We start from the raw sequence: 54,545 nt of genomic DNA, 5'->3' as shown, positions 1-54,545 counted from the left end.
CGCACGGCTCGCCTTCGGCACCACGGACGTCTGGGGATTCACCCGCAACCGCTCGCTACCGGCGTTCGTGCGCAACGACAACGTCGCCGACAAGCGCACCGAGGCGCAGCGCAAGTACACCGCTGTCAATCCGGCTCTGCATCTGGTGAGGGTCGACGAGGCGGAGGGTGGCCCGCTTGGCGCCTTCGTCTGGTTCTCGATCCACGGCACCGGCATCAGCCACAGCGACACCTCGTACAACGCGGATGTCTGGGCGTACATCACCGGTGACCTCGCGCAGCGGGTCGAGGCCGCGACGGGACAGCGGCCGGTCGTCGGCGCGGTCGAGGGCACGCACGGCGACATGACCCCGGCCGTGCGTCCGGGCATGTTGGTGTTCCACGAGGCCGAGCGGGTCGGGCGCGGCATCGCCGCGGCGGCGGCCGGGCTGCACGCCTCGCTCGAGCCGTCGCACTCGTCGTCGGTGTCGCTGTCGGCCGGACTGCGCGAGCTCGACCTCGCGACGCACCCCGAGGTCGACGGCATCGTGCTGCCCGGCCCACGCATCGGCATCGCCAAGCTGGCCGGCGCGGTCGAGAACACGACACCCGTCGTCGACAAGCTGCCGCTGTTCCGTCCCGGCATGCCGAAGCTGCGCGACCGCGGGCCGCAGGGGGTCAAGCGGGTGGTCGGCACCGACCTCGTGCACACGCGCATCAACCCGGACGAGGACTTCCCGCTCGTGCTGCCGATCCAGCTGCTGCGCATCGACGACGTCGGCGTGCTCGGGCTGCCCTTCGAGATCACCGTCGAGTCAGGGCGCCGCATCGCCGCGGCGGTCGAGTCGGCGGGCATCGGCACGGCGGTGGTGTCCTCACTCGCTAACGACCACTGCGACTACCTCACCACCCCCGAGGAGTACGGCGCCCAGTTCTACGAGGGCGCCTCGACGCTGTTCGGGCCGAAGCAGCTCGAGTTCGTGTGCGGGTGCGCGCGGCGGCTCGCGTCCGAGATGGTGCGGGACGAGGCGGTGGCGGACGTCTCGATCGAGCGGCGGTTCGAGTTCACCGTGCGGCGCTACCTGGCCCGACCGACCGGTCGGTCGGTGACGCGGGTACTGGACGAGCCGACCTTCACCGAGGCCACCGCGCGCGAGGACGCGTACTGGGAGCTGACCTGGTCCGATGTCGCACCCGGCGACCTGCACTGGCACGAGCCGCTGGTGCGGGTCGAGACCGAGGACGGCAAGGTGGTGGCCGACGACGCCGGCTACCACCTGGGCGTGACGTACCTCGGCGGTCGGGGCGGGCACCGCTACGCAGCGAGGTGGTACGCGCCGCCGCTCGGCCGCCCCGGCCGGCACCGCTTCGTCCTGCCCGCGAACGGCCTCGCCGCCGAAGCGGTCAGCACCCCGTTCGACTGAGCCGCGAGCCCGTCAGGCGAGGGCGGGCAGGCCGCCGTACTCGAACGCGTCGAGCGGCTCGATGTCGACGGCCTCGGGCGCGGTGACCGCGACCGGGGCGCTGCGCAGCTCACCGAGCCGCACCAGGACGATGCCGCCGAGCACGACCGCGCCGCCGAGCGCCTGCAGCAGCGTCGGCTGCTGGCCGACGAGCACCCAGGCGAACAGCGCCGAGAACAGCACCTCGATGAGGCCGAGGAAGGACGACACCGTCACGCCCAGCGCGCGGGTGGCGGCGATGCTCACGGTGTAGGCAAGGGCGCCGGCGAGCACCGCGAGGCCCAGCACGGGCACGAACCAGGGCGCCTGGTGGCCGGCGAAGTCGACGTCGCGCGTCGAGGCGGCGAACCGGACGAGATGGGTGAGCCCGAGGAACCACAGCAGCCCGGCCCCGACGGCCATGCCGCCCCAGGCCACGACGATCGGCGGGGTCGAGTCGTCGCCGCTGCCCGAGAGCACGAAGAACACCGCCAGGCCGACGGCGGCGAGCGATCCCCAGAACAGCCCGACGACGTCGACGTGCGCGCCGCCGAAGATGTCGAGCACGAGGGTGAGCCCCGAGAGCGCGAGCACGCCCCCGGCCATCGTCAGCGGTGAGGGGCGGCGGCCGTGCGCGAGCCACATCCAACCCACGACGAGCACCACACCGAGGTACTCGAGCAGCAGCGCCACGCTAATCGACAGGTGGCTCACCGCGCAGAAGTAGAAGAACTGGCAGCCGCCGACGGCGATGAGGCCGAACGCGGCGATCCGCCCCGCGGCCTGGCGCAGCACGTGTCGGCGACCACGCAGCGCGAGCAGCGCCGGGATCGTCAGCAACAGCGCGGCGATCGTCACCCGGGCGGTGACGGCCGCAGCCGGCGACCACCCCGAGGACATCAACGACGACGCGAACGAACCCGAGGAACCGAACAGCGCTGCGGACGCGAGGCCCAGCGGCAATCCGGATGCTGCACGCATGTGAACTTCTCCGACACCTGTTGTCATGACCAAAGCGGGGGTACGCTCATGACAGTAGCCGCCGGCACTGTCAGGAGTCAACTTGCCTTTCACTCATGACACAGAAATGGCGCTCGCTGCTGCCGCCGCGCTGGTCAACACGATCGCCGACGACGAGGAACGACTGCCCGACGTCGCCTCGCTGAACGCGTTTTGCGACGAGTGGCAGTACACGGGCCGGCGGGCCCGGACGCGCGCCGAGCTCGAGGACGTGCGAGCCCTGCGCCCGCGCCTGCACGAGCTCTGGACGAGCGACGAGGACGCCGCCGTCGTCATCGTCAACCGGCTGCTGCGCGAGTACGACGCGCTGCCGCAGCTCGTGCGGCACGACGGCTGGGACTACCACATCCACGCCACCTCACCGGAGGCCCCGCTCGCGCAGCGGATGGCGGTCGAGGCCGCGATGGCGTTCGTCGACGTCATCCGCGCCGGCGAGCTCGACCGGCTGCGGGTGTGCGCCGCCGACACCTGCAACGACGTGCTCGTCGACCTCTCGAAGAACCGGTCGCGCCGCTTCTGCGACGCGACGTGCGGCAACCGCACGAACGTCGCGGCCTACCGCGCGCGGCGCTCCGGTGCGGCCGGGTAGCGCTGCTCCGACCAGGTCTCGGGCAGCCACGGCGTGCGCGAGTGCACGATGTCCAGCTCGCCGGGCACGGACGTGATGAGCTGGCCGAACACGGTGGCGTACACCTCGTCCCCGAACGGCACGCGCACCACCAGCGCACCGATCGCGTCGAGCGGTTCGGTCGACGCGACCACCGACCGCCAGTGCTCGGCAGCGAAGCGGGGCGCGTAGGCGACCGTCTTCTCGTCGTCGGCGTCGACCCCGCGCGACGTGATCATGTGCGTGCCTGGCTCGAGCTCACGGCGCTGCAGCGTCTCGGCGTCCCAGACCCACACCGTCACCGCGTCAGGACGCGCGAGCACCAGGTTGAACGACGCCATGGCGCGATGGTCGACGGCCTCAGTCCAGGCATCGCCGTGCGCGAGCGCGGCGAGCGGCAGCAGCCCGCGCGACGGCGTGCCTTCGCGCCGCTCGATGCGGTTCACCAGCAGCGCGGTGGCCCCGGTCTGGACGTCGGACGCGCACCACGTGCCGCCGGCGAGCCGGTCGCGTCCGCCCACGGCGTTCGGCTGGTCGGGCCACCAGGCGGCCGGCTCGTCGAACTCGCGGGACACGACCTCGTCGCGCAGCGCGAGGACGCGCAGGGGCCGGCCGGGCTGGTGACGCGTGACGACGGTGCACACGTCCACCGAGTCTGCCGACCCTGCCGTACGGTGCGGCAGGTGGGTTGCGTGTTCTGTGCCATCGTCGCGGGCGACGCTCCGGCGCACCGCGTGCACGAGGACGAGCACACGCTCGCCTTCCTCGACATCCGGCCGCTCGCGCCGGCGCACACGCTGGTCGTGCCGAAGACGCACGCGCCCGGGCTCGCCGACCTCGACCCGGACGCCGGACGCCACGCCTTCGCCACGGCACAGCACGTCGGCCGGGCCATGCGACACGCGCCGATCAACGCCGACGGCGTGAACCTCGTCCTGAACGACGGCCGGGCCGCGGCGCAGACGGTGTTCCACGTGCACATCCACGTCGTGCCGCGCTTCGCCGGCGACAAGCTGCGGCTCGCCAAACAGGTGCTGCGCCGCCGCCCCGGCGACCTCGAGGCGACGGCCGAGCAGGTCCGCCGCGCCCTCGCTGCCGGTCACTCCGCCTGAGGAGCACTCACCGCGGCGTTGAGGGCGGTGGCGTAGCCGCACCAGGCGAGGTAGGGCGCGAGCAGTGCGGCCGCCGTCGGGTCCTCGTCGCGCAGCGCGACGATCTCGGCGGCCAGCGTCGCGTCCAGGGCGGCGATGATCGCGAGCGCTGTGGGCTTGCCGCGGGCGGCGAAGAACGCCCACGGCCAGGCCGCGTTCAGCGTCAGCTGCGCCGCGTGCAGCGCGCGGGTGCGCGTCGACATCCGCGGGTATGCCCGCCAGCCGGCGACCCCGATCGCCGCGTAGAGCGCCGTCCACACCGGGCCGAAAGCACCGGCGGGCGGCGCCCACGCCGGCTTGCGCAGCCGGGCGTAGACCTGCGGTGCGTTGCGCGACCCCACGCCGCCGATGACGGCCGCAGCCGCCGGCGCGAGCGCGAACGCCAGGCGGCTGCGCGACGCCATCACGCCACCGGCACGATCTCGGGCGCGCCGAGACGGGCGGCGTCCGCGGTCGCGTCGTCGGGCTGCTGCTGCGAGTCGCGCTCGGCCTCGACCCGGGCGAGGTAGTGCTCGACCTCGGTCTGCTGCTGCTGCTCGGTCCAGCCGAGCAACGGGGCCATCAGCCGGGCGACGACCGGCGCCGCACCGACGCCGCGGTCCCACGCCTCGATCGAGGCGCGCGTGCGGCGGGCCAGGATGTCGTCGAGGTGCCGGGCGCCCTCGTGCGTGACGCCGTAGACGACCTCGGCCAGCAGGTAGTCGTCGGCGCCGGGCAGCGGCTCGCCGAGCGACGGGTCGGCGGCCACGAGGTCGAGCACCTCGTCGATCAGCGAGCCGTACCGCGAGAGCAGGTGCTCGATGCGCGCCACGTGCAGGCCCGACTGCTCGGCCAGCCGGTGCTTCTGGTTGCGCTTGGCCTCGAAGCCGTCGGCGCCGGCGAGCAGCACGTCCTCGGTGCACGACTCGGGCACGCGCGCGTCGAGCCCGCGCACGGCCTCGTCGATCGCGTCCTTGCCCATCACGCGGTAGGTCGTGTACTTGCCTCCGGCCACGACCACGAGCCCCGGCACCGGGTGCCCGACGACGTGCTCGCGGCTGAGCTTCGAGGTCGAGTCGCTCTCACCCGACAGCAGCGGTCGCAGCCCGGCGTAGACGCCCTGCACGTCCTCGCGGGTGAGCGGCGACTTCAGCACCGTGTTGACATGGTCGAGGATGTAGTCGATGTCGCCGGCGCTCGCCGCCGGGTGGGCGAGGTCGAGGTTCCAGTCGGTGTCGGTCGTGCCGATGATCCAGTGGCGGCCCCACGGGATCACGAAGAGCACGCTCTTCTCGGTGCGCAGGATGATCCCGGTGTTCGACTGCAGCCGGTCGCGCGGCACGACGAGATGCACACCCTTGGACGCGCGCACATGGAACTGGCCGCGCGTCTCGGCCAACCGCTGCGTCTCGTCGGTCCAGACGCCGGTGGCGTTGACGACCTGCTTGGCCCGCACGTCGAACTGATCGCCGGTCTCGAGGTCGACGACCCGCGCGCCGGTCACCCGCTCGCCCTCGCGCAGGAAGTCGACGACGCGCGTGCGGTTCGCCGCGAGCGCGCCGTAACCGACTGCGGTGCGCACGACGGCCATGGTGTGCCGCGCGTCGTCGACCTGCGCGTCCCAGTACGACACGGCACCGGTGAGCGCCTCGGGCTTGAGGCAGGGCGCCTCACGCAGCGCCTTCCGCTTCGACAGGTGCCTATGGTGCGGCAGGCCGCGGGCCGTGCCGAGCGCCGTCCCCATCGTGTCGTAGAGCAGAACGCCCGCGCCGACGTTCGGGCGCTCCCAGGCCCGGTGTGTGAGCGGATACAGGAACGGCACCGGACGCACCAGGTGCGGCGCGAGCTTGCGGGCCAGCAGACCGCGTTCGTGCAGGGCCTCGCGCACCAGCGCGAAGTCGAGCATCTCGAGGTACCGCAGGCCGCCGTGGATCAGCTTCGACGACCGCGACGACGTGCCGCTCGCCCAGTCGCGGGCCTCGACGATGCCGACGGACAGGCCGCGGGTGACCGCGTCCAGTGCGGCGCCGGCGCCGACGACACCGCCGCCGACGATGAGCACGTCGAGTTCGGGCGCGTCCCTCATCGCCCGGAGGGCATCGGCGCGGGCGGCTGGGGACAGTGCACTCGAAGGCACGGTGTTTCCTTTCGTCACTACGGTTGTCGATGCAGAGGTGGGACGCGTCAGTCGACGTCGACCCAGTCGAGCGTGCGGTCGATCGCCTTGCGCCAACCGGCGTACCCGGCCGCCCGCTGCTCGTCCGACCACTCGGGCTTCCAGCGCTGCGACTCGTTCCAGTTGGCACGCAGTTCGTCGGTGTCCTTCCAGAAGCCGACGGCGAGCCCGGCGGCGTAGGCGGCGCCGAGTGCGGTCGTCTCGGCGACGACCGGGCGGCTCACCGGCACGCCGAGCACGTCGGCCTGCAGCTGCATGCAGAGGTTGTTGGCCGTCACGCCGCCGTCGACCTTCAGCACCTCGAGGTCGACGCCCGAGTCGCGCGCCATCGCCTCGACGACATCGCGGCTCTGGTAGCAGATCGCCTCGAGCGTCGCGCGGGCCAGGTGCGCGTTGGTGTTGAACCGCGACAGCCCGACGATCGCACCGCGGGCGTCGCTGCGCCAGTACGGCGCGAACAGCCCGGAGAAGGCCGGCACGAAGTAGACCCCGCCGTTGTCCTGCACCTGCCGGGCGAGCGTCTCGACCTCGGACGCACCGGAGATGATGCCGAGCTGGTCGCGCAGCCACTGCACGGCCGACCCGGTCACCGCGATCGACCCCTCGAGCGCGTACACCGCCTTCTCGTCGCCGAACTGGTAGCAGACCGTCGACAGCAGGCCGTGCGTGCTGCGCACCAGGTCTGTACCGGTGTTGAGGAGCATGAAGTTGCCGGTGCCGTAGGTGTTCTTGGCCTCGCCGGGCGCGAAGCAGACCTGCCCGACGGTCGCCGCCTGCTGGTCGCCGAGGTCGCCGGTGAGCCGCATGCCGCGGGCGACGCCGGGCGTGGCGACCTCGCCGTAGCCCTCCGGGTCGGACGACGGCCGGATCTGCGGCAGCATCGCGCGCGGGATGTCGAAGAAGCCCAGCAGCTCGTCGTCCCAGTCGAGGGTCTCGAGGTCCATGAGCATGGTGCGGCTCGCGTTCGTCACGTCGGTGACGTGCACGCCGCCGTTCGGGCCGCCGGTGAGGTTCCAGAGCAACCAGGTGTCGGTGTTGCCGAAGAGGATGTCGCCGCGCTCGGCGCCGGCACGCACGCCCTCGACGTTCTCGAGGATCCACTGCACCTTGCCGGCCGAGAAGTACGTGGCGGGCGGCAGCCCGGCCTTGCGCCGGATCACCTCGCCGCGGCCGTCGCGCTCGAGCGCCGAGGCGATGCGGTCGGTGCGCGTGTCCTGCCAGACGATCGCGTTGTAGCAGGGGCGTCCGGTGCGCCGGTCCCACACGACCGCCGTCTCGCGCTGGTTGGTGATGCCCAGCGCGGCGAAGTCCGACGCCTTGAGCCCGGCGCGGTTCATCGCCGTCTGCAGCACCGTGCTGCTGCGCTCCCAGATCTCGGTCGGGTCGTGCTCGACCCAGCCGGCCCGCGGCAGGATCTGCTCGTGCTCGAGCTGGTGGCGGCCACGCTCGTTGCCCTCGTGGTCGAAGATCATGAAGCGGGTGCTGGTGGTGCCCTGGTCGATCGCTCCGACGAAGTCAGCCATGGTTCGTCTCCTCAGTGGTCGGCAGGTCGCAATGGACTTTGGTGGATGGTGGTGTCGGCGCGCCCGGTCACGCGCCGGCCTCGATCTGTTCGGTGGTCGGCAGGAACGGGCGGATCAGCGCGCGGTAGAGCCCGCCGCCGGCGACGGCGCCGAGCGCCGGCCCGACGATCGGCACCCAGAAGTAGAGGTCGCCGTACTGGTCGCGGAACGTGCCGCCGTACCCGGTGACGAACGCGGCGAGCCGCGGGCCGAAGTCACGTGCGGGGTTGATCGCGTAGCCGGCGTCGGTGCCCCAGGCCATGCCGATCCCGACGACGAGCAGGCCGACGATGAGCGGGGCGAGGTTCGCCAGCGGGCTGGTGTTGCGCGCGTCGGTGATCGCGAAGATGACGAGGACGAGGATTGCGGTGCCGATGATCTGGTCGCGCAGCGCGCCGAGGTCGCTCACCGGCAGCGTGCCGTTGCCGGGCAGCGTCGAGAAGATGCCCTGACTCTTGATCGTGTGGCCCGGGTCGAAGCGGGCGATGACCTCGCTGTAGTTCCAGCGCACGAGCAGCGCGGCCAGGAACGCACCCGCGGTCTGCGCCACCGCGTACGGGGCCACCTTGCGCCACGAGAACCCGTCGAAGACGGCGAGCGCCACGGTGACCGCGGGGTTGAGGTGCGCGCCGCTGATCTTCCCCGCGACGTAGACACCCATCGTCACGCCGAGGCCCCACGCCCAGGCGATGCTGTCGTGGCTGCCCAGCTGCGCGGTCACGACCTGCGCGACGACGCCGCAGCCGAACAGGATGAGGATGAACGTGCCGAGGAACTCGGCGAGCAGCTCGCCCGCGAGTCCGGGGACGTAGGGTTTGACGCGACCGCGCGCTCGGGTCGGGTCGGGCAGGCCGGCCGACGCCTCCGCCGGCACTGATTCGGACAGGACGCTCTTCGCCATGAGCTCCTCGGCTCCCTTCGACTGGTGGTTGGTGAGCGCGCTCACTTCGGACGCTAGGGGTGCGCACCGGCCTCGGACACCGCCCGTGTTCGACCATGTCGACCGGGCGACCGCGTCCGAGGGCCCTGAACGTGCGCCGTGGGACGGGTCGAAAAGGCTTCCGGACGCCCATGGAGAGTCCGTTCTGCCGGGATCGTTCGACATTGCCGACCCCGAACCTGTGCAGGCCCTGCCGGGCTGACTACCGTCGAGTCGTGCCCGGTGCCATCCAGTCGGTCGAGCGCGCGGCCGCCCTGCTGCACCTCGTCGCCGAGCACCCGGGCGAGCTCGGGCTCAGCGAGCTGGCCGAGGCGCTCGGTCTGGCGAAGGGCACCACGCACGGCCTGCTGAGCACGCTGCGGGATGTCGGGTTCGTCGAGAAGGACGCCGCCGGCAAGTACGGCCTCGGACGCGAGCTCGCCGAGCTGACCGACAGCCACCTCGACCCGCACGACCTGCGCTCGCACGCCATCAACTGGGCCGACGCCTTGGCCGCGCGCAGCGGCGAGGCGGTCCGCGTCGCCGCGCTCGTCGAGGGCGAGCCGGTGATCGTGCACCACGTGTTCCGCCCGGACGACTCGCGCCAGGTGCTCGAGACCGGCCGGTCGATCCCGGCGCACGCGACCGCGCTCGGGAAGGTGCTGCGGGCGTGGGCGGTGACGCTGCCGCCGCGCGCCGGCGACGAGTGGCAGGGCTACACCGCGCACACCATCACCGACCCGAAGCTGCTGGCCCGCGCGCTCATCGACGTGCGGCGCCAGGGCTGGGCGGTCGACGTCGAGGAGTGCGTGATCGGCGAGGCGTCGATCGCCGCGCCGATCCACGGGCCGGTCGGCCGGGTCACCGGCGCCATCGCGATCACGGGGCCGATCGACCGGCTCTGCGACGCCCGCCGCACGCCGCGGGCCCACCTCGTCGACCAGGTGCTCGACGCCGCCCAGGCCGTCTCGCGCGACATCGTGACGGCACGCCGGTGACCCGCGCGGGCACACCGCGCCATGTGCTGGCGATCGATCAGGGCACGACGTCGACCCGGGCCATCCTGTTCGACGGCTCCGGCCGGCTGGTCGCGCTGCGGCAGCTCGAACACGCGCAGTCGTACCCGCAGCCCGGCTGGGTCGAGCACGACCCGGAGGAGATCTGGGCGAACCTGCGGCGCATCGTCCCGGCCACACTGCGCGACGCGGGTCTGACGCCCGACCGGGTCGCGGCGGTCGGCATCGCCAACCAACGCGAGACCACGGTCGTCTGGGATCGCGCCACCGGGCGCCCGATCCACCCGGCGATCGTCTGGCAGGACACCCGCACCACTGAGCAGCTCGACCGCCTCGCCGCGGCCGGCGCCGGCGACGAGGTGCGCGCACGCACGGGGCTGCCGCTCGCGTCCTACTTCAGCGCGTCACGACTCGCCTGGATCCTCGACGCCGTCCCTGGCGCGCGGGCCCGCGCCGCGCGCGGCGAGCTGCTGTTCGGGACGATCGAGACCTGGCTGATCTGGAAGCTCACCGGTGGCGTGCACGTCACCGACGTGACCAACGCGAGCCGCAGCCTGCTCATGGACCTGCGCACGCTGCGCTGGGACGAGGGGCTGCTGCGGTTGTTCGACATCCCGCCCGAGGTGCTGCCCGAGATCCGCCCGAGCCTGCAGGTGTTCGGCGACTGCACCGAGCTGCTGCCCGGCGTGCCGATCGCGGCCGCCCTCGGCGATCAGCAGGCGGCGCTGTTCGGGCAGACCTGCTTCGACGCCGGCGACGCCAAGTGCACCTACGGCACCGGCTCGTTCCTGCTGCTCAACACGGGCAGGCAGCCGGTGCTCTCCGAACGCGGGCTCATCCCCACCGTCGCCTACCAGGTCGACGGCGCGGCGCCGGTCTACGCGCTCGAGGGCTCGATCGCGGTCACCGGATCACTCGTGCAGTGGTTCCGCGACCAGCTCGGTCTCATCCGCACAGCGCCGGAGATCGAGACCCTCGCCCGCACCGTCGACGACAACGGCGGCTGCTACATCGTCCCCGCGTTCGCCGGACTGTTCGCCCCGCACTGGCGCAGCGAGGCGCGCGGCGTGATCGCCGGCCTCACGTCGTACGTGACGAAGGGGCATCTCGCGCGTGCCGTCCTCGAGGCGACCGCGTGGCAGACGCGCGAGGTCGTGGACGCGATGAACGCCGACTCGGGCCTGCCGCTCACGGCGCTGCGCGTCGACGGCGGGATGACCGCGAACAACCTGCTCATGCAGATGATCGCCGACCGGCTCGACACGACGGTCGTGCGGCCGATGGTCGCCGAGACGGTCTCGCTCGGCGCGGCCTACGCCGCGGGGATCTCCGTCGGGCTGTGGCCGGACTTCGGTGCCCTGCGCCGGCACTGGCACAAGGCCGCCGAGTGGCTGCCCGCGATGGACCCCGCCCGCCGCGAGCGCGAGTTCGAGCACTGGCAGTTCGCCGTCACGCGGACCTTCGACTGGCCGCACTGAGGGGCAGCGCTTTCGCAGTGCCGCCGGTTCAGGCGCCCAGGTCGTCGAGGTCGACCCGCGCTTCGAACGGCTCGCGGGCGAGGAACGAGCGTGTGACCGGTCCGATGGCGTCGTCGGAAGACCCATCGCCGAGGCGGCAGGCGAGCAGAGTCGGTCGGGGATTGAGGTCGATGATCCAGTAGTGCGGGACGCCCGCGTCGGCGTATTCGCGGCGCTTGACGAGGGTGTCGACCCGCCGCGAGCCCGGCGACACGACCTCGACGACCAGCAGGGTCGCGGCTGCACGAAGCAGACCGCCGTCACGGTCGACCCGCTCGAACTCGGCGCGACGCACCACCACGAGATCGGGACGCCGCGCCGTGCCCGGCTGACCCTCGGGCGCGAGCTGCAGGTCGAGGTCCACGTCCGGCACCGCCGTGAGATCCGCCGGCAGCTGGCTGTGCAGCTGGCTGTACAGCTGCGCGACGGCGACCATGTGCCGAGGCGTCGGGCTGGGCGTCATCACGAGGTTGCCCTCGTGCAGCTCCCATCGATGACGGTCGTCCTCACCGAGCGCGGCGAATTCGGCGACCGTCAGCAATCGGCCGGGTGGCTGCGTCAGCGCTGTCATCGAGCGACCTCCAGCCCTCGAGTCTGACACGCCCACCGCGTCGATCCTCTCGTCCGTCGATCGGATCGAAACACCCTCGAGCGACTGGACGGCCGAGCGGCTCAACGGCCACGGAGCAGCACGCGACGGAACAGCATGGCGCCGGGCCGTCCTCGCATGTCCGGCTGCTCCGTCCGGGCCAGCGCCTCCTCGGGCGTGAACATCGACCGTGACAGGCACTCCGCGACCAGGCGCTCGAGTTCGTCCTCACTGATCTCGGGTGCCATGTCGATGACCGCCCGCACTGGTGTCGCGCAGCGGAGGCCGTTGACGATGGTCACGTCGGACTCGGGGACGTCGTCGTAGTGGACGATGATCTCCTGATCACCGAGGTCGACCCGCTCGGCGAGCAGTCCGTTGCTGTCGAGGAAGAAGCGGGGCTTGGCGTCATGTGGCATGGCGCGGAACGGTAGCTGGCTCCGACGCGCTGATCCGGAGTTATCCACAGCTATCAGGGAACCCGGAAGTCAGGCCACACCTGCCGGCTCACGCGGAGGGCGTGGGATTCGAACCCACGTCAGGGGATCACCCTGAAGCGGTTTTCAAGACCGCCGCACTCGGCCACTATGCGAGCCCTCCAACCGGTCGAAGGTACCGGGATTGCAGGGGTCCGCCGTCAGCCGGGGGCACCCAGACGCGCCACCAGCTCGACGGCCGTCAGGCCGAAGGTCTCCCGCACCACGGCGCCGCGAGGGCCGAGGTCGAAGACGGCGTACTCGGTGTAGAGCCGGTCGACGCAGGCGCGGCCCGTCAGGGGGTAGGTGCAGGCCGGCACCAGCTTCGACGACCCGTCCTTGGCGAACAGCGACATCATCACGAACACCTGCTTGGCGCCGATCGCGAGATCCATCGCGCCGCCGACGGCCGGGATCGCATCCGGGGCACCGGTGTGCCAGTTGGCCAGATCGCCGTGGGACGAGACCTGGAAGGCACCGAGGACGCAGACGTCGAGGTGACCGCCGCGCATCATCGCGAAGGAGTCGGCGTGGTGGAAGTAGGCGGCCCCGGGCAGTTCGGTGACGGGGATCTTGCCGGCGTTGGTGAGGTCGGGATCGATGTCGTCACCGACCGCGACGGGACCCATGTTGAGCATCCCGTTCTCGGTGTGCAGCACCACCCCGGCGTCGGGCGCAAGATGATCGGCGATCAGCGTGGGCTGGCCGATGCCGAGGTTCACGAAGGCGCCGGCGGGGATGTCGCGCGCCACCAGCGCGGCCATCGCGTGCTTGTCGAGCGGTTCCGCCGCACGCTGAGGGACTGCGTCCAGGTCGACGGGCGAGGCGAGCACACCGGCGATCAGGCCGCCGTCGGCCGGTGCGTTCACGGGCGCACCTGCACGATGCGGTCGACGTAGATGCTCGGGGTGACGACCGCTTCCGGGTCGAGCGCACCGACCTCGACCACCTCGTTCACCTGCACGATGACGGTCGTCGCGGCGGTCGCCATGACCGGCCCGAAGTTACGGGCGGTCTTGCGATAGACGACATTGCCCATCCGGTCGGCCCGGTGTGCGCCGATGAGCGCGACGTCGCCTCGGAGCGGGAGTTCGAGCACGTATTCGCGACCGTCGATCTCCCGAACCTCCTTGCCCTCGGCGAGGGACGTGCCCACGCCGGTCGGGCAGTAGAACGCGCCGATGCCCGCCCCTGCGGCACGGAGCCGTTCGGCGAGCGTCCCCTGCGGCACGACCTCGAGTTCGATGCGGCCCGCCCGGTACAGGCCGTCGAAGATCCAGCTGTCGACCTGGCGGGGGAACGAGCAGATGACCTTGCGTACCCGACCTGCGGCCAACAGGGCGGCGAGCCCCGTGTCACCGTTGCCCGCGTTGTTGGACACGATCGTCAGGTCGGTGGCCCCCTGGCGGATCAGCGCGTCGATCAACGGCACCGGCATGCCGGCCATGCCGAAGCCGCCGACCAGGACGGTGGCGCCGTCCTGGATGCCGGCGACGGCCTCGTCGGTGTCGACGCAGACCCGGGCCGTCACGCGCCGTCCTCGTTCTCGAGCACGACCGCGAGTCCCTGGCCGACGCCGATGCAGATCGCCGCGACGCCGTACCGTTCTCCCGTCGCGCGCAGCCGCGCGGCGAGCGTGGCGAGGATGCGGGCGCCCGAGGCGCCGAGCGGGTGCCCGATCGCGATCGCCCCGCCCCAGGCGTTCACGATCTCGGCGTCCCGGAGCCCCTGCTCCAGCCAGGTGTCGACACAGGCGATCGACTGGACGGCGAAGGCCTCGTTCAGTTCCACGGCGCCCACCTGCGCCCAGCCGATGCCGGCCCGCTTCAGTGCCGCGCCCGCCGCCTCGATGGGTGCCAGGCCGAACAGGTGCGGCTCACAGGCCGACGCGCCGCGGCCGGCGATCCGGGCGAGTGGTTCGGCGCCGAGCCGTTGCGCCGCCGACGCCGAGCCCAGGACGACCGCCGCAGCGCCGTCGTTGAGCGGCGAGGCGTTGCCCGCGGTGATGGTGCCGATGGGCCGGAAGGCGGGTCTCAGTGCGGCGAGCTTCTCGACGGAGGTGTCCGGACGGATGCCTTCGTCGCGTCCGAGGTCCGTTCCGGGCACGGCGACCACGAGCTCGTCGTAGTGGCCCTCGGCCCAGGCCTGCGCGGCGAGCCGGTGCGACCGTGCGGCGAACTCGTCCTGGCGCGCACGTGAGATGCCGGTCGACTCCGCGAGCAACTCGTTGCACTCGCCGAGCGAGGCCGTCCACTGCGCGGGCATCCGCGGGTTGACCAGCCGCCACCCCAGCGTGGTCGACACGGCCGTCACGTCACCGGCAGGGAACGCGCGCTCGGGCTTGGGCAGCACCCATGGGGCGCGGGACATCGACTCGACGCCGCCGGCGACCACGATGTCCGCGTCGCCGCTCGCGATCATGCGCGAGCCGACGATCGCCGCATCGAGCGACGATCCGCACAGTCGGTTCACCGTGCTCGCCGGCACGGTGGTCGGCAGGCCGGCGAGCAGGACGGCCATGCGACCGACATTGCGGTTGTCCTCGCCCGCCTGGTTGGCGCAGCCCCACACCACCTCGTCGATCTTTACAGGCTCCAGACGCGGAAGCCGTGCGAGCACGCCGTGCAGCGTCGCGGCGGCGAGATCGTCGGGACGGACGCCGGCGAGGCCACCGCCGAATCGGCCGAAGGGCGATCGCACGGACGCGTAGAGGTGGGACTCGGCCATGACCCGACGCTACGCGGAACCATCCATATGCTGAAGGACGAAATACTGGGCGGTTGATATCTAAGGAGTCTCAATGGAACTACGGCACCTCCGCGCGTACGTCGCCGTCGCGGAGGAGCGTCATTTCGGGCGAGCGGCCGAGCGGCTGCACATCGCGCAGCCGCCGCTCTCGCAGATGATCCGCGCGCTCGAAGGTGAACTCGGGGTCACCCTGCTCGAGCGCACCACCCGGCGCGTCGAGCTCACCACGGCCGGCACGGCCTACCTCGAGCGCGCGCGATCGATTCTGCACACGGTCGACGACGCGGCGGACGAGGCGCGACTGGTCGCGTCCGGCAGCATCGGCCGCCTCACCCTCGGCTGTGTCGGATCGGTGACCTACAGCCTCCTGCCGCGGGTGGCCCGCGCACTGTCAGAGCTGTCCCCGGGCCTCGAGATCTCGTTCCGCGGAGAGATGCTCGTGCCCGATCAGGTGGCCGCCCTGCATGCCGGTGAGATCGACCTCGCCCTGCTGCGCACGCCGTTGTCCGACCCTGATCTCGTCGTCCGCGTGCTGCGACGCGACGCGCTCGTCGCTGCCGTCCCGACGGGGCATCGGCTCGCCGGCCGTCGCCGGTTGGAGGTGCGCGACCTCAGGGACACCGACCTGATCATGCACGCGGGACGCGGCGGATCGGTCATGTTCGGTCGCGTCGCCGCACTGTGCCAGGACGCGGGGTTCACCCCGCGTGTGCGGCACGAGGTGGTCGAGACGTCGACGCTGGTCACCCTGGTGGCCGCGGGTCTCGGGATCGCGGTCGTGCCCGAACCGGTGACGGCACTGGCACTTGCGGGCGTCCGCTATCTCCCGCTGCGCGGCGCGGGACGGGTCGAGCTCGCCGTCGCGCGTGCGCGCTCACGCACGGAACCGCACGTCCTGCAGGCAGCAGCGGCGATCGTGTCGCTCGCCCAGGGGCCGGACGTCATGCAAGACCTCCGCGTACCCGAGCGGCATCTGCAGCAGCCAATATCCGGGCGGCCACGGCGTCCGACCGTGTCGTCGCGTGCGTGACCTGCGCGGCGTTTGATTGCTGCACGGCCCACGCGGTGATGATCCGCGGCTCGGCCGTCCACATCTCGAGACCGCGATATCCGCTCCCGGCCATGACGATCTGCGCGAGGGGGATCCGCGTCACCCGGAGAGGATTCACGACCGTGACCGTCTCATCGTCGAGAATGAGTTTGGGCCGGAAGCCGAAGGCCCATCCGACGAGGCCGCTGAGCGGGATGAGCACCACCGCGATGATCACGGCGACGAGCACGCCGGAGGCCTCCTTCGTGGTCGCCATGGCACCCGTGGCGGTCACCTCGAGGAAGAGCACGAGACCTATGCAGGTCGTCGTTGCTGCCCGAACGGAGCGTGCGGTCTTCCACGTCGTCGAGGTCTCAGCATCCGATGGCAACGCTCACCCTCCCGAGGCATCGTCAGGGCCGAGGATCGACCGAACGCCGGTCACCCTCTCACGCCTTGATGGACGGCGCCTTCGGCTGCGGGCTGTGCCCCAAGGGTCGGCGTCGTGCCGCCACGGGCGTCGGTGGCGCTGCTACGGCGCCGACCGGCGCGCTCGCGGGCCGAGCAGGTACCACCCCGGGCCGATGCGGTCGTCGAAGATCCCCGATCGTGCAATGTGCGTGCCCGAGGTCGTCGGGTGGGCGACCGCCGCTGGGCCGGCGACCGGCGCGCCTGCCCGCGCGTCGGTGGAGCCGGTCGGCAGCAGTGCATAGGTGAAGGTGACCGGTGCCGAGGTGCCGTAACCGGAGGTGAGCGTGATCGACACCGCGCCCGGCAGATGCGGGGGCAGCGTCATCGTGAGCTGCCGGTCCGAGACCACCGTGACCGGCAGGTCCTGGGTGCCGACCGCGTCGGTCAGGTGCCCGACGGTCACGCCGGCCAGCGACGTCCCGGTGACGGTGACGGGGGTGGCCGCGACACCCGTCGCGCTCGCCGGCGAGATGGACGAGATCTGCGGGGGCCCGACGTAGACGGTGCTCGACCGGGCCGTGCCCCAGGCCGTCGAGACCGCGACCGGCACCGTCCCTGCAGCGTGCGCCGGCGCGATCACGGTGAGCGACGTCGCGGTGCGCTGCACGAAGGAGTAGATCCGGGTGCCCGCCACGGACACCGACACGGCCGTGTCGAGGTGAGCACCGTGGACGGTGATGCGGCCACCCGGCTGCACCTGGCCGGTCACCGACGTCACCGTCGGCGCGGCGCCCTGCACCCCGGTGGTGAGCGGCCGCACCGCGCCGCGGTAGACGCCGCTCTCGGCGATGACGTCGGTCAACCTCGAGCGCATGATCGCCGTGCCGCTCTGCGCCGCCTGGATCACCAGGCCGTTGCCGACGTAGATCGCCGTGTGGCCGATGCCGTCGGCGATGTAGCCCGAGAAGAAGACGAGGTCGCCGGGCACGAGTTCGCCGATGCCCGGGTGGAACCGTCCCGCCTGCGTCTTCTGGGTCGCCGCGTAGTGCGCCAGGCTCTTGTACGGCGCCCACGCGTAGAGCGTCAGGCCGGAGCAGTCGAACCCGCTGACGTGGCAGTCGAGGTCGCCGCCGTTGTGCGCGCAGACCCCGATCGACGGGCCGCGTCCGGTGCCGCCGGCCCACGAGTAGGCAGCCCGAGCCACGAGCGGGCACGGCTCACCGCGGTGGCAGCCAGGGCCGGCGACCAGCGCGACCCACGGGCGACCCGCGCGTTCCGGTGCGCGGCGCGCACCTGCGCGGAGATGCGCTGTTCCTGGTGCGCGGTGAGGCCGCCCATGATCGGGTCGTCGGGCGTCGGGCGGACGAAGGTGTAGCGATCGGCGTCGGTGCGTGGTGAGAAGCCGGCCGGCGTCAGCACCCGGACGTGGACGGTCGAGTACTGGTCGTGCCACGGGACGCCGACGATCAGCCTCGTCGGCGAGACGACGTGCACGGCGTACCCGTCGGCGGTTCCAAAGGTGACCCTGGACGCGCCGGTGAACCCGCTGCCCTCGACGACGAGCTGCGTGCCACCCCAGTACGGGCCGCTGTGTCCGGACAGCGAGGTGACCGTCGGCAACGCCGTCGCTGCGGCCGCGCCGCACAGGCCGGTGAGGATGCCGACCGCGCCGAGCAGTGCACCGAGCAGACCACCCAGCACGACGGGTATCCGCCGCCGGGTACCGGAGGTACTGCGGGCCACGGGATCGTGGTTCATGGCAGCGCGGGTCCTGGCGCGACGGGCGAGGCGGTGCGGCGACACCGCACGAGACTGACCCGGCCGCCCGACCGGCCACAAGATCCGTTCGGCCCGACGGGGTCCTCGCGGCGCATCGTCCTCCTGCCGGCGCCCCGCCGGATCCCGGCGATCGACCCGAACTGTTCCGGTTCCACGGGCCGCGAGATGACGTAGCCCTGCGCGATGTCGCAGCCGAGCTGACGGACGGCCTGCAGCGTCTCGGCCGTCTCGATGCCCTCCGCGACGACCGTGAGACCGAGTCGGTGGCCGAGGTCGGCGACCGAGCCGACCAACGCGGCGTGCAACGGCTCGCGCTCGACGTCGTGGACGAGCATCCGGTCGATCTTGATCTCGTCGGCGGGCAACTGCGCCAGTTGGGTGAGCGACGAGTGACCCGCGCCGAAGTCGTCGAGGCTGACGCGGACGCCGAGCTCGCGGAACCTCGACAGTGCGTCGGCGCTGGCGGCCGGATCGAGCATCACCGCCGTCTCGGTGATCTCGAGGACGAGATGGTGCGCGAGCCGGCTGCGGGCGATGAGCCGGGTGACGTGGGCCAGCAGCGCCGGGTCGAGCAGGTTGCGCGCCGAGATGTTGATCGCCACGTCGATGACGAGGCCCTGCTCGTGCCAGTCGGCCAGCTGGGACAACGCCCGTTCCGTCACCCACGCGGTCAGGTCGCCGATCAGATCCGTGGACTCGGCGACGGGCAGGAACTCGTTCGGCCCGATCAGGCCGCGGCGCGGATGCTGCCACCGCACGAGCGCCTCCGCCCCGACGATCACGCCGGTCGCCAGGTCGAGCTTGGGTTGGTAGACCATCTTCAACTGGTCCTCGGCGATGGCGCGCCGCAGTTCCGTGTAGAGGGTCAGCTTGTCGAGCGTGAAGTCGTGCTGCGAGCAGTGGTAGCGCGTCGGTCCGCGCCCGGCACGCTTGGACGCGTACATCGCGATGTCGGCGCGTTGCATGAGGTCGGTGGCGTCGTCCCCGTCGTCGGGCGACACGGCGATGCCGATGCTCGCGCGCGTGTTGAGGAGGATGCCACCGAGATCGATCGGATCCGACAGTGCCGCTTCGATGGTCCTGGCGAGCGCGAGTGCTTCCGCCGGCCCGGCGCTCGACGGCATCAGGATCGCGAACTCGTCGCCCCCGAGCCGCGCCACGGTGTCGGCCTCGGGGACGAGCCGGCTCAGTCGGGAAGCCACTTCGCGCAGCAGGGTGTCGCCGTACCCGTGACCGAGCGTGTCGTTGACCTGCTTGAAGTCGTCGAGATCGAGCATGAGCATCGCCACCCGCGCCCCGGTCCGAGCAGCGACGCCGAGCGCCTGTTCGGCCCGGTCGATGAACAGCGTCCGGTTCGCGATGCCGGTGAGCCCGTCGTGGTAGGCCTGGAACGTGATCCGGGCCAGCTGCCTGCGCTCGGAGGCCCGCAGCCGCGCCGCGTCGATGACGAGCGCGCCCCGCATGGCGAACTGCCGGGCGAGGTCGTGCTCCTGCTGCGTCCAGCGGCGGCGCGTCGTCGCCTCACCGCAGATCACCATGCCGAGCGGACCGTCCGCCGACAGCAGCGGGATCGCGGCATAGGACACGAACCCGAGCGTCTGCACGAACCCACCGGGGCGGATGGCGGCGCCGGCCGCATCATCGACGAGACTCGGACACCCGGCCTCGAGCGCCTGCCACACCGGTGATGCCGCGGCGACCTTGCCGACGAGCGACCGGGACAGTGCTCGGCTCAGCTCGTCCGGGACGCCGACGCCGAGGGCGAACGAGATGAGCCCGGTGTCCTGGTCGACGACGTACATGCCGGCCAGTTCGGTCTGGAAGGCCTCCGCGGCGGCCCGGGCGACCACCGCCCCGGCCTCCTCGACGTCCCGGGCGTGTGCGCCCTCCTCGAGCAGCCGGCGGAACGCGTCGGCCGAGCGCAGCGCTGCCGCGGTGGCCTCTGCCGACGTCTGCCGCACCACCCCGCCGGTCAGGCACATCGCGAGACCCACGGCGACGCTGGGCGACAGCGCGGCCCACTGCTCGGGCGTGCAGTGCTGGATGACGAGGACGCCGACCTGGACGCCGGACGCCACGAGTCGGACCGCCGAGCCGGTGCCGTCCAGGACGGGCTCCGCGACGAACCCCTGGAAGGATGTGCCGACGTCGGCCGGCTGCGCGACGGATGCGCGGGCGGGTCCGACCTGGCGGGCGAGTGCCTCGATCCCGTCCCGGCCGAAGCCGGACGTGGCCGCACCGACGCGCCAGGAGCGTCCACCGTCGGACGGCGTGAGGACCGCCGCCGACCTCGAGCCGTGCGGGTCGCCGAGCGCCTCGTGCAGCAGCCCGAGGAGCAGTTCGGCCGGCGCGGACGAGACCGCCATGATCCGCGCGAGCGCTGCCACGACGGCAGCCTCGGTCGGACGCGGGCTGGTCATCCTCGAGCTTCCTGACGTCCGGTCGGCCGCACCGACCTCCGATGCTGATCACCCCATCGGCAGCAGCCCGCCTCAGTTGAGCGGCGGCGCGGCGACGCGAGGGACGAGGATCGAGAACTCGCAACCGGACGCGGTGTTGTGCACGTCCACCGAGCCGCCGTGCGCCTCGACGATCCCTTTCGTGATCGCCAGCCCGAGGCCGACACTGCCCGGGCTCGTCGTGTCGTGGGTGCGCGCGCGCTCGGCGCGGTAGCCCACGTCGAACAGCCGGGTCAGCACGTCGGCGGCGATGCCGCCGCACTGATCGCCGACGGTGACGCGGACGCAGCCGGTGGTGCCGCCGCGGGACACCGCATCGCTGACACCGATCTCGACGCAGCCTCGCACCGGTGTGTGACGGATCGCGTTCGCGATCACGTTGCCGATCGCGCGATCGAGCTCGCCGGCGTTGCCCATGACCACGCCCGTCGTGGCGATGAGCGTCCGGAGCTGGATCTCGCGCGCCCCTGCCAGCGGGTCGAGCCCGGCGATGCAGTCCGAGACGATGTCGGCGAGCGAGAGCACGTCGGACGGCACGGGCAGCGCGCCCGCCTGGATCCGCGACAGGTCGAAGAGGTCGTCGACCATGCTGCCGAGACGGTTGACGGACAGCCCGATCTGCTTGTAGTAGGCGTCCGGGTCGTCCGCCACGCGATCCTCGAGGGCCTCGGCCATCGCGCGAAGCCCGGCGATCGGGGTGCGCAGGTCGTGACTCACCCAGGCGACGAGCTCACGTCGTGAGCGTTCGAGCAGCGCTTCCCGCTCGCGTGCTTCGGCCAGCTCGATCGCGGCTCGGTGCAGGGCGGTGCGGGCGTCGTGCAGTTCGGTGACGCGGCGCTGGGCCGGCCGTGCGGGCACCCGACCCTCGCGGACGTCGGCGAGCGCCAGATGCAGGGCGCGGCTGTCACGTTGCAGCTGCCGCGCGGCGATACCTGCCGCCACTGCGGCGGCGCCCGCGGCGATCAGGGCGACCAGCAGCACCGCCGGCGTACTGACCGCCGGCAGCAGCATCGTCCGTACGCCCCCGACGAAGGCGCCGATGGCGGCCGCGACCGCGGTGAACGAGACGGAGATCGACAACCCCAGGAAGCGGTGCCGGACGGGCAGCGTCACCAGCCACATCGCGATCGCCGCGACCGCCGCGTACAGCAGGGTCGCCAGACCGTGCCCGACGGTGAGGTTCACGGTGCCTCCAGCAGGTAACCGACGCCCCAGACGGTCTGGATCAAGGTCGGGTTGGTCGGGTCGTCCTCCACCTTCTCCCGGAGGCGACGCACGTGCACGGTGACCGTCGACTGGTCGCCGTAGGTCCAACCCCACACCGCGCGCATGAGCTCCGACCGACGGAACGCCACACGGGGATGGGTGATCAGGAAGGCGAGCAGCTCGAACTCCCGCACGGTCAGCACGAGCTCGACGCCGTGCCGGAAGGCGCGGCGCCCGGCGAGGTCGACGGTCACCGCGCCCGCCGTCACCGGCGGGCCGCCGGGCGCGATGCGCGACGCGGCACGGCGCAGCACCGACTCCACACGCAGCACGAGCTCCCGCGGCGAGAACGGCTTGGCGACGTAGTCGTCGGCGCCGCACTCGAGCCCCAGGATCCGTTCCTCGGGCTCGCCCCTGGCGGTGAGCATGACGATGGGCAGTCGCCGATCGTCCGCCCGGACGCGACGACACACCTCCAGGCCGTCCATCCCGGGCAGCATGACGTCGAGGATCACCAGGTCGGGCGGGCGCCACGACAGCAGCTCGTAGGCCACGCGCCCGTCCGCGATCACCTCGGCCGTGTGGCCGTTGCGCTCGAGGTAGGTCGCGACGACCCGGCTGATGGTCGTGTCGTCCTCGACGACGAGCACGCTGGCCACACCGCCGAGCGTATGGAGCCCCTCGCGCGTGCGCCGCGCGTGCGCACCGGCTTCATCGCTTCGTAAGAAGTCGCAGGACGGCCCGCCCCTAGCGTCGGCGGGGTGGAACTCGACGTCGTCCTGCCGTGCTGGAACGAGGTTGCCGCACTGCCCTGGGTGCTGGGTCGGTTCGGCGGCTCGCTGCGCGCGATCGTCGTCGACAACAACTCGAACGACGGCTCGGGCGAGCTCGCCCGATCGCTCGGGGCGACGGTGGTCGAGTGCGCCCAGCAGGGGTACGGCGCCGCCTGCCACGCCGGGCTGCTCGCCGCGACGGCCGACATCGTCGCCTTCTGCGACTGCGATGCCACGCTCGACCCGCGCGATGCACCGCAACTGGCCGCGATGCTCGCGCCGGCGGCGGGCGCCCCTGGCGCCGACCTCGTCATCGGCCGCCGCGTCGGCTCACAGCGCGGCGCCTTCCCGGTCGGGGCCCGCATCGCGAACCGCGAGCTCGCGCGGCAGGTGCGCGCCCGCACCGGGCTCACCCGGTTGCGTGACGTGGGCCCGCTGCGGGTCGCGCGACGCCGCGACCTGCTCGACCTCGACGTTCGTGACCGGCGCAGCGGGTACCCGGTGCAGACGGTGGTGCGCGCCGCCGACGAAGGCTGGCGCATCGTCCAGGCGGATGTGTCGTACCACCCGCGGCGCGGCAGTTCGAAGGTGACCGGTACCGCCCGTGGCGCCCTCACCGCCGTGCGCGACGCCCGCCGGGCGCTCGCGTCGTGAGCGCCCGGCCGTCGACCGTCATCGTCCTCGCCAAGCGGCCGGTGCCGGGACGCGTCAAGACGCGACTGACACCGCCGTTCACCAGCGACCAGGCGGCGGCGCTCGCCGCCGCGGCGCTGACCGACACGTTGGACGCGATCGAACGGGCGCGACCGCGGCGGCGGCTGCTCGCCTTCGACGGTGCCGAGGACGGCTGGCTGCGGCCGGGCTGGCGGCTGGCGCGTCAACCGTCCGGCGACCTCGACGTCCGGCTCGTCGCCGCCTTCGACGCGGTGCCGGCGGCGCCCGCGCTGCTCGTGGGCATGGACACGCCGCAGCTCACGCCCGCACACATCGCGGCGTTCGACCACGGGGCCGCGGACGCCTGCCTGGGGCTCGCGGTCGACGGCGGCTACTGGGCCATCGGGTTCCGCGACCCGAGGGTGGCCCGCGCCGCCGTCACCGGGGTGCCGATGTCGCGCTCGGACACCGGCAGCACGCAGTTGCGTCGCTTGCACGACCTGGGCCTGCGCGTGCAGTTGCTCGACGTGCTCGCCGACGTCGACACCGCGCCCACCGCGCGCGCCGTCGCCGACCTCGCCCCGCACACCGGGTTCGCCGCGACGCTCACCGCGCTCGACGCCGTCCGGGTCGCGTGATGCAGGCGCAGGCGTTGGCGGTCTACGAGCACGCGCTGGTCAGCGCGGGCGAGTTGACGATGAGCACGGCCGACGGACGGTCGCTCGACATGGACGTCGCCCGCTGGCTCGGTGCACCCGACGCCGCGGATCGCAGCGTGCTCGACCGCTGCCGCGGCGCGTCGCTCGACGTCGGCTGCGGCCCGGGGCGCTTCGTCATCGCACTGGCGCGCCGCGGCCACCTGGTGCTCGGCGTGGACATCGCGCACGCCGCCATCGACATCTCCCTGCGCGGCGGCGGGTTGGCGCTGCGGCGCGACGTCTTCGCGACGCTGCCCCTCGAGGGGCGCTGGGACACCGTCCTGCTCATGGACGGCAACGTGGGGATCAACGGCGACCCGGGCCGGCTGCTGCGCCGGTTGCGGGACGTGCTCGCCCCCGACGGGCAGCTGCTGATCGAGACCGCACCCGACCTCGAGGGGATGGAGCAGTTCACCGCGCGGTTGCACGGTCGGGCCGGGGCCGGTGAGCGGTTCGCGTGGGCCCGCGTCGGGACTGCCGCCGCCGTCATGCTCGCCCAGGAGACCGGCTACTCGTCCGCCGACTCGTGGCGGGTGGACGGTCGCGCGTTCGTCGCCGTCTCCCGCTGACCTCGCCGACCACGCAGGCTTTCCACGGTGTAACCCAGGATTGCAACACCTGTTGCGACGACGGCGAGCAGCGCGAGGTTCGCGAGGTAGTCCTGGTCGTCCAGCGCCTTGACCGCGGGCTGACTGCCCCGCCGGACGATGAGCGGCAGGGCGACAGCAGCCATGAGCCCGATCCAGACCAGCGCGAACTGCACCGAGCGCAGTCCCCTGGTCGGCAGCACGCGCGCGAGCAACCCACCGAGGCCGAGCGTCAGGGGTGCGATCACGCCGTCGTGCACGATCAGCGCACCGGCGAGCCAGACCAGCAACCACAACGGTTGTGACGCCGTGACGTCGGCGAGCAGTCGGATGACGCCGTACACGGCGAGCCCGCCACCGGCGACGGCGAGCAGCACACGCAGCGGCATCAGAGCACCTCGATGTCGGTGATCCACTTGGTGTTGAGCACGCCTGCGCGGTCGGGCGCGATGAGGCGCACCGGGTAACCGTGGTCCATCGTGAGTCGGTCTCCGTTGAGGTGGGTCGCGAGCAGGGCATGCGCGAGTTGCGGTCCGTCGACGATCGACGTGCGGTACGAGCCCGACCGTTCGAGGGAGGTCACGCGGACGGCGGAGTCGGCCGTGCCACCGACCGCACGGACGAGGTCGAGCAGGCGCGGTCCGGTCCATGTCGCCGAGACGCTCCAGCCCTCGACACAGGCCATCGGCAGCACGCGTGTCGTCGCCGGCAGCGCCTCGAACCGGGCGAGGGTGTACTCCGCCCGGGTGCGCCCGCGCACGGTGAGCCGCCATGACGGGTCGGCCGCGGCGTCCAGCACGCCGGCCTGGGCGGCGGTCTTGTTGATCGGCACGCCGGACGGTCCACGTTCAGGACGTCGCGGCGCCAGCAAGGCCACCCCCCGCAGGGGCGACACGGTCTGACCGGCCGTGGTGAGCACGACCGTGCCGGTCGCCATGCCGACTGCGACGAGCAGGCCGCGTCTGCCGATCCCCTGCGCCGGCGACTCGAGCGGGGTCACTTCGGCCGCGAGCGGCGCGGCGAGCGCCTCGCGGATCACCGGCAGTTGCACGGCGATGTGCACGAGCAGCGCGCCGATCGCGACGAAGGCGAGCTCGCGATGGACGAGGACGAAGTCCCACTGCCACGGATACCACTCGACGACGTCGAGGAAGCCGGTGGTCAGTTGCAGCAGGCTCGTGGCGACGAGGACGGCGACCGACGCCCGCTCGAGCGCGTGGACGACGTTGCGCACCGGCGGCCAGACGAACAGGCGCGGGTAGACCGTCCACAGCTTGACGAGCAGCAACGGGATCGCCGCGATGCCGGTGATGACGTGCACGCCCTGCGTCAGCCGGTAGCCCCAGACCGGCGTCGCCGGTTCGGGCAGCCACGACCACGGTCGGTACTGGTAGCGGCTCAGCAGCCCGGTGACGAAGCAGATGCCGAAGCAGATGCCGAGCACTCGCCCGACCCGCGCCGCCACGGCCGGCGTGTGCGCCGGGTTGCGGAAGCGCGGCCAGAGCGCGGGCGGCTGTTCCGGCAGTCGGGGCTTCGGCAGGCTCGTCAGCGCGGAGCGGATCCTCACGCTGCCGAGTGTTCCGGCGGCGTCCCGCGGCAATCCTTACGAGCCTCGGAACTCACCCGAAGGCGGTGAGGGTGCCGTTCGAGGTGCCGATGTAGAGCGTGCCGTCGGCGCCGAGTGCGGGGTAGTCGTCGACCGCCCCGTCCACCTGTGCCTGCCACATCGGTTGCCCCGACGCCGTGACGCCATAGACGTTCCCCCCGGTCGTGGCCCAGTAGATCGAGCCGTGGGCGTCGACGATCGGCTCGCTCCAGATCGAGTCGTGCGACCGGGTGTGCGGTTGCAGCAGGTGCACGAGCCGCCCGGTCGTGGTGTCGACCACGCGCAGCCGCGCGCTGTTGTCACCGTAGTAGGCGAGCCCGTCCGAGCGGGCGATCGCCGACGAGTACGTGTTGTCGCCGATCGGCAGCCGCCACGCGACCATGCCGTCGGCGCGGATGCCGTACTCGTCGGCGTTGTTCGTCCCGAGCACGACGGTGCCGTCGGGCGCGACCGGGTTCGACACCTCGACCTGCTTCGCCGTGTGGAAGCGCCAGACGACGCTGCCGTGCGGGCCGAGGTCGCGCACGGCGATGAGGTCGTTGTCGGAACCGGTGTAGACGGTGCCGTCGGGCGCGATGCTCGGGCTCGAGAAGTCGGTGCCGCCGAAGGACACCGTCCAGACGAGCCGGTGCGAGTTCGGCAGCACCTCGAGCGCCGAGAGCTGCCCGGCCATGTCGGCGACGTAGACGCGGTGCGCGCCGCCGATCGCGGGCGAGAGCACCTGGCCGTCGAACCGCTGCGTCCAGAGGAGCCTGCCGGACGCGGAGAGGGCGTACAGCGTGTCGTGCGGGCCGGGCCAGAGGATCTCGCCGTCGGCGAGCACGGCCGGGCTCGTCGACAGATCACCGGTGCCGTAGCTGCCGCCGGCCGCGTACGACCAGCGCACGCTGCCGTCGCGCGGGTCGAGGGCCGAGAGGGTGCCGGTGTCGACCGCGACGAGCACCGAGCCGTCGATGCCGATCACCGGCCCGGGCGTGATCGGGCCCCCGAGCCGTTTCGTCCAGCGGACATGCGCAGTCGCGGGTCCGACGGCGGTGGTCGCCGACGAGTACCGGGCGTCGTGACCGGCTTCGGGCCACGCGCTCGCGGGCGGCGGCAGGGTGCCGACCCCGGGCAGTCCGGCACTGATCGGGCCACTGGCCCGTTGGAGGCCGACGGGGGTGTCGCTGCTGCAGGCGCTCAGCACGAGCAGGGACGACGCGGCGGCCGCGAGCAGCGGCAGCAGGCGGGTACAACGCATGTGGAGGAACATTGGGCCGACGCTAGGGCGGCTGCCCGGACGCAATTGTTACGAACTTCGGACGGACGCGGTCGCCCCGCGCCGCAGCGGCCCTCGAGCCGGTACGAAGGATCCGTGACCACGCGGCCGACATGCACGTCCTGCTGACCGGCGGGGCCGGCTTCATCGGCCGTCACGTCCTCGCATCCCTGACGGCGAGCGGCCACGAGGTCCGTGTGCTGGACTCGCTGCGACCGGACGTCCATCGCGACGGCCGCACCGGCGGACGCGGCCTGCCCGACCTCCGTGTCGCCGACGTCCGCGACCGCGGCGCGGTGGACGCCGCGCTCGACGGTGTCGACGCGGTCGTGCACCTCGCGGCCAAGGTCGGGCTCGGTGTCGCCATCGACGACCTGCCGGACTACGCCGACTCGAACGTCCACGGCACCGCGGTGCTGCTCGCCGCGATGGCGCAGGCCGGCGTCCGGCGGCTGGTGCAGGCGAGTTCGATGGTCGTCTACGGCGAGGGACTGGCTCGCTGCGCCGAGCACGGGGCTGTCCGCCCGGCGCCGCGTCGCGAGACGGACCTGGCGGCCGGCCGGTTCGAACCGCCCTGCCCGCACTGCGGGCGGTTCCTCGAACCCGCGCTCGTGACCGAGGACGCCGTCACCGACCCGCGCAACGCCTACGCGGTCAGCAAGCTCGGTCAGGAACAGCTCGCCGAGGTCTGGTCACGCACGACAGGGTCGGCCGTGACGTCGCTGCGCTACCACAACGTGTACGGACCCGGTCTGCCACGCGACACCCCGTACGCCGGCGTGGCCGCGATCTTCCTCTCGTCCCTGCGACGGGGCGAACCGCCGCGCGTGCACGAGGACGGGGCCCAGCGGCGCGACTTCGTCCACGTCAGGGACGTCGCCGCAGCCACGGTCGCCGCACTCGACCACCAGGGCGACGGCGCGCAGGTGTTCAACATCGGCTCGGGCACGCCGCGCACCGTGGGCGACCTGGCCCTGGCGCTGAGCAGCGCCGTGCACGGCCCGGAGCCGGTCGTCACGGGCGACTACCGGCTCGGCGACGTGCGGCACGTGACAGCCGACTCGACCCGTGCGCGCACCGCGCTCGCCTGGGAGGCCCGCGTCGGGTTCGCCGAGGGCGTCGGCGAACTCGCGCATGACTGAGACCGCCGAGCCGACACGAGCCCGACCGGTGTCGGCGTCCGCGCTCGTCGGCGGCCTGCTCGCCGCCGACGCCGTGCTGACCGGCGTGCTGCTGCGCGTTCCGCAGCACAGGTGGACGCCGATCGTGCTCACGGTCGCCGCCCTCGTCCTGTACGCGGGCCTGCTCGTGGTGCTGGCCCGCGCACGGGTCGCCACCACAGCGGCCGTCGCGCGCGCGACCGTGCTCGGCGGCGCGGCCCTGCAACTGCTCGCGATCACCGGACGCCTCAGCACCTCCGACGACGTCTACCGCTACATCTGGGACGGGCTCGTCCAGTTCCACGGCGTCGACCCCTACCGGTACGCGCCGGCAGCGGCACAGCTGCGATCGCTGCGGATCGACCTCCTGTTCGGACCGCACTCCGCCTGCACCTGGACGATCCCGGACGGCTGCACCGCGATCAACCGCCCGCTCGTGCACACCGTCTATCCCCCGGTCGGCCAGGGCATCTTCGATCTCGTCCGGCTGCTGTCCTTCGGCGGCCACGGCGGGGTGCTGCCGTTCCAGGTCGCGGCGGCGCTCGGGACGACGCTCGTGTCCGTGCTGATCGCGCGCGAAGCGGTTCGCCTTTCATGGCCCGCATGGCGGCTGGCCGCGTGGGCCTGGTGCCCGCTCGTCGTCATCGAGTACGGCAACAACGCCCACGTCGACTGGGCGGCGAGCCTGTGCTCGGTGTGCGGCCTGCTCAGCGCCCGCCGCGGGCGCCCCGTCCACACCGGGCTGTGGGTGGGCGCCGCGGTCGCGACCAAGCTCTACCCCGCGCTGCTGCTGCCGGCGCTGCTGCGCAGACATCCGGGCCGCGTGTTGGGCGCCGCGGCCGCCGTCGGTGTGCTCGGCTACCTGCCGCACGTCGCCGCGGTGGGGTCGCAGGTCATCGGCTACCTACCGGGGTATTTGCACGAGGAGGGCTACGCGTCCGGCTCGCGGCTGCGGCTGCTCGGCGCGGTGCTGCCGCACCCGGTCGACACGGCGGTCGGCGCGCTGGCTCTGGTGGCCGCCGCGGCCTGGTCGTGGCGGCGTTCCCGCGTGGCGCCACCCGAGGTGGTCGCTGCAGACCTGTTCGGCGTCGCCCTGCTGGTGGCCACGCCGTCCTACGGCTGGTACGGCGGCCTGCTCGTGGCGCTGGTCGCGATGTCGGGGCGGTGGCAGTGGCTGCCGGTCGCCGTCGCGCCGATGCTGGCGTACGTCACCCGGCCCACGTCGCTGCCGGCGGGCGCCATCTTCCTGACCGCCGCGCTCGCCACCGCGGCGCTGCTGCTCACGGTCCGACGCGCCGACGGTCGCGTCGGCGTCGACACCCCCGAGGGCGACCACGTCCGGTCATGAACGACGCCGGTCCGCCGGAGGCGCATACTGGACAGGTCGTCACCGGTCTGGTTGCGGCCGGTCGCGTGGCAGACGGCCTCCATCACGAGCGCCGGAGCGTCCACCGTGCAGCAACCCTCCACCGTCCCGACCGAGCACGACATCAGCTACTTCACGACCGCGGTCTCCCCGACGGCGCCGGACACGATTCGGTTGCACGGCGAGCTCGACTTCGCCAGCGTCCCGGCCCTGTCGGCGGTCCTCGACGACGCGTTGTCCCGCGACGATGCCGTCGTGCGCATCGACGTCGGCGGGCTCACCTTCTGCGACAGCTCGGGCGCGCACGCCCTGGCGGGGTTCCGCCGCGTGCTGCACACCCGCGGACGCCGACTGCAGGTCGAGGCCGCCGACGCCCGTCTGCGACGCGTCTTCCGTCTGACCCGCACGGCCGAGCTGCTCGAGGCCGGCTGATCCTCCCGACGCGGCGCTTGGCGCCGACTATGTCAGCTGTCATGATGCGCGCATGACCGCACCGATCGGCTTCCTCGGGCTCGGGCACATGGGTCGGCCGATGGTCGACCGGCTGCTCGCGGGCGGCGTGCCGCTGGTCGTCTGGAGCCGCACCCGGTCGAACACCGCCGCCGCGGCGGCCGCCGGTGCCGAGGTCGCGGCGTCGGTCGACGACGTCGTCGGCCGCTGCCGCACGGTGCTGCTGATGCTCGCCGACGACCACGCCGTCGACGAGGTGCTCGGACGCGGCACCCCAGCCTTCGCCGCCAGGGCGCGCGGGCACACGCTGGTGTTCATGGGCACGACGATGCCGGCGCACGCCGAACGTCTCGCAGCCGACGTCACGGCCGCGGGCGGTGTCTACGTCGAGGCGCCGGTCTCCGGGTCGACCGTGCCGGCCCAGCGCGGCGAACTCGTCGCGATGCGGGCCGGGCCGCCCGACGAGGTCGGCGGGCTCACCGAGGTGCTGCGTCCCATGTGCCGCCGCTCGTTCACCTGCGGCACGGTGCCCGGCGACGCGCTGCGCATGAAACTCGCCGTCAACGACTACCTCGTCGTCACCGTCGCCGCGCTCGCCGAGGCCGCGCACTTCGCCGCCGAGCACGGGCTCGACCTCGCCACCTTCGTCGACATCGTCGACTCAGGGCAGCTGGGCAGCCCGATCGCCGCCGTCAAGGGTGCGAAGCTGCGCGATCGCGAGTTCGCCGCGCAGGCCGCCATCGACGACGTCCACAAGAACAGCTCGTTCGTCGTCCGGGCAGCGCGCGAGCACGGCATCGCCGCCCCCCTCGCAGCCGTCGCCGACCGGCTCTATGCCGAGACCAGCGCGCTCGGGTTCGGCGGCGAGGACATGGCCGCGGTCGTCCGCGCGCTGGAGCAGCGGACGGCGCAGTCGCGGCGTGGCGACGCCGGACAGCACACCGACGATGACGACGGCGCCGCAGAGCAGTTCGACGGAGTCGGCGCGCTCGCCGAGCAGCAGCCATGAGCTGGTGAGCCCGAAGACCGGCACGAGCATCGAGAACGGCGCGACCACGCCTGCGGGGTGACGGCTCATCAGCGACGTCCAGGCACCCGACCCGAACACGGTGGCGACCACCACGACGTAGAGCAGCGCGGCACACGCGCGCGGCCCGCTGCCACTGCCGAGCGTCGCGATCGCGTGCCACTGCGCGGGCGGACCCTCGACGAGCACCGACAGCAGGAACATCGGCACGGGCGGCACGACCGACATCCAGAGGGTCAGGTGCAGCGGCTTCGGCGGCCGGGCCTGCCGGCTGGCGAGGTTGCCGAACGCCCAGCCGAGACCACCGCACAGCGTCAGCACCAGCGGCACCAGGCCGGCGTGCAGCGAGCGGTGCAGGGCGATGCCGATCAGCCCGGCGGCGGCGACGGCCACGCCGATCACCTGGCGGCGGCTGAGCCGCTCGCGCAGCAGCACCGCACCCAGGACGACGGTGAACGGGGCCGACGACTGCAGCACCAGCGAGGCGAGTCCGCTGGGCATGCCGTGCTGCATGCCGAGGTAGAGGAAGGCGAACTGCAGGATGCCGAAGCCGATGCCGTAGCCGACGAGCCACCGCAGCGGCACCGCCGGACGCGGCACCAGCAGCATCGTCGGCACGGCGAGCAGGGCGAACCGCACGGCCACCAGGAACAGTGGCGGGAAGTGTTCGAGCGCCACGTGCGTCGCGGGGAAGTTGACGCCCCAGCACGCGGCGACGGCCACGGCGAGCAGGCGATCGCGCAGGTTCACGCGTTCAGGATCGATCCGGGCATGCTGTAGCACCAGCGAATACTTCTTCATTCTCGTTGTAGCGTCGCTACATGGATGCGCATCAGCTGGCCGTGCTGCGCGAGGTCGCCGAGCAGGGCAGCGTCACCGGTGCCGCCAAGGCGCTGCACTGCACGCCGTCGGCCGTCTCGCAGCAGCTCAAGGCGCTCGAGACGAGCGTCGGCACACCTCTCGTCGAGCGGGTCGGCCGCGGTATCCGGGTCACGCCAGCGGGCCACGAACTCGCCCGCAGTGCCGTCGAGGTGGCCGTCGCGCTCGAACGCGCTGCCGCAGCAGTCACCCGGTTCGCCCGGAGGCCCACCGGCACCGTCCGCATCGCTGCGTTCCAGAGCGCCGGGAAGATGTTCCTGCCCGCCCTGCTCACCGCTGTGGCCGCCGACGACGGCATCGAGCTGGTCTGCGGTGAGGAGGACGTCGCGCAGACCGACTTCGTGCCGCTCACGGGCGAGTACGACATCGTGCTCGGCCACCGTCCCGACCGCGGCTACACCTGGGGCGGCGCGGGCGTGCGCGTCGTGCACCTGCTGCGCGAGCCGCTCGACATCGCCCTGCCGCCGGGTCACCCGCTCGCCGGGCGCCGCACCCTGCGTCCCGCCGACCTCGCCGGCGAACCGTGGATCACCGTGCGCGACGAGTTCCCCGTCGCCGACGTCGTGCGAACGATCGCCGAGCGGTCGGGCGCGCCGCTGTCCGTCCGCCACCGCATCAACGACTTCGACGTCACCGAGGCGCTCGTGGCCGCCGGGCACGGCATCGCCCTGCTGCCCCGCTACACGGCCGACCACCGGGGCGGCACCCGCTTCGCCCTGCGGCCGCTCGAGGGCGTGCGGGCCGGCCGCGAGATCGACGCGCTGGTGCGTGCCGACCGTGCCGAGCGGGTCGTCGTCACCAGGGTGCTGCGCCATCTGCGCGCCGTCGCCCGCAGTATCGTCGCCGACTTCCGGCCGGGCTGACTGCAGCGCGGCGTGGGGGTCAGCGCGGGTCGAGCAGCTTGCGGCGCAGGGCCGCGGCGTCGTCGTCGGTCCAGCCGTGCTCGCGCAACCAGGCCGGGACGCCGCCGTGGAGGTGGTCCATCGCGTCGAGCCAGCGGTGCATCGTCTGCGGCTTGGGCGCGTGCCGGTCGATGTCGCTCTGGGCGATGTCCTCGGCGTACGTGCGCGAGCCGGCGAGCCGGGCGAAGATCGCGCGGATCCGCTCGGCCGAGCGGGCGTAGTCGGCCGCGATCTCGTCCCGCGGCACCCCGACCTCGGCGAGCGCGAGGGCGATCACGGTGCCGGTGCGGTCCTTGCCCGCGGCGCAGTGCACGATCGTCGCGCCCTCGCTGTGGGCGACGAGCCGCAGCGCCGCGAGGATCGAGTCGGCCCGGTCGTCCAGGTACCGCAGATAGATCCCGGACGCGCCACGCCGTTCGGCCTCGTCGGGCGTCTCGTCGAGCTGCGCGTCGCGCTGCTGCCACGGCAGCACGACCGGCGCATCGTCATCGTCATCGTCATCCGCGGCCGCGTCGGTGTTGTGTCCCGACTCGGGGAACAGCGACAGGTGCTCGATGCACACGAGCGGCTCGCGCGTCATCGGGCCGGGGCCCTCGGCGGCGACCTCGACGTCGCTCCGCAGGTCGGCGACGGCGCGGACCCCGTGCTCGTCGACGAGCCGGCGCACGTCGCGCTCGGACAGGCCCTGCAGGTTGTCGGCGCGGATGAGCCGGTCGTCGGCGATACGGCCGCCGTCCGCAGTGGGCGTGCCGCCCAGGTCACGCACGTTCGCCGCGCCGTCCAGCTCGATCCAGCGCACGTCGTTCACGAGGTCCATCACCCCACTCAAGCACGAAGGCCCGTCCCACAGGGGACGGGCCTTCGACGCTGGGATGAACGACTCAGAACGCTGCCTCGGGCAGGTCCATGATCGAGTTGTCGGTCGTCTCGGCGACGAGCTTGCGGGCGGCGAGCTCCGGCAGCACCGTCTGCGCGAAGAACCGGGCGACGGCCGGCTTGCCCTCGTAGAAGGCACGGTCGGCGGCCGACAGGCCGTTCTCGTCGAGACGCTTGAGCGCGACCGCGGCCTGGCGCAGCAGCAGGTACCCGACCATGAGGTCACCGGCCGACAGCAGCAGGCGGGTGGTGTTCAGGCCGACCTTGTAGACGTTGCGCACGTCCTCCTGGCCGCTCATCAGCTGGCCGAACATCGCCGCGACGATGCCGCCGAAGTCGTCGACCGCCTTCTTGAGCGCGGCCGCCTCCTCCTTGAGCCGGCCCTCGTCCGCGAGCGACTCGACGAACTCGGTGATCTCGTTCGACAGCGCACCGAGCGCAGCGCCCTTGTTCTTCACGATCTTGCGGAAGAAGAAGTCCTGACCCTGGATCGCGGTGGTGCCCTCGTACAGCGTGTCGATCTTGGCGTCACGGATGTACTGCTCGAGCGGGTAGTCCTGCAGGTACCCCGAGCCGCCGAAGGTCTGCAGCGCCTGGGCGAGCTGGTCGTACGACCGCTCGGAGCCGGCGCCCTTGACGATCGGCAGCAGCAGGTCGTTGATCGCCTCGGCCAGCTCGGTGTCCTCGCCGGTCGCCTCACCGATGATGATCTTGTCCTGGAAGGACGCGGTGTAGTAGACCAGCGCGCGGAAGCCCTCGGCGTAGGCCTTGTTCAGCATGAGGCTGCGGCGCACGTCCGGGTGGTTGATGATCGTGACGCGCGGGGCGGTCTTGTCCGAGGCCTGGGTCAGGTCGGCCGACTGCACGCGGGTCTTCGCGTACTCGAGCGCGTTGAGGTAGCCGGTCGAGAGCGTCGAGATGGCCTTCGTGCCGACCATCATGCGGGCGTGCTCGATGACCTGGAACATCTGCGCGATGCCGTCGTGCACGTCACCGACGAGCCAGCCCTTGGCCGGGATGTTGTCGATCTCGCCGAAGCGCACCTCGCACGTCGTCGAGGCCTTGAGGCCCATCTTGTGCTCGACGTTGGTGACGAAGACGCCGTTGCGCTCGCCGAGCTCACCGGTCTCGACGTCGAAGTGCCACTCGGGCACGACGAACAGCGAGAGCCCCTTGGTGCCGGGGCCGGCACCCTCGGGACGCGCGAGCACGAGGTGGACGACGTTCTCGACCATGTCGTTGACGGCCGAGGTGATGAAGCGCTTGACGCCCTCGATGTGCCAGCTGCCGTCGGGCTGCTGCACGGCCTTGGTGCGGCCCGCGCCGACGTCCGAACCCGCGTCCGGCTCGGTGAGCACCATCGTCGCGCCCCAGCCGCGGTCGATCATGCGCTGGGCCATCTTCTTCTGCTCGTCGTTGCCGTTCTTCCACAAGATGCCGGCGAACGGCGCGCCCGCCATGTACATGTGGATCGCGGGGTTCGAGCCGAGCACCTGCTCGGCGACGGCCCAGACGAGCGTGCGGGGCACCAGCTGGCCACCGAGCTCGGGGATGGTCTCGAGCCGCCACCACTCGCTGTCGTACAGCGTCTTGAAGGACTTCTTGAAGCCCTCGTTGAGCCGGACGGTGTGGGTGTCCGGGTCGAAGACCGGCGGGTTCCGGTCGGCGTCGGCGAAGGACTCGGCGAGCGGCCCCTCGGCCAGCTTCGCGACCTCCTCGACGATGCCCTTGGCGGTGTCGACGTCGAGGTCGTCGAACGGCTTCGCGCCGAGCACCTTGTCGGTGCCGAGCACCTCGAAGAGGTTGAACTCGATGTCGCGCACGTTGCTCTTGTAGTGGCCCATGTGCTGCGTCTCCCAGCGATCTTGCCCGTGCGCATGGCGCCTCGAGCAGAGGTTACCCGTCAGTAACATCACTGTATTACTCGCCGGTAACCTCCGCAACAAGGACAGCTTCGGCGTGACCGGTGACTCCTCATCGACCGCCCGTCGCGCCGCATGAGGGACCGCCGGTCACCCCGCCGGGCCAGCGGTGTATGGCGATCCTGCGGGCGGACACGCCGCCGCGACCCCCGCACCGTCGCCCCACGCAGCCGGGTCGCGGACGGTGTGTGGCGACCCAGCGGGACGACACGCCGCGCCGGACCCCGCACCGTCGCCACACATCACCCGGGCACCGCCCTGGCAGCGCTGAGCGCTCGCGGTGCTCGGCGCGTCCCGTCGATGTCCGATCGAATCTCGATGTCCCCAGCGACCTCTGACCAACCTTGCGCATCAAGATCCGGCAGACCCCGGGGCGCGACGCGGACGCAGGATCAGAAGATGACGCGGAGGCTGATGGTCTCGGGCAGGGCGCGGATCTGGTCGACGATGGCCTGGGTGGTGCCCGAGGCCGAGTCGGTGACGACATAGCCGAGGTCGCCGGAGGTGCCGAGCAGTTGCGCCTCGACGTTGACACCGCCGTCGGCGAGCAGTCCGTTGACCCGCGCCAGGACACCGGGGACGTTGCGGTGCAGCAGGATCAGGCGCAGCGTGCCCTCGGCGCGCGGCAGCGTCAGGCCCGGCACGTTGACCGACATCGCCGTCGACCCGTTCAGCACGAAGTCGCGGAACTTGCCGGCGACGTAGCGTCCGATGTCCTGCTGCGCCTCTTCGGTCGAGCCGCCGATGTGCGGGGTGAGGATGACGTTCGGCAGCCCGCGCAGCTCGGAGACGAACTCGTCGCCCCGCCCCTTCGGCTCGACCGGGAAGACGTCGACCGCCGCGCCGGCGATGTGGCCGGTCTCGAGGTGCTTGCGCAGCGCGCCGTAGTCGACGACGAAGCCGCGCGAGAGGTTGAGGAACAGCGACCCCGGCCGCATGAGCCCGAAGTGTTCCTCGCCGAAGAAGTTGCGATTCGACGGCCGGTCGTCGACGTGCAGGGTGACGATGTCGGACGCACCGAGCAGCTCGTCGAGCGACAGGCAGCGCCGCGCGTTCCCCAGCGCGAGCCGGTCGGCCGTGTCGTAGAAGTGCACCTGCATGCCCATCGCCTCGGCAAGCACCGACAGCTGAGTGCCGATGTTGCCGTAGCCGACGATGCCGAGCGTGCGGCCGCGCACCTCGTGCGCGCCGTCGGCCGACTTGTCCCAGACGCCCGCGTGCATGAGGGCGTTCTTCTCGGTGAGCCGCCGCGTCATCGCGATGATCTCGGCGATCGCGAGCTCGACCACCGAGCGGGTGTTGCTGAACGGCGCGTTGAACACCGTGACGCCGTGCTCGGTCGCCGCGCCAAGGTCGATCTGCGTCGTGCCGATGCAGAACGCACCGATCGCCACGAGGTTCGGCGCCGCCTCGAGCACCCGGCGGCTCACGTGCGTCTTCGACCGGATGCCGAGCAGGTGCACGTCGCGGATGCGCGACACCAGCTCGTCCTCGTCGAGGGCGCGGTCGAGGGTCTCGACGACGAAGCCGTTCGAGCGCAGGATCTCCACCGCGTCCGGGTGGATCTGTTCGAGCAGCAGGACGCGGGTGGCACGGTCGGTCACCGTGTCAGCTTAAGCGGGCGCAGAAACGCCTTCGTCCCCGCCCGGACCGGCTCCGAGCGGGGACGAAGGGATCGAGCTGGTGCGTCAGTAGACGCTGCGGTGGTGCGAGCGGCCGCTGACCGCGCGGTAGACCAGCAGCACGATGATCGCGCCGATGACCGAACCGATGATGCCGGCGGGCTGCAGGGCGCCCTGCGACGCGTCCTTGTGGAAGATCGCGTAGCCGAGGAACCCGCCGACGAACGACCCGACGATCCCGAGCACGATCGTCGCGCCGATGCCCATGGGGTCCTTGCCCGGCACCAGCAGCCGGGCCAGCGCGCCGGCGATCAGGCCGACGATGACCATGGTGATGATGAAGCCGATCATGTTCTCCAACCTCCCTGGTGGGTTGCAGAAGGGATGCCCGGCCGCTGACACGGGGCTAACACCGGCCCGCAAGGTGGCAGCTACTGGACGGAACCGGCGTAGGTCGCGTCCGCTTTGGGTAGTCAGGCCCTCTTAAGATCGAGGGATGGCGGCACCCCGATGGCTCACCGACGACGAGCAGCGGGCGTGGCGTGCCTATGTCGAGTCGACGAAACTCGTCTTCGACCTGATCGACCGGCAGCTGCAGCGCGACGCGGACATGCCGCACGCGTACTGGGAGATCCTGGTGCGGCTCAGCGAACGGCCCGACCGGCGGCTGCGCATGAGCGAGCTGGCGGACGTCACCCGGTCGTCGCGCAGCCGGCTCTCGCACGCGGTCGCGCGGCTCGAGGAACGCGGCTGGGTCGAGCGCGAGGACTGCGAGACCGACCGTCGCGGGTCGTTCGCCGTGCTCACCGACGCCGGTCACGCGGCGCTCGTCGCTGCGGCGCCGGGACATGTCGAGCAGGTGCGCGAGGTGCTGGTCGACCGGCTCGGCCCCGAGCGACTGGCCGAGCTCGGCCGCATCAGCACGGCCCTGCTCGAGGGCCTGGCCGCCGAGGGACACACGCCGAACGGCGCGGCCTGAACCCCTCGGCGCCGTGCGCCGTCAGGTGACGAGGCTCAGCGGGTCGCCGCCAGCAGCGCCCGCCACGTGGCGTTGGTGAGCAGGCCGAAGGTCGGGATGCCGTGCGCGGCCTGGAAGTGCTGCACCGCGAGCCGCGTCGTCAGGTCGAAGACACCGGTGGCGGGGATGTGCAGTGCCTGCTGCACCGCGGTCACCGCGGGTCCGCCGAGCCAGCCGCGGCGCAAGGGGGCGCCCGAGTAGTACACGAGCGTCTTCTTGAGCGCCGACGCCGACGCGGGCGCCGTCACCGTCGCGTGGGTCGGGCAGCCCACGGTGTTCCGGCGGCCGGTGAAGGTGGCCCAGTTGAGACCGGCCGGCACACAGGGCCCGTAGTCGGTCGCCGACACCTGCTTCGTCCAGAACGTGGTGAGGCCGTTCGCGCCGTTCCAGCCCAGCGAGATGTGCATGTGCGTGCGGTGGCACGAGTTGTCGTACGCGGCGCCCTTGAGCGAGTAGCAGCCGTTGTACTGCTCCCAGGTGCCGCTCCACGAGCCCCACATGCGGTTGTCGAAGATGAGGTACTGGACGCCGAGTCGCCGGGCCATGGCGAAGCGGTTGCCCTGGGCGTCGGTGGCGAGCAGCCACGTGAGCACGGCCTGCGCCTCGGCCTTCGAGTGCGCATTCAGCGCCGAGACCATCCAGTCGATCGCGCGGCCGTCGTAGTGCTCGCTGCGGGTGCCGTCGGTGCCGCAGGCGTAGACGGTGGCGTAGGACGTGTCGGGGTAGGTGGCCTTCAGCAGGTTCGCCAGCTTGAGCGTGCCCGGCCGCGGCACCGGATTGCAGGCGGTCTGCTCGGCGTACGAGGCGAGCGGCTCGATGGCGGTCGGCAGGCCGGCCGGAGTGTGGGGGGCGGCCACCGCGGCGGAGGCGGAGCCGGTGCCGGCGAGCAACGTGGCGAGCAGGACGGGCAGGGTCAGCAGGGCACGGACGGAACGCATGGGGTGCGGGGATCCTCGGGGTGCGACAGGTGGCTCCCCCGGGCCGTGGACGGCCCCCGCGTGATCAAGGATGCCATGATCACCACCCTGCGGCCAAGCACGGATTTACATCAGGACCAGATGCCCGAGATCGGCCGACGCGTGGCACTGCTCCCGAGATGGGCGGTGTCGAAGACGTCCTCGATCGTCCGCAGCAGCCCGAAGTGGTCGACGTGCTGGCCCGTGCGGGCGCCGGCGCGCAGGTGCGCGCCGGCCAGCACGGTCGGGATGCGGTTGCCCTCGGCCCGCTCGTCCTCGTCGTAGGTCACGACCAGCAGGCTGTCGTGGGTGCGGGCCCAGCGCGCGTAGCCGCCGAGGTGCGCCGCGAGCCAGGCGTCGCCCTGGCGCACGGTGCCGTCGTGCATGTCGTGCTCGAGGTCGGGCACCACGAAGGCCACCTGCGGCAGCGTGGTGAAGTCCGTCGGGAACTGCGCGAACGTGCGGTTCGCCGTCGCCGGCACCGTCGTGAAGTCCGACCACGGGTTGTGCTTGCGTGCGTACGAGCCCGACGAGCACGCCGTCGAGCCCTGGCGCGGCAGCCCTTCCGAGTAGCCGGCGAAGTGCAGGTGCCGGGCCGCGAGCACCGTCGCGAGGTTCGCACCCCGGTAGGTCAGCGGGCACGTGTCGCTGGCGAGGCCGTGCGTCGATCCCGAGAAGAGGGCGAGGTAGTTCGGCTCGCTCGGGTGGGTCACGCCGTACGACCGGGTGAGCAGCACGCCCGAGCGAATCAGCCCGTTGACGAACGGCGCGTTGCGTGACCCCACGACCTGCGAGTAGCCGTGGTTCTCCATCACCACGACCACGACGTGCGCGAAGTGCGGCAGGGCGGACGAGGCGCTGGTCGCATCGACGGCGTGCGACGCGGTCGGCGGCGTCGTGGTCGTCCTGCCGTCGGAGGATGACGAGCAGGCGAGGGTCAGGCCGAGCACGGCGGCGAGCACGGACAGCACGGCGGGGGCGCGACGCATCGTCCCATCATGCGCGCGCCCACCGCCCGGCCGTCGGCTGCGCTCAGCGCCGCCGGAGCACCAGCCCGGCCACCGCGCCCGCGAGCGCCATGAGCGCGGCCGCGACGAGGAAGGCCACGTGGTAGCCGCTGACCTGCGCCGCGGCGGCCGTCACGCCCTGCGAGCGCAGGGTCGCGGTGTGGCCGGCCGCCACAGTCGCCAGCACGGCGAGCCCGAAGGCGGCGCCGATCTGCGCGGTGGTGTTGACCAGACCGGACGCCAGCCCCGCGTCCTGCGGCTCGACGCCGGACATCGCGGCGGTCATGAGCGCGGGGAAGGCCAACCCGGCGCCGGTGCCGAGCAGCACCATCACCGGCAGCACGTCCGGCGCGTAGCCGCCGTCGAGCGGGGCCCGCGCGAAGAGCACCAGGGCGACCGTCATGAGCGCCATGCCGACCACGAGCAGGCGGACGGCACCGAATCGCGCGATCAGCGGTTCGGTGCCACGCACGGACAGCGTCCCCATGATCACGCAGACCGGCAGGAAGGCGAGCCCGAGCTGCAGCGCGTCGTAGTGCAACACCTGTTGCAGATACAGGGCGCCGAGGAAGAAGACACCGAACATGCCGGCGACCGACAGCACCTGCACCAGGTTGGCGCCGGTGACGAACCGCGACCGGAAGATCCGCAGCGGGACGAGGGGGGCGATCGCAGCCCGCTCGCGGGCCAGGAACGCGAGAGCGCCCACGACGGTGATGGCGGCCGGCACGATCGTGCGCGCGTCGGCCCAGCCATGGGTGGCTGCCGGGTCGACGATCGTCCAGACGCCGAGCATCATCGTGCCGGTGGCGAGCGCGGCACCGAGGTGGTCGACACCGCGCAGGGAACCGACCGACCGGTCGGTCGGCAGCACACGAAGCGCTGCGAGCGCGGTCGCAGCACCCACCGGCACGTTGACGAAGAAGATCCAGTGCCAGCTCAGGGCCTGCGTGAGCACGCCGCCGGCGAGCAGCCCGACGGCGCTGCCGGCCGAGGCGACGAAGGCATAGACGCCGATCGCCCGTGCCTGCTCACCCGGCTCGGGGAACATCGTCACGATCATGCCGAGCACCACGGCCGAGGTCAGCGCACCGCCGATGCCCTGCACGAAGCGGCCGGCCACCAGCACCGTGGCGTCGCCGGACAGGCCGCACCCGACCGACGCCGCGGTGAACAGTGCGATGCCCGCGAGGAAGACGCGGCGGCCACCGATGAGATCACCGAGGCGGCCGGCGAGCAGCAGCAGGCCGCCGAAGCTGATGAGGTAGGCGTTCACCACCCAGGCGAGGCCGCTCGCGCTGAACCGCAGGTCGTGCTGGATCGACGGCAGCGCGACGTTCACGATGGTCACGTCGAGCACGATCATCAGCACGCCGGTGCAGAGCACGTAGAGCGCGAGGCGGCGGCGGTCGGGCGGTGCGGTGGGCAGCGACTGGGCGTCGCGGCCGGTGCTGAGCGTGGCGGTCATGGCTGGTCCCTTCGGAGCGGGTGGTCATGCATGCGTCGAACGGGACGGGCCGGATTCGACACGCAGTGGTCGGGACGTCAGCGGTCGAGCCAGGTACCGAGCGCGTCGAGCAGTCCCTCGGTGCCCTCCGCGCGGGCGGCGTTGGTGTCGAGACCGTCGAGGAAGGCACCCTGCTCGGTCATGACCAGCCGGGTCGCGCCGCCGTCGGCGTCGAAGAACTCGACCGTGCACACCGACACCGAGATGCGCCGGCCGGCCATGGTCATCTCGTAGGACGTGACGATGCGGGCACCGTCGACGATGTCCTGGTACAGCGCGTCGTAGGTGAAGGTCGGGCCGTCGGGCACGGTGGCGCTGACGTGCTCGCGGCCCCCGACGCGGAAGTCGAGCGTGTGCGCGCCGACCGCGATGTGCTCGTCGCCCCACCACTGCGACTTGGCGGCGGAGTTCGTCCATGCGGCGAAGACCTTCGGGCGGGCGTGGCGGTAGACCCGCTCGATGCTGAACCGGTCATGCACGACGGTGGGCGCGGTCATGAGGTCTCTCCTTCGTCGGTGGCGTCCAGGTAGGCGCCGAGGCGGTCGAGGCGGGCGTCCCAGGCCTGTTTGCGCTCGGCGATCCAGCGCTCGGCGGTGCCGAGGGTCTTGAGCTGCAATTTGCACGTGCGCACCCGCCCGACCTTCTCGGTCGTGACGAGACCGCTGGCCTCGAGCACGTGCAGGTGCTGGACGACGGCGGGCAGCGACATCGGCAGCGGTGCCGCCAACTCGCTCACCGACGCCGGGCCCTGGCTCAGCCGCTCGACCATCGCCCGCCGGCTCGGGTCGGCCAGCGCGGCGAACACCTGGTCGAGCTGTTGGTTAAGCATGCGCTTAACCATTGCGGTGAAGTCCGACGCTGTCAACCCTCGAACGATCAGTCGAAGAGGGCTTCCAGGGTCGGCAGCTCGACACGGGCGGACGCCGCGACGCCGACCGGCGTGCGGGTCGGGCGACGGGCGTCGCCGAAGACGTCCATCACGGCGATCGCGTCCGGCGTCAGGAACCGCGACTGCGGCGCGTAGCTGTGCCGGTCGTCGCGGGCGGTGCGGTGGTGCGGCATGCGCAGCGGCGTCCACACGTGCAGTTCGTCGCGTGCCCTGGTGACCGCCACGTAGAAGAGCCGTTCTTCCTCGGCCAGTTCGTCCGGTGTGCCGACCGCCATGTCGGAGGGGAAGGCCCCGTCGACGGCGTGCACGAGGTGCACCACCGGCCACTCGAGTCCCTTGGCCGAGTGGATGGTGCTCAGCGTCAGGTAGTCGTCGTCGCGGTGTGGTGATTGGGCCTGGTCACTCGTGCTCGCCGGCGGGTCGAGCACGACCGAGGTGATGAAGCTGCCGAGGTCGGTGTGCTGCGCCGCGGTCTCGGCGAGGCGTTCGACGTCGCCGACCCGCACCGCGGCGTCGCGGTAGCGCGCCAGCAGCAGCGGGCGCAGCGCCGCGAGACAGTCGCCGATCGCCGACGCCAGACGGCTGGGGTCACCGACGACCGGGCGCACCTCGGCGACGACGCTCAACGTCCGTTGCAACTCGGTGCGCGCCGCCTGGGGTGCGGCCGCGACCACCTCGTTGAGGTCGACCTCGTCGTCGAGCAGGGCCGGCAGCAGTTGGCGCGCCGTCGCCGGCCCGACGCCGGTGTGCAGCCGCAGCAGACGGAACCACGCGAGGTCGTCGCGCGGATTCACGACGACCCGGAGCAGGGCGAGCAGGTCCTTCACGTGTGCGGCCTCGAGGAACTTCAGGCCGCCGTACTTGACGAACGGCACGCGCCGGGCGGTGAGTTCGAGCTCGAGGACGTCGCTGTGCGAGCCCGAGCGCATGAGCACCGCCTGGTCGCGCAGGCGGCCACCCTGCTCGACGTGCTCGAGCACCGCGTCCGTCAGCTCGCGCGCCTCGGCGTTGACGTCATGGCAGCGACGCAGCCGCGGACGCTGCGGGCGCGGCGCGTCCGCACGCGCCGGCACGAGGGTGAGCCGGTGACCGTCCGGCGCCGGGCGCACGACATTGGCCAGGTCGAGCAGGGGGCGCCGCGACCGGTAGTTCACCTCGAGCCGCACGACGCTGGTGCCCTCGCGCCCGGCCGCCGCGGTGAGCAGATGGCCGCGCCCGGCCCCGCGGAAGCCGTAGATCGCCTGCGCGTCGTCGCCTACGACGGTGAGCACGGCGCCATCGCCGCAGAGCCGCTCGACGATCTCGACCTGGATCTGGTTGACATCCTGGTACTCGTCGACGAGCACGTGGTCCCACCGGCGCCGCAGGACCGCGCCGACCATCGGATCGTCGAGCAGCGCACGCCACGCGATGAGCAGGTCGTCGAAGTCGAGCAGGCCGCGCGCACGCTTGCGCGCCATGAAGTCGCGCAGCAGCGCCATGATCGCGTCCGTGTGCGGCTCGCACCACGGGAACTGCTCGGCGATCACCTCGCGGGCGGGCCGCCCCGTGTTCACCGACCGCGTGCAGATGTCGGCGAGCGTCGAAGCGCGGGGGCGCCGTTCGCGGCTCGGCGCGGCGGTGAGGCCGTGCTCGTCGCGCAGCAGATCGAGCAGATCGGTGACGTCGGACGGGTCGAGCACGGTCACGTCGCCGAGGCCGAGCACGCCGGCGAACTCGGCGACGAGCCGGTACGCCACCGCGTGGAACGTGCCGCCCCAGAGCCGCCGTGCCGACGGCGCATCGCCGCAGGCTGAGGCGGCGCGCGCGACCATGTCGTCGGCCGCGCGGCGGGTGAAGGTGAGCAGCAGGATGCGCTCGGGCGGCACGCCGCGCTCGAGCAGGTGCGCGACGCGGCCGGTCAGCGCGGTCGTCTTGCCCGTGCCCGCGCCGGCCACGACGACCACGCGGGCCGCGGGGTCGGTGGCCGCGGCTTGCTGTTGGGCGTCCAGGGTCTCGACGCAGGACCCATCGGCGACGTGCTCGAACATGCATTCGAGCATAGGCTCGACCACCGTCAACGACGGCTGCGACGCCACATGTCGGCGGTGGCGCTCGGGGGTGCGGCTCGCCCGCGCACGTCGCCGGCCCTCCCCCGCTCGGGGGAGCCGGGCTCCCGCCGCTCGGCCGATGCGCGGCGACCGCCGCCGCGCCTAGCGTCAGGGCCATGATCGAGGCGATCGAACTGACGAAGCGCTACGGCGAGAAGCTCGCCGTCGACCACCTTTCGTTCACCGTGCAGCCCGGCGTGGTCACGGGGTTCCTCGGCCCGAACGGTGCGGGCAAGTCGACGACGATGCGCCTGCTGCTCGGCCTCGACCGGCCGACGGCCGGGCACGCGACGATCAACGGCCGCAGCTACCGCGACCTGCGCGCACCGCTCTGCGAGGTCGGCGCGCTGCTCGAGGCCAGGGCGATCCACACCGGACGCAGCGCGCGCAACCACCTGCTCGCACTGGCCGCGACGAACGGCATCGGCAAGCGTCGCGTCGACGAGGTGCTCGAACTCGTCGGGCTCAGCGCGATGGCCGGCAAGCGGGCCGGCGGCTTCTCACTCGGCATGGGACAGCGGCTCGGCATCGCGTCCGCGCTGCTCGGCGACCCGCACACGCTGCTGCTCGACGAGCCGGTGAACGGCCTCGACCCCGAGGGCATCCTCTGGATCCGCACGCTGCTGCGCTCGCTCGCCGCCGAGGGACGCACCGTGTTCGTCTCGTCCCACCTCATGAGCGAGATGGCCCTGACGGCCTCGCACCTCATCGTCGTCGGGCAGGGCCGGCTCATCGCGGACGCGAGCGTCGCCGAGTTGACGCGGGCCGCGTCGCGCGACGTCGTGCGTGTGCGGACGGAGGAGGCGGCCCGGCTGCGCGAACTGCTCGCCGCCGACGACGTCACAGTCAGCAGCAGCGAGCGCGACGTCCTCGTCGTCACGGGGATGAGCAGCGCCCGCATCGGCCGGATCGCGGCGGACGCCCATATCGCCCTGGTGGAACTCGTCCCACAGCAGGCGTCGCTCGAGGAGGCCTTCATGGAACTGACCCGCGACGCCATCGAGTTCGCGCCGGTGGAGGTGGCGTCATGACCAGCACCCTCGAGGCGCCTCGCAACGCGGGCGTCACCCCGGTTCGCGTGGTCACGTCCGAGTGGATCAAGTTCCGCTCGCTGCACTCGACGTGGTGGAGCATCGTCGCCGCCCTCGTCGCCGCCATCGGCCTCGGCATCCTGTTCACCTACCTGCGCGGCAACGACCTGTACTCGCACCGCTACCTCGTCGGGAAGGGCGACTTCTCGAACCAGATCGGCCTGTCGCTGCGGGGCTTCTTCCTCGCCCAGCTCGCCCTCGGCGTGCTCGGGGTGCTCTTCGTGACCGGCGAGTACAGCACCGGCATGATCCGGGCGAGCCTGTCGGCAGTGCCACGGCGTGTGCCCGTGCTGCTCGCGAAGGCAGGGGTCTTCGCGGTGAGCCTGTTCGTCATCGCGCTCGCCGCGGCGTTCATCGCCTTCCTCGGCGGCCAGGCCGCCCTGAACACGCATCCGGTGCACTTCGGTGTCTCGCTCGGCCACGCCGGCGCCCTCGAGGCGGTCGTCGGCGCGGCGCTCTACGTCACCGGCGTCGGCCTGATGGGGCTCGGTCTCGGCTTCGCGCTGCGCAACACCGGCGCGGCCATCGCCACGCTCTTCGGTTTCATCCTGGTGCTGCCGCTGCTCGCCCAGGCACTGCCGTCCAGCTGGCAGCTGCACGTGAACAAGTACCTGCCGCTCAACGCCGGCACGGCGATCATGGAGCCGAACCGCACCGCCGCCGAGTCGCTCCGGCCGTGGGCCGGCATGGGCGTCTTCGCCCTCTACGTCCTCGCCATGCTCGTCGCCGGGTGGATCGTGCTGCGCCGCCGCGACGTCTGAGCGGCGGACGGATCACACTGACGCCATGCACACGACGTGGGTGCTGTCGGCCGCGCTGGTGGCGAGCCTCGCGGTGGCCGGCGGCCTGCTGAGCCTCCAGGTCTGGACGCGCCGCCGCTACCGAGACCTGCTCGACCGCGCCCGCGCCGAGCACGCGGCGCACGCCGAGCGCCAGGCGCACCTCGCGCTGGTCGCCGAGCGCACCCGTATCGCCCGCGAGATGCACGACATCGTCGCGCACAGCCTCTCGGTCATGATCGCCCTGGCCGACGGCGCGAGCGCCACCGTCGAGCGCGACCCGGCGCGAGCCCGGCAGGCGATGGCCCAGGCCGCCGACACCGGACGCGCCGCCCTCGGCGACATGCGCGACGTGGTCGCGCTGCTGCGCGCGGACACCGAGCCGGCGCCGCAGCGTGCGACGCTGCACCCGGAACCCACCCTGGCCGACCTCGAGGCGCTGTTCGCGACGGTGCGCGAGACCGGCGTGCAGGTGACCTACTCGACGAGCGGGTCGACCGAGTCGTTGCCGTTGCCCGTGCAGCTCGCCGTCTTCCGGCTCGTGCAGGAGGCGCTCACCAACGCGATCAAGCACGCGCCGCGGGCGACGCGGCTGCTGGTGTCGCTGCGCCGAGGGGACAGCGACCTGCGCGTCGTGGTCGACGACAACGGCGGTGGCACCGCTGCGGCCGAGCCGCCGGGGCACGGGCTGATCGGCATGCGTGAACGGCTGGCCGTGCACGGCGGCCGCCTGATGGCCGGGCCGACGCAGACGGGGTGGCGCGTCAGTGCGTGGCTGCCGCTCGACGACGACCGGCACGCACACCGACGTCTGATCGGGACGCGCGGATGAGCGCCGTGCGCGTGCTGCTCGCCGACGACCACGGCCTCATCCGCGAGGGCTTCCGCATGATCCTCGACGCGCAGGACGACGTCGAGGTCGTGGGCGAGGCCGCCGACGGTGCGCAGGCCGTGGACGCGGTGCGGGCGCTGCGTCCGGACGTGGTCGTCATGGATGTCCGCATGCCCGGTACCGACGGCATCGAAGCAACCCGGCGCATCTGCGCCGAGCGCCCGGAGACGCGGGTCCTCATCCTGACGACGTTCGACCTGGACGAGTACGCCTTCGCCGGGCTGCGTGCCGGCGCCAGCGGCTTCCTGCTCAAGAACGTGCCGCCCGCCGAGTTGATCGCGGCCATCCACACCGTCGCGGCCGGCGACGCGATCGTCTCGCCGCGGGTGACGCGCCGGTTGCTCGACACGTTGACCGACGAGCTGCCCGCGGCCGCCAATGCCGAGGCCGAGGCGCGGCTCGCCACCCTCACCGACCGCGAACGCGACGTGCTCGAGGCGATCGCCTCCGGCATGACCAACACCGAGATCGCCCAGTACCTGCGCGTCGGCGACGCGACGGTGAAGTCGCACGTGAGCCGCGTGCTCGCGAAGCTCGGCCTGCGCGACCGCGTGCAGGCCGTGATCTTCGCCTACGACTGCCGGCTGGCCCGCCCCGCGTCCTGAACGGGACGCGTCTGCGCTGCGCCGAGATGTCGGCAGCGTGCGACGCCGCTACCGTGAGCGGACTTCCGCAGCAGGTGGCAGATGATCGGGGGACGTGTCGTGGTGAAGGTGATGGCGCGGACCAGCCCGCGTGGCCGTGCGGCGGTGCGGCCCCTCGTCGGGTTCGTCTGCGCAGTGAGCCTCGTCGCCGGGTGCGCGAGCACGCGCGGCGGAGGCGACGCCGGAACGGTCACGGTGACCTCGACGGTGACGCAGCCCGGGACGACCACCGCCTCGTCGGCCCCGGCGGACACCCCGTCCAAGCCGGCGGGCAGCGGGCGGTACTCCGGCACCTTCAGCGCACGACCGCTCGTGGCACCGACCGTGACGGCGGCGTCCGGCGCGGCGCGACCGTCGCCGCTGACGCAGCTGCCGTTCCCGGTGCCGACCGTCGACACCGAGTACGACCGGCTCGACCACAGCCGGCAGGAGACGCTCGAGCAGTCGCTCGCGGCGACCGACTGCGCGTCACCCCCGGTCGACCCTGCAGGCCGGTGGGCCGTGGTGTGCGACGACGGCTCCGCCGGCCCACGCACCGTGGCCCTCGTCGGCCCGGCGGTGTTCACCGGCGCCGGGGTGCAGCGGGCGGCGGCGGAAGCTCCGACGACGCAGACTGCTCCGACGTGGACGGTGGCGATCACCCTGGACACCGCGGCGGATGCGGCGTGGTCGAGCTACACCGCCGCGCACAACATCGGCGGGACCGGATCGAGCGTCACGCCCGCGTCGGCATGCGGACGCGCCTCGACGCCGTGCGCCGACTTCGTCGCCCTCAGTGTCGGATCCGCGCTCGTCTCGCTCCCCGTGACCACCTCGACGATCTCTGGCATCCCGACCGTCATCAGCGGCACGTTCTCGCAGGCCCAGGCCGAAGCGCTCGCGCGAGCCGTCCACCCCTAGAACGCGGCGAGGGAGGTCCGCAGGAGCTCCACATGGAGCGGGTGACGGGAATCGAACCCGCACTGTCAGCTTGGGAATTGGGACCTGCTTGTGGTGAGGCCCAGAATATAGGGGCTGTAGTGGATCAAGTGACCGTTTTGCACCCTTCTTGACCGCTGTTTTCAACGCGATGTGGCACGTGTGTGGCACGAATCGGAGGCTGTTCGAATCCTTGTGACGGCACCCCAGGGGGTGGGTGACGGTCATGCTCGCTGCAGCGATCAACAGCAGCGTCAGGAGTGCACGACCATGCCGATGTGACGGCGCGCCTGACGATTGTTGACGACAAGCTCGCGCCAACGGCTGAGCACGTAGCCTGGGGAGGTGGCCCTGACCTGGGAGTCGGTCATCACCTGCCCGCTGTGCGGGACACAGGCGGTCGAGACGATGCCTGAGAACGCGTGCCGGTACGTCTATCGGTGCGAGGAATGTGGCCAAGATTTGCGGCCCCGGCAAGGTGACTGCTGCGTGTTCTGCTCATACGGAACGGTCGTCTGCCCACCCAAGCAAGTCGGAAGTGAGTAGCGGCCATGGCGACGCCTGTTGCAGTTGAGGATGAGGAATTGGGCCGGTCGCAGTGCTGGTGCTGCGGAGCGATCGAGGACCCGGCGAAGTTGGTTCACCTCGGCAACCATCCCGAGGTCGTGGTCTGCATCCGCTGTGCCCACTCGCTGAGCAAGTGGGCCTGGGAGATCGAGGACAAGTCCCGCACCGGGCTCGCTGTACGGGCGCGGGATCAGATCAGGCGGTTGCGTAAGACCGTTGTCCGGCACGGATGGCACCAGAACAAGATCGTGGGCCGGGGCTTGCGATGGATGGGACGGTTCATCCCGTAACACGGTCGGTGTCCAACGCCGCCCGGTGCTGCACGACCATGGCGCCCCTCTGTGTCACGGCGCAGCGCGACCATGCCGCTGATCAAGTGTGCAGTTCGAGCCATGCCGCAGCCTCGTCGGCTCGTACAAGCCGACGATCCCCGCCCGCCCAGCTCTCCGAGCGCAGCCAACCGGGGATGTAGCCCACCTGAAGAAGCTCAGTGTGGCCGCGGAGGAACACGAAAGTTAAGTCGGGCCAGGTCATCAGGGCCACGTCCGTTGGGTCGTCTTCAGTCGCCAGAAGGCTCGCCGCCTCTGCAACCTTTGGCGGCACGAGTCGGGCTCGGATCATCTGCGTCGATCGTCGCGTGTTATCGAACGGGTACCGATCGGTGATCAGCAGGGAAGTGGCCGCGGCAACGACATCAAAGATCGGCACCTTCGCATGGTTGCACGCCCGGCCTACCGGAAAACGCTAAGCAGTGAAGAGGGCTTCCACCAACGCCGGGTCGTCTTCAACTCCCGCGATCGATCGATACCGCTCGACGGCAACCGAGCCATCCGATGCGAACTCGATCTCCCAGCGCCAGCCGGGCACCGCTACATCGATCATGACCGTGTCCGGGCGGCTATGGTGCAATCGGTACCAGATACGGGCAGCGTCGAGTCGGTTCAGCAGGTCGAGCAGCTTGCCGAAGGTGTCGCCTTCGCCGGTCGCGTAGAACGGCTGGTCACGCATGTTTCTGATTCTCCCTCAGACTGCGCCACCGTCCCGCTGTCGCGGCACTGCACCACCGAGTTGCGCGCCGGACTCCACTAGTCCGCCACCCGGAAGTCCATGCGCTCCTGGAAATCCGTGAAGCAATGCTCGCAGACCCAGTGGTAGCCGTCCTCCGTGACATACCCCTCTACGACTGCCTCGTCGTCGTCAGTGGCAAGCGGCGAGCTGATCTGGCGCTGGCAGAAGTCGCAGTGGTCGTGGTCCCAGCCTTCTCGGTAGGGCCACCATGCGCGAAGTTGGAAAGTCCGTCCGGCGAGGTACCGCTCCTGACCCATCAAACGCCAGTCATCCACACACAAGATCGTGGCATGCCGCCCCGAACCGATCGACCATGGCGCCCCTCTGTGTCAAGACGCGGTTGGGACGGCTGTTCTAGGGTGCTTGTTGGCAGGTTCGGGAAGTGACTGATCCGAAGAGTCGGCGACGGGATGTGAGTCGGCCGCGCTGGATTGAATAGTCGTGCCCGGGTGTCCTCCCGGACCCGCCGCAGCGTTGATCATGTCGGTGAGCATGGTGCGATAGACGACGTCGGACAGGCGTCGTTTGAGGCAGCGCATCGCTTCCAGGCCGTTCTTCGTGTTGCCGCGGAGGCGCTGGTAGTAGGCCTGGCCTTCGCTGGGGTGGCGGAGCTGGGCGGTGGCCATGACGTGCAGGACGTGGTTGATCTGCCGGTTCCCGCCGCGTGAGAGCCGGTGGCGGACGGTGTGGGCTGTGTCAAGCATCTTGGACAGTTCCTCGGGTTGTTGATCAAGCAGCGGTGGCTGCGGCGCGGTGCTCGGTGAGCACCTCGTAGGGCGTGCGGTAGCCGAGCGTCGAGTGCAGGCGCCGGCGGTTGTAGAACACCTCGATGTAGTCGGCGACCGCGAACCTCGCGCGGGCTCGGGTGCCGAACTCGGTTCGGTGGTACATCTCGTTCTTCAGGGCAGCGAAGAACGACTCGGCGACGGCGTTGTCCCAGCACACACCGGTCCGCCCGACGCTGCCGCGAACGTTGGTGGCCGCGCAGAACAACGCGAATTCCCTCGATGTGTATTGCGACCCGGCGTCGGCGTGCGCGATCAACTCACCGGGGACGACAGGATGCCGTTCGCGGCCGCGCTGCCACAGCGCCATCCGCAGCGGCACGTCGACCAGATCGACGGCCTTGGTCGGCGCGACGTGCTAGGCGACGATCTTCTGGGCGAAGACGTCGACGATGAACGCGACGTAGACGAACCCGAGCCAGGTGCGGACGTAGGTGAAGTCCATGACCCAGGTCCGGTTCGGCGCCGCGGCGGTGAAGTCCCGGTCGAGCAGGTCGCCGGCGCGGCGCCCGTCCTTACCCGGCACGGTCGTGCGGACGCCTTTGGCGCGGCGCACACCTTGCAGGCCAAGAGATCGCATCGCCCGGTCGACCGCGCCGGGTGAGGCTTCGGGCATCGAGCGGCGCACCAGCGCGGTCATCTTGCGCCGCCCATACAGGCCCTCGGGCGTCAGCCGCCGCACGCCGTGGTCATCGACCGTCCAGGCCATCTCCCGCACCCGGTCCTGCACGAGCGCGTCGCTCACCGTCCGAGCCGCCAAGGCCCGGTCCGGCTGTGCCCACGACCGGTAGGTCCGCGCGGCGATCTGGCAGCCCTGCTCACGCAGGACCCGGCAGACCGACTCGACCGCGTAGCCCTCGGCGCGCATCTCGTCGACGAACGCGACGATCAGCGGTTGCGGGGGTCGAGTTCCCCCGAGAAGAAAATCGAGGCCCGACGCAGGATCTCGTTGTCCTCCTCGAGCCGGCGCACCTTCGCCTTCAACTCCCGGATCTCGGCCAGCTCCTCACTGCTCACGCCCTGCCGCTGCCCGGTGTCGACCTGGGCCTGCCGCACCCAGCGGCGCACCGACTCCCACCCCACGCCCTCACGGCGGGCGACGGCCTCACACGCCGCGGTCAACGACGGGTACTCCAGCAGATGATCAAGGACCTGGCGAGCGCAACGCTCCTTGACCTTCGCATCGATCTTCTTCGGCACAGAACGCATCCTTCCAACTCAGAAAGATGCGGCACGACAACCTCGGGCGGTTCATATCGCTGTCGTTCACCGGCCAGACGCCAGGCTCTGTTAGAGCGGGACCCGCGGCGTCGTGCCACGCACGTACAGCGGATGCCGCGGGTGGCCCTCTGCGGTCCGGCCGAGACAGTGAGCGCCTCGCGCCTGCAGCATGTCGTGGACCTCACGAACCCTGGCCGAGTGGACGCGCGGAAAAGAAGCGCCCCACCCGGCGATGACGACGGATGCCTCGTCGAGCAACCGCTGCAGGGTGGCGTCGTTGTCCGGCCCGATCGGTTCCTCGCATTGCTTCAGGTCGTCGGGCTTGGTCGCTCGGTACGCGAAGATGTTGCCGGTCATCATGCCGCCGCAGCCCCACCCCTTCGAGAAGGCGACGCAGCGGGCGACAGTCGGTCCGTCGGCTGAGATATCCGTCCACCCCGAAACCGGCGTGATGTTGCTCGGATTGAGCATGATCCACAAAGCGAGCGGCTTAGTCGAGTCCCAGACGCGCCGGAAGGCGTACTCATACCTCTCGCAGTCCGATAACACCTGCGGCGGCCGAAGAATCATCGGTCAGTCGTGAGCCCAATACTCAGCGGACGGCATGACCTCGAGCACGACTGCGTCCTTATCGACGATCTCGCGAGTGACCCGCACGGCCTCCACGGCGGCATTCGCCAAGTCGTCGGCGTCGACCGTTACGACGACGGTCGTCCGGCCTTCCGGTGCCGCAGCGATCACTGCGCCGTTCGACAGACCGGCTTCGCCGACCGGCAAATTCAGCCGTGTCAGCATCTCGTCGACGACCTCGCCGGGCATCTCAAAGTCGAAGACAACTTCCGCGTTCCATTCCACAACCAAAATCAGACCACGTGTATGCATACGTTGACCTGAGCGGGGCCCATCCGGCGTGCGAGCCCTCGCACGGACTCGGTCACATCAGGCCTCACGCGAGGCACCTTCCCAAGAATCAATCGGAAGTCGGGCTCCCATCACGGCCCGCACATCACGCCGACAGCGGCGCAGACTTCTGTCCTGGCTCGAGGAGGTCCTCAACCGGTGCCCCAAGATCGAATTGGACAGGCACGAAGGCCGCCTCGCCGAGAGGGGCGCCATGGTCGTGCACGGTCGCCGCCATGGCGTTCAGGCCGCGTGCCTACTTCAACACCCGTCCATAACGGTCGCGGGGACGTCGTAACGGCGGAGCGGGCGTACTCGGGTGCCCAACCTGGGCTGGGCCCAGCATCATGTACGCGAAGCGGTAGAAC

56 protein-coding genes, 1 tRNA gene and 3 pseudogenes (1 of these 60 running past the window's edge) are annotated in these 54,545 nt (G+C 71.6%); 21 read left to right on the top strand and 39 right to left on the bottom strand.

The genetic code is table 11. From position 1 onward, the window contains the following. A protein-coding gene (locus ACTHMS_RS20575) for a neutral/alkaline non-lysosomal ceramidase N-terminal domain-containing protein (RefSeq protein ID WP_440308527.1) crosses the window boundary here: on the top strand, positions 1-1,402 show its 3' portion. It extends 512 nt beyond the left edge of the window; only the last 1,402 of its 1,914 coding nucleotides appear in the window; its start codon lies off the left edge, out of view; its stop codon occupies positions 1,400-1,402. Positions 1,403-1,414: 12 nt separating this feature from the next. Here the strand turns inward: ACTHMS_RS20575 and ACTHMS_RS20570 are convergent, their stop codons facing one another. Continuing rightward, positions 1,415-2,401, bottom strand: coding sequence for an EamA family transporter (locus tag ACTHMS_RS20570; protein WP_440308526.1), 987 nt, complete (start codon positions 2,399-2,401; stop codon positions 1,415-1,417). An 82-nt stretch (positions 2,402-2,483) separates the two neighbouring features. Between ACTHMS_RS20570 and ACTHMS_RS20565 the strand changes: the two genes are divergently transcribed. Next, on the top strand, positions 2,484-3,029 hold the full coding sequence (locus ACTHMS_RS20565; RefSeq protein WP_440308525.1) for a CGNR zinc finger domain-containing protein: 546 nt from the start codon (positions 2,484-2,486) through the stop codon (positions 3,027-3,029). Here ACTHMS_RS20565 and ACTHMS_RS20560 read toward each other — a convergent pair. Beyond that, positions 2,996-3,691, bottom strand: a complete 696-nt coding sequence (locus ACTHMS_RS20560) for an NRDE family protein (protein ID WP_440308524.1) — start codon at positions 3,689-3,691, stop codon at positions 2,996-2,998. The two genes, ACTHMS_RS20565 and ACTHMS_RS20560, sit on opposite strands and share 34 nt — an antisense overlap. A 39-nt stretch (positions 3,692-3,730) precedes the next feature. On the opposite strand from ACTHMS_RS20560, the gene ACTHMS_RS20555 reads away from it, so the two are divergent. Next, the gene (locus ACTHMS_RS20555) at positions 3,731-4,159 is read left to right on the top strand and encodes an HIT family protein (protein WP_440308523.1); all 429 of its coding nucleotides are present in this window, start codon (positions 3,731-3,733) and stop codon (positions 4,157-4,159) included. Here the strand turns inward: ACTHMS_RS20555 and ACTHMS_RS20550 are convergent. The 4 genes from ACTHMS_RS20550 to ACTHMS_RS20535 form a co-directional block, all read right to left on the bottom strand. Then, positions 4,147-4,602 carry a TspO/MBR family protein gene (locus ACTHMS_RS20550; RefSeq protein ID WP_440308522.1) on the bottom strand — a complete coding sequence of 152 codons (456 nt, stop codon included), beginning with the start codon at positions 4,600-4,602 and terminating at the stop codon, positions 4,147-4,149. The genes ACTHMS_RS20555 and ACTHMS_RS20550 overlap by 13 nt on opposite strands. Next, positions 4,602-6,263, bottom strand: a complete 1,662-nt coding sequence (locus tag ACTHMS_RS20545; protein WP_440308521.1) for a glycerol-3-phosphate dehydrogenase/oxidase — start codon at positions 6,261-6,263, stop codon at positions 4,602-4,604. The genes ACTHMS_RS20550 and ACTHMS_RS20545 overlap by 1 nt, the downstream gene beginning before the upstream one ends. Before the next feature lie 98 nt (positions 6,264-6,361). Continuing rightward, entirely contained in the window at positions 6,362-7,876 is a 1,515-nt protein-coding gene (gene glpK, locus ACTHMS_RS20540) for a glycerol kinase GlpK (protein WP_440308520.1), read from the bottom strand. Positions 7,877-7,943: 67 nt separating this feature from the next. After that, positions 7,944-8,861, bottom strand: a complete 918-nt coding sequence (locus ACTHMS_RS20535) for an MIP/aquaporin family protein (protein ID WP_440308519.1) — start codon at positions 8,859-8,861, stop codon at positions 7,944-7,946. Between the two features lie 209 nt (positions 8,862-9,070). On the opposite strand from ACTHMS_RS20535, the gene ACTHMS_RS20530 reads away from it, so the two are divergent. Both ACTHMS_RS20530 and glpK (ACTHMS_RS20525) read left to right on the top strand, forming a co-directional pair. Next, the gene (locus tag ACTHMS_RS20530) at positions 9,071-9,832 is read left to right on the top strand and encodes an IclR family transcriptional regulator (RefSeq protein ID WP_440308518.1); all 762 of its coding nucleotides are present in this window, start codon (positions 9,071-9,073) and stop codon (positions 9,830-9,832) included. Continuing rightward, complete coding sequence (glpK, locus tag ACTHMS_RS20525) at positions 9,829-11,328, top strand: glycerol kinase GlpK (RefSeq protein WP_440308517.1); 1,500 nt, start codon at positions 9,829-9,831, stop codon at positions 11,326-11,328. Before ACTHMS_RS20530 ends, glpK (ACTHMS_RS20525) begins: the two co-directional genes overlap by 4 nt. Before the next feature lie 28 nt (positions 11,329-11,356). Here the strand turns inward: glpK (ACTHMS_RS20525) and ACTHMS_RS20520 are convergent, their stop codons facing one another. The 6 genes from ACTHMS_RS20520 to ACTHMS_RS20495 all read right to left on the bottom strand — a co-directional run bounded on the left by ACTHMS_RS20520 (position 11,357) and on the right by ACTHMS_RS20495 (position 15,159). Continuing rightward, positions 11,357-11,938: a Uma2 family endonuclease gene (locus ACTHMS_RS20520; RefSeq protein ID WP_440308516.1), complete on the bottom strand. Its 582-nt coding sequence runs from the start codon at positions 11,936-11,938 to the stop codon at positions 11,357-11,359. A gap of 101 nt (positions 11,939-12,039) precedes the next feature. Beyond that, a complete protein-coding gene (locus ACTHMS_RS20515) occupies positions 12,040-12,375 on the bottom strand; it encodes a hypothetical protein (protein WP_440308515.1) in 336 nt (111 codons plus the stop codon). A 93-nt stretch (positions 12,376-12,468) separates the two neighbouring features. After that, a tRNA-Ser gene (locus tag ACTHMS_RS20510) sits at positions 12,469-12,556 on the bottom strand. Between the two features lie 37 nt (positions 12,557-12,593). Further along, complete coding sequence (locus tag ACTHMS_RS20505) at positions 12,594-13,196, bottom strand: 3-oxoacid CoA-transferase subunit B (protein ID WP_440308531.1); 603 nt, start codon at positions 13,194-13,196, stop codon at positions 12,594-12,596. A 101-nt stretch (positions 13,197-13,297) separates the two neighbouring features. Next, a complete protein-coding gene (locus ACTHMS_RS20500; RefSeq protein ID WP_440308514.1) occupies positions 13,298-13,963 on the bottom strand; it encodes a 3-oxoacid CoA-transferase subunit A in 666 nt (221 codons plus the stop codon). Next, a complete protein-coding gene (locus ACTHMS_RS20495; RefSeq protein ID WP_440308513.1) occupies positions 13,960-15,159 on the bottom strand; it encodes a thiolase family protein in 1,200 nt (399 codons plus the stop codon). Before ACTHMS_RS20495 ends, ACTHMS_RS20500 begins: the two co-directional genes overlap by 4 nt. A 73-nt stretch (positions 15,160-15,232) precedes the next feature. Here ACTHMS_RS20495 and ACTHMS_RS20490 point away from each other — a divergent pair, with 73 nt between their 5' ends. Further along, positions 15,233-16,210 carry a LysR family transcriptional regulator gene (locus ACTHMS_RS20490; protein WP_440308512.1) on the top strand — a complete coding sequence of 326 codons (978 nt, stop codon included), beginning with the start codon at positions 15,233-15,235 and terminating at the stop codon, positions 16,208-16,210. Here the strand turns inward: ACTHMS_RS20490 and ACTHMS_RS20485 are convergent. From ACTHMS_RS20485 to ACTHMS_RS20460, 6 genes are all read right to left on the bottom strand, one after another. Next, a complete protein-coding gene (locus ACTHMS_RS20485; RefSeq protein ID WP_440308511.1) occupies positions 16,122-16,520 on the bottom strand; it encodes a PH domain-containing protein in 399 nt (132 codons plus the stop codon). The genes ACTHMS_RS20490 and ACTHMS_RS20485 overlap by 89 nt on opposite strands. 222 nt (positions 16,521-16,742) lie before the next feature. Then, positions 16,743-17,774, bottom strand: a complete 1,032-nt coding sequence (locus ACTHMS_RS20480) for an IPT/TIG domain-containing protein (RefSeq protein ID WP_440308530.1) — start codon at positions 17,772-17,774, stop codon at positions 16,743-16,745. Further along, a complete protein-coding gene (locus ACTHMS_RS20475; RefSeq protein ID WP_440308510.1) occupies positions 17,705-18,379 on the bottom strand; it encodes an IPT/TIG domain-containing protein in 675 nt (224 codons plus the stop codon). The genes ACTHMS_RS20480 and ACTHMS_RS20475 overlap by 70 nt, the downstream gene beginning before the upstream one ends. Further along, on the bottom strand, positions 18,376-20,820 hold the full coding sequence (locus ACTHMS_RS20470) for a putative bifunctional diguanylate cyclase/phosphodiesterase (RefSeq protein WP_440308509.1): 2,445 nt from the start codon (positions 20,818-20,820) through the stop codon (positions 18,376-18,378). The genes ACTHMS_RS20475 and ACTHMS_RS20470 overlap by 4 nt, the downstream gene beginning before the upstream one ends. Before the next feature lie 72 nt (positions 20,821-20,892). Continuing rightward, entirely contained in the window at positions 20,893-22,044 is a 1,152-nt protein-coding gene (locus ACTHMS_RS20465) for a sensor histidine kinase (RefSeq protein WP_440308508.1), read from the bottom strand. After that, a complete protein-coding gene (locus tag ACTHMS_RS20460) occupies positions 22,041-22,724 on the bottom strand; it encodes a response regulator transcription factor (protein ID WP_440308507.1) in 684 nt (227 codons plus the stop codon). The genes ACTHMS_RS20465 and ACTHMS_RS20460 overlap by 4 nt, the downstream gene beginning before the upstream one ends. A gap of 102 nt (positions 22,725-22,826) precedes the next feature. On the opposite strand from ACTHMS_RS20460, the gene ACTHMS_RS20455 reads away from it, so the two are divergent. Genes ACTHMS_RS20455 through ACTHMS_RS20445 form a run of 3 tightly spaced genes read left to right on the top strand, consistent with a single transcriptional unit; the run spans position 22,827 to position 24,759 of the window. Beyond that, positions 22,827-23,492 (top strand): glycosyltransferase family 2 protein, encoded by a 666-nt coding sequence (locus ACTHMS_RS20455; protein WP_440308506.1) that lies wholly within the window; start codon positions 22,827-22,829, stop codon positions 23,490-23,492. Next, complete coding sequence (locus tag ACTHMS_RS20450) at positions 23,489-24,130, top strand: TIGR04282 family arsenosugar biosynthesis glycosyltransferase (protein WP_440308505.1); 642 nt, start codon at positions 23,489-23,491, stop codon at positions 24,128-24,130. The genes ACTHMS_RS20455 and ACTHMS_RS20450 overlap by 4 nt, the downstream gene beginning before the upstream one ends. Further along, positions 24,130-24,759 carry a class I SAM-dependent methyltransferase gene (locus ACTHMS_RS20445; RefSeq protein ID WP_440308504.1) on the top strand — a complete coding sequence of 210 codons (630 nt, stop codon included), beginning with the start codon at positions 24,130-24,132 and terminating at the stop codon, positions 24,757-24,759. Before ACTHMS_RS20450 ends, ACTHMS_RS20445 begins: the two co-directional genes overlap by 1 nt. On the opposite strand, the gene ACTHMS_RS20440 is transcribed toward ACTHMS_RS20445, so the two are convergent. From ACTHMS_RS20440 to ACTHMS_RS20430, 3 genes are read right to left on the bottom strand one after another with little or no spacing between them, the layout of a single operon-like run. Next, positions 24,699-25,166 (bottom strand): hypothetical protein, encoded by a 468-nt coding sequence (locus ACTHMS_RS20440; RefSeq protein ID WP_440308503.1) that lies wholly within the window; start codon positions 25,164-25,166, stop codon positions 24,699-24,701. The two genes, ACTHMS_RS20445 and ACTHMS_RS20440, sit on opposite strands and share 61 nt — an antisense overlap. After that, the gene (locus tag ACTHMS_RS20435; protein WP_440308502.1) at positions 25,166-26,344 is read right to left on the bottom strand and encodes a molybdopterin-dependent oxidoreductase; all 1,179 of its coding nucleotides are present in this window, start codon (positions 26,342-26,344) and stop codon (positions 25,166-25,168) included. The genes ACTHMS_RS20440 and ACTHMS_RS20435 overlap by 1 nt, the downstream gene beginning before the upstream one ends. A 52-nt stretch (positions 26,345-26,396) precedes the next feature. Then, positions 26,397-27,623: an outer membrane protein assembly factor BamB family protein gene (locus ACTHMS_RS20430; RefSeq protein WP_440308501.1), complete on the bottom strand. Its 1,227-nt coding sequence runs from the start codon at positions 27,621-27,623 to the stop codon at positions 26,397-26,399. Between the two features lie 131 nt (positions 27,624-27,754). Between ACTHMS_RS20430 and ACTHMS_RS20425 the strand changes: the two genes are divergently transcribed. The 4 genes and pseudogenes from ACTHMS_RS20425 to ACTHMS_RS20410 all read left to right on the top strand — a co-directional run. Continuing rightward, complete coding sequence (locus ACTHMS_RS20425) at positions 27,755-28,783, top strand: NAD-dependent epimerase/dehydratase family protein (RefSeq protein WP_440308500.1); 1,029 nt, start codon at positions 27,755-27,757, stop codon at positions 28,781-28,783. Next, the gene (locus ACTHMS_RS20420) at positions 28,776-30,149 is read left to right on the top strand and encodes a glycosyltransferase 87 family protein (RefSeq protein WP_440308499.1); all 1,374 of its coding nucleotides are present in this window, start codon (positions 28,776-28,778) and stop codon (positions 30,147-30,149) included. Before ACTHMS_RS20425 ends, ACTHMS_RS20420 begins: the two co-directional genes overlap by 8 nt. A 105-nt stretch (positions 30,150-30,254) precedes the next feature. Further along, entirely contained in the window at positions 30,255-30,599 is a 345-nt protein-coding gene (locus tag ACTHMS_RS20415) for an STAS domain-containing protein (RefSeq protein WP_440308498.1), read from the top strand. A 52-nt stretch (positions 30,600-30,651) separates the two neighbouring features. Next, positions 30,652-31,452, top strand: a pseudogene (locus tag ACTHMS_RS20410) (NAD(P)-dependent oxidoreductase); the annotation flags it as partial. 39 nt (positions 31,453-31,491) lie between these two features. Here ACTHMS_RS20410 and ACTHMS_RS20405 read toward each other — a convergent pair. Further along, positions 31,492-32,394: pseudogene (locus ACTHMS_RS20405) on the bottom strand (EamA family transporter); the annotation flags it as partial. A 71-nt stretch (positions 32,395-32,465) separates the two neighbouring features. Here ACTHMS_RS20405 and ACTHMS_RS20400 point away from each other — a divergent pair. Further along, the gene (locus ACTHMS_RS20400) at positions 32,466-33,386 is read left to right on the top strand and encodes a LysR family transcriptional regulator (RefSeq protein WP_440308497.1); all 921 of its coding nucleotides are present in this window, start codon (positions 32,466-32,468) and stop codon (positions 33,384-33,386) included. A gap of 19 nt (positions 33,387-33,405) precedes the next feature. On the opposite strand, the gene ACTHMS_RS20395 is transcribed toward ACTHMS_RS20400, so the two are convergent. From ACTHMS_RS20395 to ACTHMS_RS20380, 4 genes are all read right to left on the bottom strand, one after another. Continuing rightward, positions 33,406-34,242 carry a tyrosine-protein phosphatase gene (locus ACTHMS_RS20395; RefSeq protein ID WP_440308496.1) on the bottom strand — a complete coding sequence of 279 codons (837 nt, stop codon included), beginning with the start codon at positions 34,240-34,242 and terminating at the stop codon, positions 33,406-33,408. A gap of 64 nt (positions 34,243-34,306) precedes the next feature. After that, a complete protein-coding gene (locus ACTHMS_RS20390) occupies positions 34,307-36,145 on the bottom strand; it encodes an acyl-CoA dehydrogenase (protein WP_440308495.1) in 1,839 nt (612 codons plus the stop codon). Between the two features lie 470 nt (positions 36,146-36,615). Continuing rightward, positions 36,616-37,827 (bottom strand): phosphoglycerate dehydrogenase, encoded by a 1,212-nt coding sequence (serA, locus tag ACTHMS_RS20385; protein WP_440308494.1) that lies wholly within the window; start codon positions 37,825-37,827, stop codon positions 36,616-36,618. A gap of 84 nt (positions 37,828-37,911) precedes the next feature. Further along, positions 37,912-38,196 (bottom strand): GlsB/YeaQ/YmgE family stress response membrane protein, encoded by a 285-nt coding sequence (locus ACTHMS_RS20380; RefSeq protein WP_440308493.1) that lies wholly within the window; start codon positions 38,194-38,196, stop codon positions 37,912-37,914. 145 nt (positions 38,197-38,341) lie between these two features. Between ACTHMS_RS20380 and ACTHMS_RS20375 the strand changes: the two genes are divergently transcribed. Then, entirely contained in the window at positions 38,342-38,824 is a 483-nt protein-coding gene (locus ACTHMS_RS20375; RefSeq protein WP_440308492.1) for a MarR family winged helix-turn-helix transcriptional regulator, read from the top strand. Between the two features lie 35 nt (positions 38,825-38,859). Here ACTHMS_RS20375 and ACTHMS_RS20370 read toward each other — a convergent pair whose 3' ends face one another. The 6 genes from ACTHMS_RS20370 to ACTHMS_RS20345 form a co-directional block, all read right to left on the bottom strand. Next, on the bottom strand, positions 38,860-39,801 hold the full coding sequence (locus ACTHMS_RS20370; RefSeq protein ID WP_440308491.1) for a peptidoglycan-binding domain-containing protein: 942 nt from the start codon (positions 39,799-39,801) through the stop codon (positions 38,860-38,862). A 110-nt stretch (positions 39,802-39,911) separates the two neighbouring features. Then, positions 39,912-40,808, bottom strand: coding sequence for an alkaline phosphatase family protein (locus ACTHMS_RS20365; protein ID WP_440308490.1), 897 nt, complete (start codon positions 40,806-40,808; stop codon positions 39,912-39,914). A 43-nt stretch (positions 40,809-40,851) separates the two neighbouring features. Beyond that, entirely contained in the window at positions 40,852-42,294 is a 1,443-nt protein-coding gene (locus tag ACTHMS_RS20360) for a DHA2 family efflux MFS transporter permease subunit (RefSeq protein WP_440308489.1), read from the bottom strand. Positions 42,295-42,371: 77 nt separating this feature from the next. Then, a complete protein-coding gene (locus tag ACTHMS_RS20355; RefSeq protein ID WP_440308488.1) occupies positions 42,372-42,830 on the bottom strand; it encodes an SRPBCC family protein in 459 nt (152 codons plus the stop codon). Continuing rightward, complete coding sequence (locus ACTHMS_RS20350) at positions 42,827-43,162, bottom strand: ArsR/SmtB family transcription factor (RefSeq protein ID WP_440308487.1); 336 nt, start codon at positions 43,160-43,162, stop codon at positions 42,827-42,829. Before ACTHMS_RS20350 ends, ACTHMS_RS20355 begins: the two co-directional genes overlap by 4 nt. Positions 43,163-43,209: 47 nt before the next feature. Beyond that, positions 43,210-45,252 carry an ATP-dependent helicase gene (locus ACTHMS_RS20345; protein WP_440308486.1) on the bottom strand — a complete coding sequence of 681 codons (2,043 nt, stop codon included), beginning with the start codon at positions 45,250-45,252 and terminating at the stop codon, positions 43,210-43,212. Positions 45,253-45,428: 176 nt separating this feature from the next. Here ACTHMS_RS20345 and ACTHMS_RS20340 point away from each other — a divergent pair, with 176 nt between their 5' ends. The 6 genes from ACTHMS_RS20340 to ACTHMS_RS20315 all read left to right on the top strand — a co-directional run bounded on the left by ACTHMS_RS20340 (position 45,429) and on the right by ACTHMS_RS20315 (position 50,182). Next, complete coding sequence (locus ACTHMS_RS20340) at positions 45,429-46,343, top strand: ATP-binding cassette domain-containing protein (RefSeq protein WP_440308485.1); 915 nt, start codon at positions 45,429-45,431, stop codon at positions 46,341-46,343. Further along, positions 46,340-47,164, top strand: coding sequence for an ABC transporter permease (locus tag ACTHMS_RS20335; protein WP_440308484.1), 825 nt, complete (start codon positions 46,340-46,342; stop codon positions 47,162-47,164). The genes ACTHMS_RS20340 and ACTHMS_RS20335 overlap by 4 nt, the downstream gene beginning before the upstream one ends. A 25-nt stretch (positions 47,165-47,189) precedes the next feature. Beyond that, positions 47,190-48,014 carry a sensor histidine kinase gene (locus tag ACTHMS_RS20330; RefSeq protein ID WP_440308483.1) on the top strand — a complete coding sequence of 275 codons (825 nt, stop codon included), beginning with the start codon at positions 47,190-47,192 and terminating at the stop codon, positions 48,012-48,014. After that, complete coding sequence (locus ACTHMS_RS20325) at positions 48,011-48,679, top strand: response regulator transcription factor (protein WP_440308482.1); 669 nt, start codon at positions 48,011-48,013, stop codon at positions 48,677-48,679. The genes ACTHMS_RS20330 and ACTHMS_RS20325 overlap by 4 nt, the downstream gene beginning before the upstream one ends. A gap of 81 nt (positions 48,680-48,760) precedes the next feature. After that, complete coding sequence (locus ACTHMS_RS20320; RefSeq protein WP_440308481.1) at positions 48,761-49,618, top strand: SecDF P1 head subdomain-containing protein; 858 nt, start codon at positions 48,761-48,763, stop codon at positions 49,616-49,618. Between the two features lie 426 nt (positions 49,619-50,044). After that, positions 50,045-50,182, top strand: a complete 138-nt coding sequence (locus tag ACTHMS_RS20315; RefSeq protein WP_440308529.1) for a GDCCVxC domain-containing (seleno)protein — start codon at positions 50,045-50,047, stop codon at positions 50,180-50,182. Positions 50,183-50,575: 393 nt separating this feature from the next. Here the strand turns inward: ACTHMS_RS20315 and ACTHMS_RS20310 are convergent, their stop codons facing one another. From ACTHMS_RS20310 to ACTHMS_RS20280, 7 genes and pseudogenes are all read right to left on the bottom strand, one after another. Further along, positions 50,576-50,911, bottom strand: a complete 336-nt coding sequence (locus tag ACTHMS_RS20310; RefSeq protein WP_440308480.1) for a hypothetical protein — start codon at positions 50,909-50,911, stop codon at positions 50,576-50,578. A 36-nt stretch (positions 50,912-50,947) separates the two neighbouring features. After that, positions 50,948-51,211, bottom strand: a complete 264-nt coding sequence (locus ACTHMS_RS20305; RefSeq protein WP_440308479.1) for a hypothetical protein — start codon at positions 51,209-51,211, stop codon at positions 50,948-50,950. Positions 51,212-51,288: 77 nt separating this feature from the next. Continuing rightward, the gene (locus tag ACTHMS_RS20300) at positions 51,289-51,546 is read right to left on the bottom strand and encodes a hypothetical protein (RefSeq protein ID WP_440308478.1); all 258 of its coding nucleotides are present in this window, start codon (positions 51,544-51,546) and stop codon (positions 51,289-51,291) included. Between the two features lie 54 nt (positions 51,547-51,600). Next, positions 51,601-51,975, bottom strand: coding sequence for a transposase (locus ACTHMS_RS20295; protein WP_440308477.1), 375 nt, complete (start codon positions 51,973-51,975; stop codon positions 51,601-51,603). Positions 51,976-52,000: 25 nt separating this feature from the next. Then, positions 52,001-53,256, bottom strand: a pseudogene (locus ACTHMS_RS20290) (IS3 family transposase). 90 nt (positions 53,257-53,346) lie between these two features. Next, positions 53,347-53,847: a DUF1643 domain-containing protein gene (locus tag ACTHMS_RS20285; RefSeq protein ID WP_440308476.1), complete on the bottom strand. Its 501-nt coding sequence runs from the start codon at positions 53,845-53,847 to the stop codon at positions 53,347-53,349. Positions 53,848-53,850: 3 nt separating this feature from the next. Beyond that, positions 53,851-54,132, bottom strand: a complete 282-nt coding sequence (locus tag ACTHMS_RS20280; protein WP_440308475.1) for a hypothetical protein — start codon at positions 54,130-54,132, stop codon at positions 53,851-53,853. Positions 54,133-54,545 lie beyond the last annotated feature (413 nt).

The organism is Jatrophihabitans sp., assembly GCF_051960575.1.
Taxonomy (GTDB): Bacteria; Actinomycetota; Actinomycetes; order Mycobacteriales; family Jatrophihabitantaceae; genus JBQCEE01.
Note: the sequence above shows the minus strand (reverse complement) of the source record. Positions and strands in the feature narration are given on the sequence as shown.

What these genes read in the sequence shown, in the direction of transcription:
- ACTHMS_RS20400 (WP_440308497.1), top strand. Translation starts at nt 32,466, where the DNA reads ATGGATGCGCATCAGCTGGCCGTGCTGCGCGAGGTCGCCGAGCAGGGC.
- ACTHMS_RS20520 (WP_440308516.1), bottom strand. Translation starts at nt 11,938, where the DNA reads ATGACAGCGCTGACGCAGCCACCCGGCCGATTGCTGACGGTCGCCGAA.
- ACTHMS_RS20470 (WP_440308509.1), bottom strand. Translation starts at nt 20,820, where the DNA reads ATGACCAGCCCGCGTCCGACCGAGGCTGCCGTCGTGGCAGCGCTCGCG.
- ACTHMS_RS20340 (WP_440308485.1), top strand. Translation starts at nt 45,429, where the DNA reads ATGATCGAGGCGATCGAACTGACGAAGCGCTACGGCGAGAAGCTCGCC.
- ACTHMS_RS20345 (WP_440308486.1), bottom strand. Translation starts at nt 45,252, where the DNA reads ATGTTCGAGCACGTCGCCGATGGGTCCTGCGTCGAGACCCTGGACGCC.
- ACTHMS_RS20550 (WP_440308522.1), bottom strand. Translation starts at nt 4,602, where the DNA reads ATGGCGTCGCGCAGCCGCCTGGCGTTCGCGCTCGCGCCGGCGGCTGCG.
- ACTHMS_RS20570 (WP_440308526.1), bottom strand. Translation starts at nt 2,401, where the DNA reads ATGCGTGCAGCATCCGGATTGCCGCTGGGCCTCGCGTCCGCAGCGCTG.
- ACTHMS_RS20285 (WP_440308476.1), bottom strand. Translation starts at nt 53,847, where the DNA reads ATGATTCTTCGGCCGCCGCAGGTGTTATCGGACTGCGAGAGGTATGAG.
- ACTHMS_RS20445 (WP_440308504.1), top strand. Translation starts at nt 24,130, where the DNA reads ATGCAGGCGCAGGCGTTGGCGGTCTACGAGCACGCGCTGGTCAGCGCG.
- ACTHMS_RS20440 (WP_440308503.1), bottom strand. Translation starts at nt 25,166, where the DNA reads ATGCCGCTGCGTGTGCTGCTCGCCGTCGCCGGTGGCGGGCTCGCCGTG.
- ACTHMS_RS20430 (WP_440308501.1), bottom strand. Translation starts at nt 27,623, where the DNA reads ATGCGTTGTACCCGCCTGCTGCCGCTGCTCGCGGCCGCCGCGTCGTCC.
- ACTHMS_RS20380 (WP_440308493.1), bottom strand. Translation starts at nt 38,196, where the DNA reads ATGATCGGCTTCATCATCACCATGGTCATCGTCGGCCTGATCGCCGGC.
- ACTHMS_RS20295 (WP_440308477.1), bottom strand. Translation starts at nt 51,975, where the DNA reads ATGCTTGACACAGCCCACACCGTCCGCCACCGGCTCTCACGCGGCGGG.
- ACTHMS_RS20370 (WP_440308491.1), bottom strand. Translation starts at nt 39,801, where the DNA reads ATGCGTTCCGTCCGTGCCCTGCTGACCCTGCCCGTCCTGCTCGCCACG.
- ACTHMS_RS20350 (WP_440308487.1), bottom strand. Translation starts at nt 43,162, where the DNA reads ATGCTTAACCAACAGCTCGACCAGGTGTTCGCCGCGCTGGCCGACCCG.
- ACTHMS_RS20395 (WP_440308496.1), bottom strand. Translation starts at nt 34,242, where the DNA reads ATGGACCTCGTGAACGACGTGCGCTGGATCGAGCTGGACGGCGCGGCG.
- ACTHMS_RS20490 (WP_440308512.1), top strand. Translation starts at nt 15,233, where the DNA reads ATGGAACTACGGCACCTCCGCGCGTACGTCGCCGTCGCGGAGGAGCGT.
- ACTHMS_RS20360 (WP_440308489.1), bottom strand. Translation starts at nt 42,294, where the DNA reads ATGACCGCCACGCTCAGCACCGGCCGCGACGCCCAGTCGCTGCCCACC.
- ACTHMS_RS20375 (WP_440308492.1), top strand. Translation starts at nt 38,342, where the DNA reads ATGGCGGCACCCCGATGGCTCACCGACGACGAGCAGCGGGCGTGGCGT.
- ACTHMS_RS20495 (WP_440308513.1), bottom strand. Translation starts at nt 15,159, where the DNA reads ATGGCCGAGTCCCACCTCTACGCGTCCGTGCGATCGCCCTTCGGCCGA.
- ACTHMS_RS20420 (WP_440308499.1), top strand. Translation starts at nt 28,776, where the DNA reads ATGACTGAGACCGCCGAGCCGACACGAGCCCGACCGGTGTCGGCGTCC.
- glpK (WP_440308520.1), bottom strand. Translation starts at nt 7,876, where the DNA reads ATGGCTGACTTCGTCGGAGCGATCGACCAGGGCACCACCAGCACCCGC.
- ACTHMS_RS20515 (WP_440308515.1), bottom strand. Translation starts at nt 12,375, where the DNA reads ATGCCACATGACGCCAAGCCCCGCTTCTTCCTCGACAGCAACGGACTG.
- ACTHMS_RS20335 (WP_440308484.1), top strand. Translation starts at nt 46,340, where the DNA reads ATGACCAGCACCCTCGAGGCGCCTCGCAACGCGGGCGTCACCCCGGTT.
- ACTHMS_RS20425 (WP_440308500.1), top strand. Translation starts at nt 27,755, where the DNA reads ATGCACGTCCTGCTGACCGGCGGGGCCGGCTTCATCGGCCGTCACGTC.
- ACTHMS_RS20505 (WP_440308531.1), bottom strand. Translation starts at nt 13,196, where the DNA reads ATGGCCGCGCTGGTGGCGCGCGACATCCCCGCCGGCGCCTTCGTGAAC.
- ACTHMS_RS20320 (WP_440308481.1), top strand. Translation starts at nt 48,761, where the DNA reads ATGATCGGGGGACGTGTCGTGGTGAAGGTGATGGCGCGGACCAGCCCG.
- ACTHMS_RS20305 (WP_440308479.1), bottom strand. Translation starts at nt 51,211, where the DNA reads ATGCGTGACCAGCCGTTCTACGCGACCGGCGAAGGCGACACCTTCGGC.
- ACTHMS_RS20325 (WP_440308482.1), top strand. Translation starts at nt 48,011, where the DNA reads ATGAGCGCCGTGCGCGTGCTGCTCGCCGACGACCACGGCCTCATCCGC.
- ACTHMS_RS20365 (WP_440308490.1), bottom strand. Translation starts at nt 40,808, where the DNA reads ATGCGTCGCGCCCCCGCCGTGCTGTCCGTGCTCGCCGCCGTGCTCGGC.
- ACTHMS_RS20355 (WP_440308488.1), bottom strand. Translation starts at nt 42,830, where the DNA reads ATGACCGCGCCCACCGTCGTGCATGACCGGTTCAGCATCGAGCGGGTC.
- ACTHMS_RS20390 (WP_440308495.1), bottom strand. Translation starts at nt 36,145, where the DNA reads ATGGGCCACTACAAGAGCAACGTGCGCGACATCGAGTTCAACCTCTTC.
- ACTHMS_RS20475 (WP_440308510.1), bottom strand. Translation starts at nt 18,379, where the DNA reads ATGAACCACGATCCCGTGGCCCGCAGTACCTCCGGTACCCGGCGGCGG.
- ACTHMS_RS20330 (WP_440308483.1), top strand. Translation starts at nt 47,190, where the DNA reads ATGCACACGACGTGGGTGCTGTCGGCCGCGCTGGTGGCGAGCCTCGCG.
- ACTHMS_RS20315 (WP_440308529.1), top strand. Translation starts at nt 50,045, where the DNA reads ATGCCTGAGAACGCGTGCCGGTACGTCTATCGGTGCGAGGAATGTGGC.
- ACTHMS_RS20545 (WP_440308521.1), bottom strand. Translation starts at nt 6,263, where the DNA reads ATGAGGGACGCGCCCGAACTCGACGTGCTCATCGTCGGCGGCGGTGTC.